General features: G+C 60.4%; 44 protein-coding genes and 1 pseudogene (1 of these 45 running past the window's edge). 28 read left to right on the top strand and 17 right to left on the bottom strand.

The window, feature by feature from the left end:
• The 4 genes from F8N85_RS04735 to F8N85_RS04720 form a co-directional block, all read right to left on the bottom strand.
• On the bottom strand, nt 1–1,168 hold the 5' portion of the coding sequence (locus tag F8N85_RS04735) for a DUF1329 domain-containing protein (RefSeq protein WP_150802524.1). It extends 191 nt beyond the left edge of the window; 1,168 of the gene's 1,359 nt are visible here — the first part of the coding sequence; the start codon lies at nt 1,166–1,168; its stop codon lies off the left edge, out of view.
• Nucleotides 1,169–1,204: 36 nt separating this feature from the next.
• On the bottom strand, nt 1,205–3,109 hold the full coding sequence (locus F8N85_RS04730) for a DUF1302 domain-containing protein (RefSeq protein WP_150802523.1): 1,905 nt from the start codon (nt 3,107–3,109) through the stop codon (nt 1,205–1,207).
• 255 nt (nt 3,110–3,364) lie between these two features.
• On the bottom strand, nt 3,365–4,189 hold the full coding sequence (locus F8N85_RS04725) for an SDR family NAD(P)-dependent oxidoreductase (protein WP_150802522.1): 825 nt from the start codon (nt 4,187–4,189) through the stop codon (nt 3,365–3,367).
• Nucleotides 4,190–4,268: 79 nt separating this feature from the next.
• On the bottom strand, nt 4,269–5,291 hold the full coding sequence (locus F8N85_RS04720; protein ID WP_150802521.1) for an AraC family transcriptional regulator: 1,023 nt from the start codon (nt 5,289–5,291) through the stop codon (nt 4,269–4,271).
• A 243-nt stretch (nt 5,292–5,534) separates the two neighbouring features.
• Between F8N85_RS04720 and F8N85_RS04715 the strand changes: the two genes are divergently transcribed.
• The 4 genes from F8N85_RS04715 to F8N85_RS04700 all read left to right on the top strand — a co-directional run bounded on the left by F8N85_RS04715 (nt 5,535) and on the right by F8N85_RS04700 (nt 10,098).
• Nucleotides 5,535–6,590 carry a 3-keto-5-aminohexanoate cleavage protein gene (locus F8N85_RS04715; RefSeq protein ID WP_150802520.1) on the top strand — a complete coding sequence of 352 codons (1,056 nt, stop codon included), beginning with the start codon at nt 5,535–5,537 and terminating at the stop codon, nt 6,588–6,590.
• Nucleotides 6,591–6,703: 113 nt separating this feature from the next.
• A complete protein-coding gene (locus F8N85_RS04710; protein ID WP_150802519.1) occupies nt 6,704–7,990 on the top strand; it encodes an MFS transporter in 1,287 nt (428 codons plus the stop codon).
• A gap of 64 nt (nt 7,991–8,054) precedes the next feature.
• A complete protein-coding gene (locus F8N85_RS04705; protein ID WP_150802518.1) occupies nt 8,055–8,381 on the top strand; it encodes a Rieske (2Fe-2S) protein in 327 nt (108 codons plus the stop codon).
• Nucleotides 8,382–8,400: 19 nt separating this feature from the next.
• A complete protein-coding gene (locus tag F8N85_RS04700) occupies nt 8,401–10,098 on the top strand; it encodes an AMP-binding protein (RefSeq protein WP_150802517.1) in 1,698 nt (565 codons plus the stop codon).
• A gap of 440 nt (nt 10,099–10,538) precedes the next feature.
• Here the strand turns inward: F8N85_RS04700 and F8N85_RS04695 are convergent, their stop codons facing one another.
• The gene (locus tag F8N85_RS04695; protein ID WP_150802516.1) at nt 10,539–10,940 is read right to left on the bottom strand and encodes a carboxymuconolactone decarboxylase family protein; all 402 of its coding nucleotides are present in this window, start codon (nt 10,938–10,940) and stop codon (nt 10,539–10,541) included.
• Nucleotides 10,941–11,062: 122 nt separating this feature from the next.
• Between F8N85_RS04695 and F8N85_RS04690 the strand changes: the two genes are divergently transcribed.
• The 5 genes from F8N85_RS04690 (at nt 11,063) to F8N85_RS04670 (ending at nt 19,139) form a co-directional block, all read left to right on the top strand.
• Nucleotides 11,063–12,085: an AraC family transcriptional regulator gene (locus F8N85_RS04690; protein ID WP_150802515.1), complete on the top strand. Its 1,023-nt coding sequence runs from the start codon at nt 11,063–11,065 to the stop codon at nt 12,083–12,085.
• Between the two features lie 266 nt (nt 12,086–12,351).
• The gene (locus F8N85_RS04685) at nt 12,352–13,722 is read left to right on the top strand and encodes an efflux RND transporter periplasmic adaptor subunit (protein WP_224795631.1); all 1,371 of its coding nucleotides are present in this window, start codon (nt 12,352–12,354) and stop codon (nt 13,720–13,722) included.
• Entirely contained in the window at nt 13,719–16,928 is a 3,210-nt protein-coding gene (locus tag F8N85_RS04680; RefSeq protein WP_150802514.1) for an efflux RND transporter permease subunit, read from the top strand. The genes F8N85_RS04685 and F8N85_RS04680 overlap by 4 nt, the downstream gene beginning before the upstream one ends.
• A 1-nt stretch (nt 16,929) precedes the next feature.
• Entirely contained in the window at nt 16,930–18,384 is a 1,455-nt protein-coding gene (locus F8N85_RS04675; RefSeq protein ID WP_150802513.1) for an efflux transporter outer membrane subunit, read from the top strand.
• A 95-nt stretch (nt 18,385–18,479) separates the two neighbouring features.
• A complete protein-coding gene (locus F8N85_RS04670; protein ID WP_150802512.1) occupies nt 18,480–19,139 on the top strand; it encodes an MliC family protein in 660 nt (219 codons plus the stop codon).
• A gap of 123 nt (nt 19,140–19,262) precedes the next feature.
• Here the strand turns inward: F8N85_RS04670 and lpdA are convergent, their stop codons facing one another.
• The 11 genes from lpdA to F8N85_RS04615 all read right to left on the bottom strand — a co-directional run bounded on the left by lpdA (nt 19,263) and on the right by F8N85_RS04615 (nt 31,951).
• Nucleotides 19,263–20,654: a dihydrolipoyl dehydrogenase gene (lpdA, locus tag F8N85_RS04665; protein WP_150802511.1), complete on the bottom strand. Its 1,392-nt coding sequence runs from the start codon at nt 20,652–20,654 to the stop codon at nt 19,263–19,265.
• A gap of 10 nt (nt 20,655–20,664) precedes the next feature.
• Nucleotides 20,665–21,888 (bottom strand): pyruvate dehydrogenase complex dihydrolipoamide acetyltransferase, encoded by a 1,224-nt coding sequence (locus F8N85_RS04660; protein WP_150802510.1) that lies wholly within the window; start codon nt 21,886–21,888, stop codon nt 20,665–20,667.
• Nucleotides 21,888–22,373 carry a VOC family protein gene (locus F8N85_RS04655; protein ID WP_150802509.1) on the bottom strand — a complete coding sequence of 162 codons (486 nt, stop codon included), beginning with the start codon at nt 22,371–22,373 and terminating at the stop codon, nt 21,888–21,890. Before F8N85_RS04655 ends, F8N85_RS04660 begins: the two co-directional genes overlap by 1 nt.
• A complete protein-coding gene (locus F8N85_RS04650) occupies nt 22,370–24,562 on the bottom strand; it encodes a thiamine pyrophosphate-dependent enzyme (protein ID WP_150802508.1) in 2,193 nt (730 codons plus the stop codon). The genes F8N85_RS04655 and F8N85_RS04650 overlap by 4 nt, the downstream gene beginning before the upstream one ends.
• 62 nt (nt 24,563–24,624) lie before the next feature.
• Nucleotides 24,625–25,467 (bottom strand): SDR family NAD(P)-dependent oxidoreductase, encoded by an 843-nt coding sequence (locus tag F8N85_RS04645; RefSeq protein ID WP_150802507.1) that lies wholly within the window; start codon nt 25,465–25,467, stop codon nt 24,625–24,627.
• A 129-nt stretch (nt 25,468–25,596) separates the two neighbouring features.
• Nucleotides 25,597–26,838 carry an OprD family porin gene (locus F8N85_RS04640; RefSeq protein WP_150802506.1) on the bottom strand — a complete coding sequence of 414 codons (1,242 nt, stop codon included), beginning with the start codon at nt 26,836–26,838 and terminating at the stop codon, nt 25,597–25,599.
• Between the two features lie 118 nt (nt 26,839–26,956).
• Nucleotides 26,957–27,679, bottom strand: a complete 723-nt coding sequence (locus F8N85_RS04635; protein ID WP_150802505.1) for an ABC transporter ATP-binding protein — start codon at nt 27,677–27,679, stop codon at nt 26,957–26,959.
• Entirely contained in the window at nt 27,676–28,431 is a 756-nt protein-coding gene (locus F8N85_RS04630; protein ID WP_150802504.1) for an ABC transporter ATP-binding protein, read from the bottom strand. Before F8N85_RS04630 ends, F8N85_RS04635 begins: the two co-directional genes overlap by 4 nt.
• Nucleotides 28,428–29,705: a branched-chain amino acid ABC transporter permease gene (locus tag F8N85_RS04625; protein WP_150802503.1), complete on the bottom strand. Its 1,278-nt coding sequence runs from the start codon at nt 29,703–29,705 to the stop codon at nt 28,428–28,430. Before F8N85_RS04625 ends, F8N85_RS04630 begins: the two co-directional genes overlap by 4 nt.
• 3 nt (nt 29,706–29,708) lie before the next feature.
• The gene (locus tag F8N85_RS04620) at nt 29,709–30,650 is read right to left on the bottom strand and encodes a branched-chain amino acid ABC transporter permease (RefSeq protein ID WP_150802502.1); all 942 of its coding nucleotides are present in this window, start codon (nt 30,648–30,650) and stop codon (nt 29,709–29,711) included.
• A 59-nt stretch (nt 30,651–30,709) separates the two neighbouring features.
• Complete coding sequence (locus tag F8N85_RS04615) at nt 30,710–31,951, bottom strand: branched-chain amino acid ABC transporter substrate-binding protein (RefSeq protein ID WP_150802501.1); 1,242 nt, start codon at nt 31,949–31,951, stop codon at nt 30,710–30,712.
• Nucleotides 31,952–32,236: 285 nt separating this feature from the next.
• Between F8N85_RS04615 and F8N85_RS04610 the strand changes: the two genes are divergently transcribed.
• The 18 genes from F8N85_RS04610 (at nt 32,237) to ilvD (ending at nt 54,418) form a co-directional block, all read left to right on the top strand.
• Entirely contained in the window at nt 32,237–32,950 is a 714-nt protein-coding gene (locus F8N85_RS04610; RefSeq protein ID WP_150802500.1) for a FadR/GntR family transcriptional regulator, read from the top strand.
• A gap of 295 nt (nt 32,951–33,245) precedes the next feature.
• Nucleotides 33,246–34,076, top strand: coding sequence for a shikimate dehydrogenase family protein (locus tag F8N85_RS04605; protein ID WP_150802499.1), 831 nt, complete (start codon nt 33,246–33,248; stop codon nt 34,074–34,076).
• A 29-nt stretch (nt 34,077–34,105) separates the two neighbouring features.
• Complete coding sequence (locus F8N85_RS04600) at nt 34,106–34,846, top strand: SDR family NAD(P)-dependent oxidoreductase (protein WP_150802498.1); 741 nt, start codon at nt 34,106–34,108, stop codon at nt 34,844–34,846.
• A 631-nt stretch (nt 34,847–35,477) separates the two neighbouring features.
• On the top strand, nt 35,478–35,996 hold the full coding sequence (gene rfaH / locus F8N85_RS04595) for a transcription/translation regulatory transformer protein RfaH (protein ID WP_150802497.1): 519 nt from the start codon (nt 35,478–35,480) through the stop codon (nt 35,994–35,996).
• Nucleotides 35,997–36,275: 279 nt separating this feature from the next.
• Nucleotides 36,276–37,436 (top strand): outer membrane beta-barrel protein, encoded by a 1,161-nt coding sequence (locus F8N85_RS04590; protein WP_150802496.1) that lies wholly within the window; start codon nt 36,276–36,278, stop codon nt 37,434–37,436.
• Between the two features lie 12 nt (nt 37,437–37,448).
• Complete coding sequence (locus F8N85_RS04585) at nt 37,449–37,988, top strand: polysaccharide biosynthesis/export family protein (protein WP_150802495.1); 540 nt, start codon at nt 37,449–37,451, stop codon at nt 37,986–37,988.
• Nucleotides 37,989–37,990: 2 nt separating this feature from the next.
• Complete coding sequence (locus tag F8N85_RS04580) at nt 37,991–40,237, top strand: GumC family protein (protein ID WP_150802494.1); 2,247 nt, start codon at nt 37,991–37,993, stop codon at nt 40,235–40,237.
• A 151-nt stretch (nt 40,238–40,388) separates the two neighbouring features.
• Nucleotides 40,389–41,780 (top strand): undecaprenyl-phosphate glucose phosphotransferase, encoded by a 1,392-nt coding sequence (locus F8N85_RS04575; RefSeq protein ID WP_150802493.1) that lies wholly within the window; start codon nt 40,389–40,391, stop codon nt 41,778–41,780.
• A 135-nt stretch (nt 41,781–41,915) separates the two neighbouring features.
• Nucleotides 41,916–42,623, top strand: coding sequence for a WecB/TagA/CpsF family glycosyltransferase (locus F8N85_RS04570; protein WP_150802492.1), 708 nt, complete (start codon nt 41,916–41,918; stop codon nt 42,621–42,623).
• Nucleotides 42,624–42,639: 16 nt separating this feature from the next.
• A complete protein-coding gene (locus tag F8N85_RS04565) occupies nt 42,640–43,719 on the top strand; it encodes a glycosyltransferase (protein WP_150802491.1) in 1,080 nt (359 codons plus the stop codon).
• The gene (locus tag F8N85_RS04560) at nt 43,716–44,828 is read left to right on the top strand and encodes a glycosyltransferase (protein ID WP_150802490.1); all 1,113 of its coding nucleotides are present in this window, start codon (nt 43,716–43,718) and stop codon (nt 44,826–44,828) included. Before F8N85_RS04565 ends, F8N85_RS04560 begins: the two co-directional genes overlap by 4 nt.
• Nucleotides 44,825–46,138, top strand: a complete 1,314-nt coding sequence (locus F8N85_RS04555) for an O-antigen ligase family protein (RefSeq protein WP_150802489.1) — start codon at nt 44,825–44,827, stop codon at nt 46,136–46,138. The genes F8N85_RS04560 and F8N85_RS04555 overlap by 4 nt, the downstream gene beginning before the upstream one ends.
• An 18-nt stretch (nt 46,139–46,156) precedes the next feature.
• Complete coding sequence (locus F8N85_RS04550; protein WP_150802488.1) at nt 46,157–47,110, top strand: glycosyltransferase family 2 protein; 954 nt, start codon at nt 46,157–46,159, stop codon at nt 47,108–47,110.
• A gap of 13 nt (nt 47,111–47,123) precedes the next feature.
• Nucleotides 47,124–48,539, top strand: a complete 1,416-nt coding sequence (locus F8N85_RS04545) for an oligosaccharide flippase family protein (protein WP_150802487.1) — start codon at nt 47,124–47,126, stop codon at nt 48,537–48,539.
• Between the two features lie 115 nt (nt 48,540–48,654).
• Nucleotides 48,655–49,704, top strand: coding sequence for a UDP-glucose 4-epimerase GalE (galE, locus tag F8N85_RS04540; RefSeq protein ID WP_150802486.1), 1,050 nt, complete (start codon nt 48,655–48,657; stop codon nt 49,702–49,704).
• Between the two features lie 309 nt (nt 49,705–50,013).
• A complete protein-coding gene (locus F8N85_RS04530) occupies nt 50,014–50,940 on the top strand; it encodes a glycosyltransferase family 2 protein (RefSeq protein WP_224795630.1) in 927 nt (308 codons plus the stop codon).
• A gap of 130 nt (nt 50,941–51,070) precedes the next feature.
• A complete protein-coding gene (locus tag F8N85_RS04525) occupies nt 51,071–52,549 on the top strand; it encodes a family 16 glycosylhydrolase (protein WP_224795629.1) in 1,479 nt (492 codons plus the stop codon).
• A 186-nt stretch (nt 52,550–52,735) separates the two neighbouring features.
• Nucleotides 52,736–54,418 carry a dihydroxy-acid dehydratase gene (ilvD, locus tag F8N85_RS04520; protein ID WP_150802485.1) on the top strand — a complete coding sequence of 561 codons (1,683 nt, stop codon included), beginning with the start codon at nt 52,736–52,738 and terminating at the stop codon, nt 54,416–54,418.
• 1,064 nt (nt 54,419–55,482) lie between these two features.
• Here the strand turns inward: ilvD and F8N85_RS04515 are convergent.
• Nucleotides 55,483–57,021, bottom strand: coding sequence for a GGDEF domain-containing protein (locus tag F8N85_RS04515; protein ID WP_224795628.1), 1,539 nt, complete (start codon nt 57,019–57,021; stop codon nt 55,483–55,485).
• Between the two features lie 233 nt (nt 57,022–57,254).
• Between F8N85_RS04515 and F8N85_RS04510 the strand changes: the two are divergent.
• Nucleotides 57,255–57,671: pseudogene (locus F8N85_RS04510) on the top strand (hypothetical protein); the annotation flags it as partial.

Here is a 57,671-nt window from a genome sequence, read left to right as displayed (position 1 = left end):
CGCCGCGGTACAACTGGCCGTTTGCATCGTATTGGTCGGATGCCAGAGCAACCCAGCTGTCCTCATCCAGATAGAAACGGCGCTTGGCGTAAATGTGACGAGCTCCCGGCTTGAGGGTCGCCTCGACCACCCACACGCGATGTTTTTCCCAGCGAACGAACTCGGGCGCCAAGTGGTTCGGGGTCATCATCGGCTTCAAATCGTTCTGATAAGTCACACGGTAGGTGTTGTACGGAACGATCACTTCCTGCTTGCCGACCAGCTTCCAGTCATAGCGGTCCAGCGCACCGTTGAAGACGAAAGCATCGTCCCAGGTAGAGGCGCCAGCGCTGCCCGGGTTAGGCGTATCGTAGGCCAGGCTCGGCGCCAGCTTCACGCGGCGCTGCCCCGGCAGGTATTGCCAGCCACGGCGCGGTTGCTCCAGCGGGTTGACCGCATCGCGCACCAGCACAGCCTCACCGGCACGCCGGGCCGGACCGGTGAAGGCCAGCTTGATCTGGTAATAGGTGTCCGCGGCCGCGAGCGGTTTGGACAGGTCGTCATAGGCGGCATAGTTGATCTGCGCGCTGCCGGTCGTGGCCAGGCTGGCTACACCGGCGGAATCGACGTTCCAGTTGTCGTACTTGCTCTGGATGTTGACGCCCTGGTAGCGCAGCAAATGGTTCCAGATAGCCTCGGCGCCGGTCTTCGGGATCGGAAATGGAATGCCTGGCAGCGCATTTTCGATGGAATTGCCGCCCTCGGTCGAACGAGCCACGGTGGCATTTTTTACCGTGTTGTCCAGCACACCTTTAGGCAGCGCGGCGGTACGGTGAGTCGGGTATACCTCGATGCGGAAGCTGGGATAACGCTTGGCCAGCTCGGCGGTCACCGCGGTCAGCTGCCCCTTGTACTTGTCGACGTTCTTGCCATCGATCACCAGCAGCGGTTTTTCAGCAGCGAACGGATCGGGGCGCACTCGGTCGCCCGCCTTGAAGCCGGCTGGCGGGGTGGTCAAGCCGCCCTGGTAAGCGGGAATGGAACCGTCGGCATTACCGGCTTTCTCGGCGCCGATCTGAGTCAATTGGTTGCCCAGTTTGGCGGCTTCGGTGGCGTCGACGGCCGCGTGGGACGGCCCCGCGAGGCCCAGGGCCATGGAGGCGGCTATCAGGGTATAGGCGAATTTCATCTTATTGTTCTCCTGCGGGTGTTGGCATTGTGTAGATCAGAAGGTGGTTTTCAGGGTCAGGTAAAGGGCTCCCCGATCCTCGGTGGCACCGGCGCCGGAGACGGACGCATATCCGCCCCCGTAGCAGGTGTAACGCTGCGTGCCATCCAGGGCGTTAGGGGTTGAACCATCGGTTGCGCCGTCGTCACATTTGGTGGTTTCGCCGAAGGCATCGACGTACTTGAGGTCAACGTAGTACTGGTTGTAGATAGCAGCGCTGACCCCGACGGCGTAGGTGCCGGTATCTTCCGCCCCGCCCGCTACCACAGGCGAAACGCCGTCGATACCGAGGTTGACCGACATCGGTGCGCTCAGGTCCACACCGGGAAATACCTGGTACCAGGTCGGTGTGAAGTTGACGGCGATGCCCCAGTTGTCACGGGTAGGCTTGTCGATGCCGCGATAGGTGTCTTCGCCCTTGTAGAGCGCCTTGTTTTTGCTATCGAGGCTCAACAGATTGCTGTAATACAGCTCGCCCAACAGGGTGGCGGAATCGAACAGCGGGGTGTCGGCGATAGCGACCAGGCCATTGATGGTCCAGTGCAACGTGTCGCCAGTGGCGGCCAGACTGTCGCCGTCGCGTGGCACATCGGTGATCACGCCGGTACCCGGACTACGCGCAGGGAGCAAGCCAAGACCGGCCTGCAACCCACCGGGGCCTGGGGCACTGATGATCGCCGGAATGCTGGCCAGCGGCATATTGTGGTGAATGTTCAAATCGCTGCCGACGCTGACACCGCCCACGTCCTTGGACAGACTGAGACCATAGATATCGATGTCATCGCCATAAGCGAATTTATAGGAGGTGGTGCCGATCGAGTTCCGTAGCCCTGCTACCCCGCCAACACTGGTCAGGCCTCGAGTGTCCAGAACGGCTTGCGGGAGAATGTCCGAGGTCCTGCGGTAGTAGGCGCTCAATGTGCCGTCCAGCCACTCTGGCGACCATTTGGCCATCAGGCCCCAGTCACCCCGATTGTCCGGGGTGAAGTCATCGCCACGACGCACGGTGGTCAGGGTGCCGTTCGGACCCGCCAGACCCGCACCGCCTGTATGCCCCAGGAGAAACGACTGAGCGCCGAAGCCCAGCACGTCGGACCCACTGTAGTAGGTACCGGCCTCAGGCAAGCGCGCGCCATCCCAATCAAGGAAATACTGAGCGCCGAAGGTCAGTTCGGGGCTGAGGGTGAAGGTGGTTGAAAGCTGATTGCGCGGAACGAACAGTTCCTTGGCTTCGGTACCGGGCGACGCGGCCGCCTTGGCAAGGTCGAGGCCTGATTGACCGTAGCTCAGCGAATGCACCGGATTGAGTACCGTCTCGCCCCAGAACACATTGTGCTGGCCGGCCTTGATATTGAGCAGGGAGTCGTCGCCAATTGTGGTGTTGTAGAACACGAAGGCATCGAGGACTTCACCAGACGGGCCGTTGTAGTAACGCTGGGCATAGTTGCTCAGGTGCGGGCTGCCGAAAATGGCAGGCGCTGCCGGGCGCCCGCCAAACCCGGAAATCGACGAAAAATCATCGTTGCCGTTGACGAACGGGTTGGAGTTCGAGCCGGTATTTTCATAAGCCTTGTCGTACCAGCTCGCGGTGCTGACACGAAAGCCCGCCTTGCTTTGGTAGACCACATCCAGCTCGGACAGCAGATCGACACGGTTGGTGATGTTGGTGCCGGCCTTGCGGAAGTTGTAGTCACCGTCGTTGCTATTGGGTGTACCCAGGAGGCGCTTGTCGGCACTCTCGGTACGCACGCCATAGTTGTACTTGACGGTGTTGTCGAAACGGACGGACCAGTCTTCGCTACCTGTGTCCAGTTCGAAGGCATGGGCGGCCGGCAGGCTCGTGGCCAGGATAGCCGTGGCGAGCAATTGGCGCCGTGCGGACAGGAGGTTGCGACTCTTCATTAAGTGATGCACCTAAATTATTGTTGTTGTGGCTTGACGTCAGGCACGGCTTTCTGCGCTGTCTTGGCCTCGGTAGCCGACCAGGTCAGGGACTTGCTCCAGCCTTGCGGCTACGACGGGTATCAGGGGATTCATGCTACGGGTGGTAAGCGCTGGTCCCGGAGCTCACTTTAAGAGCAACGCTGCGATCCGGATTGACTTTGCGGGGCATCGGTTTGACATTTCGGGACGTCCGACAGGCCGTCCCGAAAAACCTCAGATGTAGGTACCGCCACCGGCGTTGATGATCGAGCCGACCAGGTAGCACTCATCAGAAGCCAGATGGGATACCAGCGCCGCGTATTCCTCGGCCTTACCCAAACGCCCCAGCGGCATAACCTGTTTGAACACGCTGAGTTGCTCAGGCGATTGTTGATCGAGGTAACGCTCGAAGGCCGGAGTCTGTACGCCACCAGGGCAGATTGCATTGACCTGCACATTGGCGCCGGCCACCTCGTAGGCCACCGCGCGGGTGAAGGCAACCACCGCGCCTTTGGCTGCTGAGTAGTGCGGGCTATGCGCCCCCATGGCGGAAATACCGGCAATGCTGGCGATGTTGATGACCTTGCCGTAGCCCTGTGGCTCCATGCGCTGCAAGGCGGCGCGGGTGCAATAGAACACGCCGTCGACGTTCACCGCCCAGAAGCGCTTCCATTCCGCATCGTCCATGTTGCGGGTGATTTCCAGCGACTGACGGGGCAACGGCTGGGTCACCAGCGCGTAATGACGCTTGCGTCGCTCGTCATCATGGGGTTTATCCGGCACCAAAGCGGCATTGTTGACCAGGATATGCAGGGTGCCGAAACGCGCGTCGATTTGGTCGAACATGGCGTTCACTTCAGTGCTCGACGAGACATCGCAACGCAGCGCCAGGCACTGCGCGCCGAGATCTTCGATCATGGCACGCGTGGCCTCAAGCGCCTCTTCGTTGATATCGCAAATGACCACACAGGCGCCTTCGCTGGCCATGCGCAGGGCGATGGCTTGGCCTAACCCACCTGCGCCGCCGGTAATCAAGGCAACTCGACCGTTCATTTTCATGGGGAACATTCCGTCTTGGGGAGGACGAAGTGTCACCGAGCCGCGGGCATCCGCCTTGACCTGGCGGGACATCGACCTGTCAAACGGACAAATCGCTGCCAACCTGTTTGCTGCGGTTTCGCCATTCCCGTGGCGAACAACCGAATTCAGCGCAAAACCAGCGAGTAAACGAAGTCGGAACCGCATAACCGATCATCATGCCCACACGCTGCAGGGAATAATTCTTGTTTTCCATGTAACGCAACGCCAGTTCGCGACGTACAGCGTTGAGCAGCTCGGAAAAGGTCAGGCCGACCTCATCGAGCTCACGTTGCAGGGTTCGCACGCTGACGCCCTTGGCATAGGCGACCTGATGGATGGTGGCGCGCCCGACCGGCATCAACAAATAGATGGCCTTGCGCACATCGAAAATCACCGAGTGCTCGCCGGCTCCGGCCATCGAGTCCATGAACTGGCGAGCGTAGCCAGCCATCGCCGGGTCGGCTTGCGGATTGAGTTGATCGATATCCGCGGCATTACAGACGATGCCATCGAACTCGGCGTCGAACACCACCCGGCAACGAAAGAATCGCGTGTAGTCCTGCAGGCTTGCCGGGGCTTCATGGCTGAAATGAATGCTGCGCGGATGCCAGTGGTTACCCATAAGCGATTTGCAGGTGCGGTGCAGGATACCGATTGCAAGTTCCGCGGCTTGACGCTTGGGTACGCCCGCCTCGGCCATGATTTCATCGCGGATCAGCACCGTGTTTCCCGCCGTTTCCAGGTTCATCGCCAGCGTTCGGTTGAGCAGGTGCCGATACTCGATGCTGGTGAGCAGCATGTCGCGCAGTGTGCGCTGATGACTGAACAGCAAGCTGATGGCACCGAGATCCGAGAGTCGTCGGGCCTCTGCCATGCGCAGGCCAAAGGTCGCGCAGGATGAGCGAGCCGCAGAGTCCTCCAGCAGCTTGAGCGCCGCCTCCAGCGGCAGCATGCATTCCGGGTCGTTGAGCATGACGGGAGTCAGGCCGACGCCACGCAGCATCTCGCCCGAATTCAGACCAAGGCTCTGGGCAACCTCTGTGTAGTTCTTGAGGGTTGCCGCCCGTACAAACGCTTCCATCGCACCTCCTCCAGTGATGTCGACTGCATTCTTCGGCGAAGCCTGCATTCGATTATATGGCACCGATTGACAACTCACGCAACGAGCGCACCTACACAAAAAGCTCGCAGGTACTGACACGTATTGAAAGGTTTTTGGCACGTGATGAGAAGTTTTCATCTATCGGCGGCCCCAAAGTACCCGCCATGCACCACCGACAACGACATCCTGAAAGCACAAAACAACAACAGATTGGAGACATGCATGAACTTTCTCGACGGATCCCTGCACCCCGAAAATCAACAGAAGCTGGTCATCACCGTTGCGCCCTACGCTCCCGAGTGGATGCCTTCGGACTTCCCGGAAGACATTCCGGTCACCATGGCAGAGCAGGTGCAGATGGCAGTCGACTGCTATAACGCCGGCGCCACTGTGCTGCACCTGCATGTCCGCGAGCTGGATGGCAAGGGCTCCAAGCGACTGTCCAAGTTCAATGAACTGATCGCCGGCGTCCGCGAAGCAGTACCGGACATGATCATCCAGGTCGGCGGCTCGATTTCCTTCGCCCCGGAGGGTGATAGCGACGTCGCCAAATGGCTCTCCGATGACACCCGCCACATGCTCGCCGAGCTCTCGCCGGCGCCCGACCAGGTGACGATTGCCATCAACAGCAACCAGATGAACATCGTCGAGCAGATGTGCGAAGCCGATCTCGCCGGCACCAGCATTGCCACGCCGGAGATCTATCGCGCCTACCGCGAGATGACCATTCCGGCCGGCCCGGAGTGGGTCGAGGAACATATCAAGCGTCTCTCGGCCAGTGGCATCCAGACGCAATTCCAGCTGGGCAACATCCCCTCGTTCGAAACGGTCGAGCGCATGATGCGCCGCGGCGTCTGCAATGTGCCGTTGATCCTGACCTGGGTGGCGATTGGTGGTGGCTCCGACGCCCCCAACCTCTACAACCTGGCGAACTTCGTGCGTGCCTGCCCGGACGGCGCCGTGCTGACCCTGGAAACCGCCATGCTCAATGTCTTGCCGCTGAACGTCATGGCGATTGCCATGGGCATGCATGTGCGTTGCGGCACCGAGGACAACCTCTGGACGCAAGGCCGTGATCGCAAGATGAGCAATGTCGAGCAGATCGAGCAACTGGTGCGCATTTCCAGGGAAATGGGTCGCGAAGTGGCCAACGGCAAAGAAGCCCGCGAGATCTACAAGATCGGCACGTTCTACAAGGACGCCGATGAAACGCTGGCCCAGAACGGCTTTGCGCCGAACCGCAAGCCCGCCCAGAAAGGTTTTACGCAACACGGCTGAGTCCAACTTGCGGAGTGCGCGTGCCCTGTACATGAGCGCGCTCCGCACGTATCGCTGCACCCAATTTACAAGAGCTGCGCAATGAACGCGGCCGTAACGAGAGGAGAGTCTTCATGACTTTGCATGCCCCGATAGAAGTACGCGGTGACACCTGGCGACGTATCGCCCGACCCTACGCCTGGGTGGTCTTCGCCCTGACCTTCGGCCTGCTGCTGTCAGACTTCATGTCGCGGCAAGTGTTGACGGTCGTTTTCCCGCAGCTCAAGGCCGAGTGGGGCCTCTCCGATTCCGAGCTGGGCGCGCTGTCCAGCGTCGTCGCCATTGCCGTCGGCGTGCTGGCGTTTCCGCTGTCGTTGGTGGCTGATCGCTGGGGTCGCGTGCGCAGTCTCATCCTCATGGCCGCTATCTGGAGCGTGGCCACGCTGATCTGTGGATTCGCCTCCAACTATCAAGAGATGTTCGTGGCGCGTTTCTTCATCGGCGTTGGCGAGGCGGCCTATGGCAGCGTCGGTCTGGCCGTGGTGCTGAGCATCTTCCCGCCGCAACAACGGTCTACGGTCACCGGCGCCTTCCTGGCCGGGAGCATGGTGGGTTCCGTGCTGGGCATCAGCCTGGGCGGAGTCCTCGCCACCCATTTCGGCTGGCGTGCATCCTTTATTGGCATGGCGGTCTATGGCATGGCACTGACAGTGGTCTACGCGCTGGTGGTCAGGCCTGGCCGCATCGAATCGCCTTGCCGGAACGCGGGTTCGAGCAAGACCAGGGCCCATCCCCCCCTGCGTAGCCTGTTTTCGACGTCTTCGGTGCTGAGCGTCTATATCGGCAGTGGCCTGCAGTTGTTCACCATCGGCGCCCTGCTGACCTGGCTGCCCAGCTACCTGAATCGCTTCTACGACATGCCGCTCACCCAGGCCGGTGCAGTCGCCGCGATCTTCATGCTCTGCACTGCGGTCGGCATGCCACTGTGTGGCGCCGTTGCCGACCGGCTGTGCCAGGGTTCGCCAACCCGCAAAATCAGGTTGACCATGGGCTACTGCCTGCTCTGCAGTGCTCTGTTGACCGTGGCCTTTCAACTGCCGGTGGGCATCGAACAACTGGCCTTGATCGGCCTGGCCATGTTCTTCGGCGGCGGCATCGTCGGCCCCTCCGGCACCATGGTCGCCGACCTGACGCCGCCCGCGCTGCACAGCACCGCAATGGCCACCCTGGCAATTGCCAACAATCTGCTGGGCATGGCGCCGGGACCCTTCGTCACCGGCTTGCTCGCCGACCGCATTGGCCTGGCCTCGGCGCTGCAACTGCTGCCATTGGCAGGCGTTGCAGCCGCATTGGCGCTGATGGTGGGGGTCCGCAATTATCGCACTGATCTTGAGCGCGTAAGTCCTCAGCCATGTGCCTGAGACGGGCGCCATGGCAGGTGAAAGCCGCCATCGAAACTTCCTCCACCCTCTGCGAGGCCACGTCATGACGCACACCCTGGATGTACCCGTCTCGGTCGATCTGAGCATCGGCAAGCGCGCTCGCGTGCAGTCCGACGGCGTCGATATCGCCTTGTTCAATGTCGATGGCCAGATTTACGCCATCGACGATAGCTGTCCGCACAGCGGCGCCTCGCTGTTGTTCGGCAAACTCGACGGACGCCTGGTGCAATGTCCCGCCCACGGCCTGCGCTTTGATCTCGCCACCGGCTGCATGCGCGGTGGCGGCATGACCGTGCGCGCCTACCCCGTCGAGGTCGTCGCGGGCCGCGTCCGTATCACTCTGCCCGTTCCAATCACCCACCAACAATAACGTCAAAAGCAGGTTGATCATGACCACATCATTCACCACCACCCGTCATTGGCAACAGGGTTACGACGCCCGCGTACCGACTGACATCAACCCCGATGCCTGGCCTTCGGTCGTGGCGATGGCGCAAGCTGCCATGCAGCGTTATGCCAGCAAAACAGCATTTCGCTGCTTCGGGCGCTCACTCAGTTATGCCGATGTCGATAGGCAGTCATGCGCATTTGCCGCCTGGCTGCAGCACCTGGGCGTGCGTCGCGGAGATCGGATCGCGGTCATGCTGCCCAATATTCCGGCATTTCCCGTGGCGATGTTCGGCATCCTCCGAGCCGGCGCAGCCCAGGTCAATGTCAACCCGACGTACACGGCGCAGGAACTCGAACACCAGCTTAACGACGCTGGGGTCGAGACCATCGTCATCGTCGCCAGTGCCCTCCCGACACTGGAAGCGATACTGAACCGCACATCGATCAGAACAGTCATCGCGGTACAACCCGGCGACACGCTGGGCGAGCCGGTGGCCGTGCCCGACATCGACATCCAGTCATCGCCTGACCTGCCGTTGACACGCTTCCTCGATGCCTTGCGCGAGGGCGGCACGCTGCCGTTTACGCCGGTCGAACTGACGGGCGATGACTTGCTCTTCCTGCAATACACCGGCGGTACCACTGGCCCCTCAAAAGGTGCCGCCCTGTCACACCGCAACCTGATCGCCAACATCCTGCAGGCGCGTGCGTTTCTCCCTGACATGTTCGACACCGACGGTGACAACGTCGTGGTCACAGCGCTACCGCTGTTCCACGTGTTCGCCCTGACGATCAATCTGCTGATCGGCTTTTCGGCCGGGGCCAAGAATTGGCTGATCCCCGATGCGCGTAACAGTGATGATCTGGTCGACACGCTGATCAGGGCCCGGCCGACGCTGCTGACGGGGGTCAATACCCTGTACGGCGCGCTGGTGCGCCATCCGCGGATCGGCGAAGTGGATTTCTCGCGCCTGCGCCTGGCCATTGGTGGTGGTGCCGCGGTGCTGCCGGCAACTTCGGCGCAGTGGAAGAACATCACCGGCCAGGAAATCCTTGAAGGTTATGGCCTCTCCGAGACGTCGGCGATCCTGTGCCTGAACGTCATGGGACGGCGCAATTTCTCTGCGGCGGTTGGGTTGCCTTTGCCTTCGACTGACATCGTGCTGCTCAAGGACGATGATCAACCGGCCGCGCTCGGCGAGGCCGGAGAAATTTGCGCCAAGGGGCCGCAGGTAATGTCCGGTTACTGGCAAAAGCCAACCGCCAATGCCAATGCGTTTACCGCCGATGGTTACTTTCGCACCGGCGACATCGGCATCTTTGCCGCCGATGGCTTGCTCAAGATCGTCGATCGCAAAAAGGACATGATCATTGTCTCGGGCTTCAACGTCTACCCCAACGAGGTGGAGGTCGTTGTCGCCAGTTGCACAGGTGTCAGCGAGTGCGCCGTGATCGGTATGCCGGATGAGCGCAGTGGTGAATCCGTGTGCCTGTACGTGGTCAAGGCCGCCGATGCCACGCTCGACGAAGCCAAACTGATCGAGCACTGCCGCGCGCACCTTGTGGCCTACAAAGTGCCCCGCCAGGTGTTGTTCCTCGATGCATTGCCCAAGTCCACGGTGGGCAAGATATTGCGCAAAGACTTGCGCGCACTCGCAAACTCGGGCAGTTCGACTGAAACGACAATGGCCGTTTGAGCGGCGCTACGACAGGTCCGTAGCGCCCTGCTCGTCCCGGTCATCCCATTGGCGAATGAAGGCCTCGGCCTCGGTCTGGTGCCATTCGCAAACGGGATGCCGGATTGAGGTGGCGGACCTCGCCGAGGTTGGCCAACTCACTCCCCCATTCCCCGGCCATACGGGTGCATTACATGCCAGCTAACGCTCATTTGGTACAGCCTCAAGCCACCTTCGGCTAATGGCACCGGCGGCATTTGGCATCAAATGAAAAGTGCTTGGCATCAAATGAGAAGTGCGTAGGCAGCCATCGCACTAGAGTCGATTAACTGCCGCAACGGCTTGCGAGCACCAGGCACGCCGGTGATGCTGTTCGCGTTGCAGCATTGAGGAAAGTAAACCGTGGGTCTGCGAAGGCCGGTCCGGCCTTCGCTATCCGAGCAGAGGGTGTCGTGATGAATTCAGTAGGTGCCTTGAACCGGGCCATCGGCGGCCAGCTTCTGCGCTTCCTCGATGAGTATCGGGGCGCCCAGCGCCATGCTGTGGATGCCCAGTATCGAGGTCAGTTGCAGCACCGCCAGTATTTCCTCGACGCTGACGCCAAGTTCCAGTGCCTTGCGGATGTGGCGACGCACGCCCGGGGCATACAGATGAGTGCAGGAGGCATCGACGGCGATGGCGATCAGTTCGAAGGTCTTGGGATCCAGAATCCCCTTGCGTATCGGGTGTGTGGCCATGCCGAGAAACTTTTCCGTCCACTCGGCGTCCAGCTCGGCCAGCGAGTCCCAGGCGCCATTCCAGTTGCCAGCATCACGCATGGCATCACAGGTAGGGGTGTCAGGTTTGGTCTGGTTTTCATTCATCTGCAGGTCCTCGAGGGTCAGTGGTTGATGTCAACTCTAAGCGTACCGATGCCATCTGTATTGACTGTACGGGGCATTGGCATGATTTCTCGGGACCAGTACAACGTAGGGGTAAATTTTCAATGAAAGGTCTTGTTCGAAGTGCCAGCCTCACCAACTACGCGGAAATTGCCCGCTCGTTGAACGTTGACCCCTTGCGGCAATTACGCCTCGTCGGCCTTGATCCGCGCTGCTTGCTGCAGCCGGACCTGAAAATCTCCATCGAAGCAGTGGCACGGTTGCTGGACAATTCGGCGCGCGAGGCTGGCGTGGAAGATTTCGGCCTGCGCATGGCGGAAAGTCGCAAACTCTCCAATCTCGGGCCCCTGGCGCAGTTATGGCGCGAACCCACCCTCCGTTCAGCCCTGGAGGCGTTACGGGAGTTTCTCTATCTGCACAATCAGGGTTTGGTGCTGGAGATCGAGGAGAATGGCGGCGTAGCGGTTCTACGACTGGAGCTGGTGACGGTCAATCACCTGTCTGTGCGCCAGTCGGTGGAGTTGGCGGTGGCGGTTACCGACCGACTGCTGAGGAGCTTGATGGGCAACCACTGGCATCCTTCAGTCGTCTGTTTCCGTCACTGCGCTGCGCTGGACAGCAGTCGGCACCATCGTGTGTTTGGCACCTCGGTACAGTTCAACTGCTTGATGGACGGCATCGTCTGCCGCAGCAACGATCTCGACAGAGCCCTGCCGAGCGCCGATTCAGAAATGGCCCGCTACGTTCATCAGTACCTGAAAAGTATCCTCGAAGGTTCCAGGACAGCCCTGCTGGAGCAGGTGCACCAGATCATCTGGATGCTGTTGCCCACTGGACGCTGCTCGGTGGAGCAGGTGGCGGCCCACCTGGGGCGTGACAGACGCACGCTGCATCGGCAGCTGACGCGCGAAGGCGAGACGTTTTCTTCGCTGCTGGATCAGGTGCGCAGGGAACTGACGACGCGTTACCTGGCAAACCCCCATCATCCCTTGAGCGAGATTGCCGACGTTCTGGGTTTTTCCGAGCTGAGCGCCTTCTCCCGCTGGTTCAACCGGCACTTCGATTGCAGTCCATCGACCTGGAGAGCGGGTCAGACTCAAGGTGTTCTATCGAGCGGATCGGCATAGGCAAAGCTGTCCGAGGCCTGGCCAGCACCGTCCTTGCGATCATTAAATTGGACTACCCTTTGGAAGCCGGTAATACATTGATGGTTGTCGGTCTTTGTTCCGCTTACTCAGCGTGCTGCTGCCTGGTTCGAGTACCCACCCATGGTTTGCACGGCTGGCCTGTGGTGATCATTGATCGGGTTCAGGAAATGCCATCGTCTACGGATTAGATTTGTGCAGCTTCAGTGGCTACGCTTCTCTTCGAAAGACCTTAATGGAGCTTGGGTATGGGCGTGAACATGAACATGAACACTGCCGCCCGGCTCGAAGACGACTGGCTGCCACCGCTTGCCACTGACTTGGGCAATGGCAATTGCAAAGGCTCCTATCCAGTAAAAAACCTCGAAAAAGACAGCGGCCCTGCACAGTGCATGCGGCTGGCTGGCGCCAGGTTTTCGAGCCGTATCGGCTTGCCGATCGCCTTTCTGGCGGGGGTCTTCGGCCTGCTTGCAGGCTGCGGCAAAGAGCCCGTTTCCCCGGCGCATCAGCCCCCGGATGTAACGGTCATGACGGTCACCGCGCGCGATACCCCGGTAACATTCGAATTCGTCGCCCAGACCCAGAGTTCCCGCGAGGTGGAAATCCGTGCCCGGGTCGCCGGCTTTCTGGATCGACGGCTGTACACCGAAGGCGACCTGGTGAAAGCCGGGCAAACACTGTTCCAGATGGACCGCAAACCTTTCGAGGCCGCGCTGCTGTCGGCCCAGGGACAATTAGCCCAGCAACAGGCGCGCTGGGAAGTGGCCAAGGCCACCCTGGCCCGCGTCCGCCCCCTGGCGGCACAGAACGCGGTGAGCAAAATGGATCTGGACAATGCCGTCGGCGAGGAGCGTCAGACCCGGGCCGCCATGCTTGCCGCAGAGGGCGCCGTGCGCACCGAGCAGTTGAACCTCAGTTACACCACCATCACCTCTCCCCTCACCGGCCTTTCGAGCTTTGCCAAAAAACAGGAAGGCAGTTACGTAACGCCAGGTGAATCGGGACTGCTGACCTCTGTGTCACAGATGGACCCGATCTACGTGAACTTCAGTCTTTCGGAAAACGAAACGCTGAAATACCGCGACGAGATTGCCGCCGGACGACTCAAGTTCCCCTTGCGCAGCGACTTTGTCGTCGAAGTGGTGTTGGCTGACGGTACAGTGGTACCTGACCGCGGCCAGGTGAATTTTTTAGCACCCTCTTTCAGCCAGGCAACCGGCACCTTTCTGGTCCGGGCCGTGGTTGCCAATCCCGCCGGAATGCTGCGGCCTGGGCAGTTCGTGCGGGCCCTGGCCAAAGGGGCAACTCGACCGAACGCCATTCTAGTGCCGCAAAAGGCCGTCCTGGAGGGTGCCAGGAGTCATTTTGTCTGGGTGATCAATGCCGAGGGCAAACCCGAGCAACGCGTTGTCGAAGTGGGTGACTGGCACGGCGATGACTGGTTTATCAGCAAGGGTCTGCTTCCCGGCGAGCGCATAGTGGTCGATGGCGCAATCAGGGTCACCCCCGGCGGGCCGCTGAATATCGTCGAGGCTCCCGGCACTGCGTCGCCAGGCGCAGCGGCCGAACAACCGGCAAAGGCCAGCCCGGCGGGTGCGGCCAGCGGGAATAGCCCATGAGCATTTCCCACTATTGCATCGATCGGCCGATCTTCGCCTCGGTTATTTCGATCATCATCACCCTGGCCGGCGCAGTGGCCATGGCCAAGCTGCCGGTCGCCCAATACCCGGATATCACGCCACCGCAAATCACCGTTGCAGCCACCTACCCTGGGGCCGACGCGCAGGTCGTGGCCAACAACGTGGCGGCGCCCATCGAGCAGCAGGTCAACGGTGCCGACAACATGATCTACATGAACTCGTCGAGCTCCGCGACGGGCAACATGACCCTCAATGTGTTCTTCGAGATTGGCACCGACCCTTCCCTGGCCCAGGTGGACGTACAGAACCGGGTCAATCTGGCCCTGCCGCAACTGCCCTCCGCCGTCCAGAGCCAGGGTATACAGGTGCAGAAGAAGTCGTCGGCCTTCATGATGGTCCTTGCGGTGTTCTCCGCTGGCGACCGCTATGACAGCACCTACGTTGCCAACTACGCCAATCTCTACATTCTGGATGCGATCAAGCGCATTCCCGGTGCCAACCAGGCCAGCATTTTCGGCACCCCGGACTACGCCATGCGGATCTGGCTCAAGCCCGACCGCATGGCCCAGCTGGGGATCACCGCCGCCGACGTGCAGAAAGCCGTGGCCAACCAGAACCAGCAGTTCGCGGTCGGCCGCGTCGGCCAATCCCCCACGGGCCAGGCAGTGGAACAGTCGTTTGCGGTGACCACCAAGGGTCGCCTGACCGAGCCTGCGGAATTCGAGAACATCATCTTGCGTGCCAACAATGGCGGGGCCGCGATCGTTCGCCTCAAGGACGTCGGACGCGCCGAGCTCGGGCAGAAAGACTACTCCCTGCGCAGCACCTACCAAGGCCGTCCGGCGACACTGATTGCCGTGTATCAACAACCCGGCGCGAACGCCCTTGACGTCTCCGCGGCGGTCACCCAGACCCTGGCACAAATGAACACGACCTTTCCGGAGGGCATCGAATACAAGATCGTGATGGACACCACCACCTTTACCCGCGCTTCGATTACCGAGGTGATACACACCTTCTTCGAAGCCCTGGTGCTGGTGGTCGTGGTGGTCTACCTATTCCTGCAGAGCCTGCGTGCCACCCTGATCCCGGTGCTTGCCGTGCCGGTGTCCATCGTCGGCACCTTCATCGGCATGTCGGCCCTGGGATTTTCCGTGAACATGCTGACGCTGTTCGGCATGGTGCTGGCCATCGGCATCGTCGTGGACGATGCGATCGTGGTGATCGAAAACGTCGAACGCAACATGCAGGTGCACAAGATGCAGCCCAAGGAGGCCGCCAAACGCGCCATGGATGAAGTGGCGGGCCCCGTGGTGGCCATCGTGCTGGTGCTGTGCGCCGTGTTTATTCCAGTAGCATTCATGGGCGGTATCACCGGCCAGCTCTATAAACAGTTCGCTATCACCATCGCCATCTCCGTGGTGATCTCCGGGCTGGTGGCACTGACGCTTTCTCCGGCGCTGGCAGCGCTGCTGCTCAAGCCCCAACACGGGGAAAAAAACCGTTTTTTCCGCTGGTTCGAGCACAGCTTCGAACGCATGACCGAAAGTTACTCGCGCTCGGTGGCATTCATGATCAAGCGTTTCGTGCTGGCGCTGTTGCTGTTTGCCGGCATGATTGGACTGATCCTGTTTATGGCGCAGCGCATCCCCGGTGCCTTCCTGCCGCCGGAAGATCAGGGCTATCTGCTGGGCGCGGTGATCATGCCCGACGCCGCCAGCCTGGATCGCACCGGCGAGGTGGGCAAAGTGGCCAGTGATTACTTCATGAGCAATGAAGCCGTCGAGGGGGTCGCCATCGTTAACGGCTACAGCCTGCTGGACGGTCAGAACAAGAACAATGCAGCGACCCTCTTCGTCGGGTTCAAGGATTTCGGGGAGCGCTACAAGGATTCCGACACCATCAGGGAACAAAGCGCGCCTGCCATCATCCAGGCGTCTGCCAAGGCCTTTTCCCAAGTGCAGGGTGGCATCATCCTGCCCGTCAACCCGCCCTCCATCCCCGGCCTGGGCACCACCGGCGGTATGGAGGTATGGGTCCAGAGCAAGGGGGACGCCACCGTCGACCAATTGGCCGAAATGGTCGGCACGCTTGTCGCAAAGGCCAGGCAGCGTCCGGAACTCGGCGCCATTACCTCCACCTTCAACGCTTTCTCCCGGCAATTGCTGGTCGACGTGGACCGGGAAAAGGCAGAAACACTGGGTGTGCCGGTGGAAGATGTCTACAGCACCATGCAAACCATGTTCGGCTCCCTGTACGTTTCGCAGTTCAACAAGTTCAGCCGCCTGTGGCAGGTCATTCTGCAGGCCGAACCGGCGTACCGCCTCAAGGCCGAGGATCTGCAACAGATTTACGTACGCAGCAGCACTGATCAGATGGTGCCACTCAAAGCCCTGCTGACCACCCGGTACGTCACCGGGCCCGATCTGCTGACCCGCTTCAATAACTTCCCGGCGGTCAAACTCACCGCCAATGCGGCACCCGGCTACAGTTCCGGGCAAGCGCTCCAGGCCCTGGAGGAAGTCAGCGCCGAGATCATGACCAACGACTATGCCCTGGCCTTGAGTGGCGAGGCCTTCGAGGAGAAGAAGAGCGGCGGCACCTCCTCCCAGGTGTTTATCTTCGGCCTGGTCATGGTGTTCCTGATCCTGGCGGCCCAGTACGAGAAGTGGTCGCTGCCCGTGGGCGTATTGCTGGCGGTGCCCTTTGCGTTGTTCGGGGCCCTGCTCGCCGTCTTGATTCGGGGATTGAGCAATGACGTGTATTTCCAGATCGGCTTGACCATGCTGGTGGCCCTCGCCGCCAAGAACGCCATCCTGATCTTTGAGTTTGCGGTACTGAACCGGGAAAACGGAATGTCCGCCTACGATGCCGCGATGACCGCGGCCAAGGAGCGCCTGCGGCCTATCGTGATGACGTCCCTGGCGTTCATCCTCGGCTGCGTGCCACTGGCCATCGCCGTCGGTGCATCGGAGAACAGTCGCCACTCCATTGGCACGGGGGTGATCGGCGGGATGTTGGCGGCGACAGTCATCGCGATCTTCTTCATCCCGCTGTTCTACTACCTGGTGGAGCGGATGACCGAGAAAAAGGGCGACGTTAAAAAGACTGTTCCGCCGGGAGAATCAACGCCGGGCGCGGAGATTCCAGGCGGTGCAGCGCAAAACAGACATAAGGGGGATTGAGATGCGCAAGTCCCCTCTCCCGCTGTTGTTGTGCCTGGGCCTGGCTGGTTGCATGGTCGGCCCGGACTATCAGCGCCCTGAAACAGACGCCCCGGCGGCCTATCGGTATGCGGACCAGGAAGCAAGGCATCTATCCAATACGCTGTGGTGGGAGCAGTTTCAGGATCCCGTCCTGAATGACCTGATCCGCACCGCATTGCTCGAGAACAAAGACATCAAGATCGCCGCCGCACGGGTGGAGGAATTCCAGGGCCGTTACGGCGAGGTCCGTTCCCGGTTGTTTCCACAAGTCGGGATCGGCGCGCAAGGTGAGCGGACCAAGGCGCCCCGAGACAACGGTCCCGTCCCCCTGGATTCCAGCGTGGACCCGATCTTCAACAACTACCAGGCCATCCTGAGCGTGAACTGGGAGCTGGATGTCTGGGGCCGCTTGCGGCGTCTCAATGAATCCGCCCGGGCCGATCTGCTGGCTTCGGAGGAAGGTCGTCGTACCGTCATACTGAGCCTGGTAGCGTCGGTGGCGTCGAGTTACATCACGCTGCGCGATCTTGATCGAGAGCTGGAAATTGCCCGCACTACCGCCAAGGTGCGGGGTGATTCCTACGACATATTCAAACTGCGCTTTGGCGCCGGCACCATCTCCGAAATGGAACTGGCGCAGAACCAATCCGAGTATCAGCGGACCCTGGCCTCGGTCGCGCAATTCGAGCCCCTGGTGGCGCAACAGGAAAACGCCCTGGCAGTGCTGCTTGGCCGCAACCCGGGGCCCATCATACGGGGGCGCGAGCTGGCCCGATTGACGCTACCGTCGGTGCCCGCCGGCTTACCTTCGGACTTGCTGGAACGGCGACCTGATCTACGCCAGGCGGAGCTGAATCTGATCTCGGCGAATGCCCGTATCGGGGCGGCCAAGGCCCTGTACTTCCCGACCATTTCCCTGACCGGGCTGCTGGGCTCTGTCAGCAACCAACTCTCGAACCTGTTCACCGGTCCCGCCGAAACCTGGTCTTATGCTGTCGCCGGGAGCATGCCGATCTTCACTGCCGGCGGTATCGCCGGGCAGGTGCGACAGGCCCAAGCCTTTGAACAGCAAGCGCTGCTGACCTACCAGCAGGCGATTCAATCGGCCTTCAGGGATGTGGAAAATGCCCTGGTCGTGTCCAGCAAATCCCGCGAGCAGATGGCCTTCCAGGCAAACCAGGTCGAGGCGCTGCGTACTTACGCCCGGTTCGCGCGGCTGCGCTATGACAATGGCTACACCAGCTACATTGAAGTCCTGGATGCCGAACGCAGCCTGTTTGACGCCGAGTTGAATTACACCCGCACCCAGGGCCAGGTGTTCACCGCTATGATTGATGTGTACAAGGCGACCGGCGGCGGTTGGGTAACCGAGGCTGCCAGGCTGACGGCCACTGACGTGCCGACGTCAGCGAGCAGCGGCAAACCGCGGCAATGAGCGTGGTGCAGATCGCTGGAGCTCCCGGGTCAGCGATGCAATCGATAGATCCCACGGCAATCCGGGCATCACGTAATGATCTGGGTGAAGCTAACATGAAAACGGTCACGGCACTTTTCACCTCCCTGCTCGCTGCCAGCGTGTGCGCGGCGACGAGCACCTGTGCAAATGCTGCGTCCCCTTCGCCAATCCTCAAGACCAGCTTCGACTGCGCCGAGGCAAGGGCATCCGTCGAAAAGCTTATCTGTCGCGATCCGCAACTGACGCAGATGGATATCGAACTGACGCGTCTTTATCGCCTGGCGCTCACAGATCAACGTTCAGTACCGCCTCCAGACAAAGTCATGATCGACCAGCAGTTCTGGATCGAAGCCCGCAATCAGTGTGCATCCGAGACCGCGCCCAAGGCGTGCACGATCCGAAGTTATGCCGAGCGCGCGCACCAGCTACGCCAAGGCTCGGCTATTGTGAGAACCAAGGATCCAGACAGACTCACCGAAGGCCCCCTGGCTTTTCGTTGTACAGGGTTTAACGCGCTGATTGCCGCCACCTTCTTTAACACGCAGCCTGGTGTCGTGTACCTGAAATGGGCGAACACCTCGATCACCCTGAGCCAGGTGCAGAGTGATTCAGGAACCCGATATACGGGCAAGGATAACCAGGGGAACTACAGCTTCTGGCAAAACGCCAACGAGGCCCTTTTCCAGAAGCCAGGCTCAGGGGAAATGAGTTGTACGGCCGAGCCGGTCGGCTGATTTCTCTGGCGCAAGTACGGGGTACACAATTCGACGTTGTGGGACATGAGCGGGCCCCTCTTCTCGTTGTGTTCATCAGTGCGATCCCCAGGCGCTCCGCCGAGGACCGCGCTTGGCGTGCCCTCAGATATGCAGGGCGCGCTCGTAGGCAGACAGCACCGCTTCGTGCATGGCTTCGGACATCGTCGGGTGCGGCACAATACTCTCGATCAGTTCGGCTTCCGTGGTTTCAAGGCCCCGCGCGATGGCGTAGCCCTGGATCATTTCGGTCACCTCTTCACCGACCATGTGCGCACCGAGCAACTCGCCGCTCTCGGCCTCGAACACCACCTTGACAAAGCCGCCGGTGGCGCCCATGGCAATGGCTTTGCCGTTGGCCGCGAACGGAAACTTGCCGACCTTCACCGCCTTGCCGGCACTGCGCGCCTGGGCTTCGGTGTAACCAATACTAGCGACTTGCGGATGACTGTAGGTACAAGCCGGCACGTTGCGTGGATCGAGCGGATGAGGGTCCAGGCCAGCGATCTTTTCGACGCAGATCACAGCTTCGTGGCTGGCCTTGTGCGCCAGCCAGGGTGCACCGGCCAAGTCGCCGATGGCATACACGCCCGGCTCGTCGGTGCGGCAGAAGTCGTCCACCAGGACGTGGCTACGCTCCACCTTGACGCGCGTGCCTTCCAGGCCGAGGTCCTCAACGTTGCCGACGATCCCCGCGGCAACCAGCACCACATCGGCCTGCAGCGTCTCGTTGCTCTTGCCTTCGAGTCGCAACTGCACAGCGCCCCGCTCCACCTTGCAGCTTTGTAGTGCACAACCTACGTACAGGCGGATGCCGTCACGGGTCAGGCATTGCGCCACATGGGTGCTGATCTCTTCATCTTCTACCGGCAGGATACGCTCGGCCATTTCGACCACGCTCACGTGGGCACCCATAGCGTGATAGAAGCTGGCGAACTCGATCCCGATGGCGCCGGCACCGACGATCACCAACCGCTTCGGAACGCTCTGCGGCACCAGCGCCTGGCGGTAGGTCCAGAAGTGCTTGCCGTCGGGCTCCATGCCCGGCAGCAACCGCGCCCGGGCACCGGTCGCCAGTATGATGTGCGGCGCACTCAGGTTCAGACTGCCTTGTTCCTGTGTCACCTTGAGGCGCTGCGGGCCATCCAGCCGGGCATGCCCGGTGAACACCTGGATGTGGTGCTTCTTCATCAGTGCGCTAACCCCGCGTTGCAGCTGCGCGGCCACATTGCGCGAACGTTTGACGATAGCCTCCAGGTTGGGGCTGGCCTGCCCGACCTCGATACCAAAGCTGTTCGCACTGCCAATCAGGCGAAGCACATCGGCACTGCGCAGCAGGGCCTTGGTCGGAATGCAGCCCCAGTTCAGGCAGATGCCGCCCAGGTGCGCCTTTTCCACCAACGCGGTGCGCAGGCCCAACTGACTGGCGCGGATCGCCGCAACGTAACCGCCGGGGCCGCCGCCAACGACGATCACATCGAATTTCATATCGTTCATGGGTACTCCCTCAGATCAGCATGCCCAGCGGGTTTTCCATCAGGCCCTTGAACACCGCGAGCCATTGCGCCGCCAGCGCACCATCCACGGCACGGTGATCCACCGACAGGGTGCAGCGCAGTACCGAACCCACCTTCAGCTCACCATTTTCAACCACCGGTTTGTGCTGGGTCGCGCCCACCGCCAGAATCGCTGCGTGGGGCGGGTTGATAATGGCGCTGAACTGCTCGACACCGAACATGCCCAGATTGCTGATGGTGAAACTGCCGCCCTGGTATTCCTCGGGGCGCAGACGACCTACGCGGGCACGCCCGGCGAGCTCGGCCACCTCCGCGCTGATCTGCGACAGCGCCTTGCCGTCGGCATTGCGCACCACTGGGGTGATCAGGCCCGTATCGGTGGACACCGCCATGCAGACATCCGCCTGGTGATAACGGCGTAGCGCTGTATCGGTCCAGGTAACGTTCATCGCCGGCACCTGCTTGAGGGCGACAGCCACCGCCTTGACGATAAAGTCGTTGATCGAAATCTTCTTGGGCGCCGCCTGGTTGATCTGCTCGCGCAGGGCCAGCAAGCGTTCCATCCGGCATTCCACATCGAGATAGAAATGCGGCACCGTGGCTTTGCTCTCCACCAGACGCCGTGCAATGGTTTTGCGCATGCCGCTGTGAGGGACTTCATCGAATTCGGCGCCGGATACCGACGTCGCCACTGGCGCAGGTGCTGCACTGACAACGCTTGCCGCCTCAACGTCGCGCTTGACGATTCGCCCGTTTGGCCCACTGCCTTTGAGGCGGGTCAGATCAAGCCCCTTGTCCGCTGCCAGTCGGCGGGCCAGCGGGCTGATGAAGATACGCACGCTGTTGTTCACGTCAACCACAGGTGCCCGCTCGAACCTGGCTTGAGGTGCAGGCGTGTCATCAACCACTGGCTCGTTGGCCGCCGGCTGCACACCGGCCTTGGCCAGCAGCGCGGCGATATCGACATTGGTTTCGCCTTTGGCAAACAGCACCCCGATCGGCGCGCCCACTTCCACTTCGCGCCCCGGTTCGACGAGGATCTTGCCGAGCACCGCATCTTCTTCAGCGGCCAGCTCGACCAGCGCCTTTTCGGTTTCGATCTCGGCGATGCAATCACCGGCATTGATTGCGTCGCCTTCCTTGAGGGTCCAGTTCTGGATCGCGGCGTGAGTGGCGTTGGCCGACACCTCGGGCATACGTAAGAGTTTGGCCATCAGGCACTCCGGTCGTTGAAAAGGTCGGGACGGTAGGCGGCGATGTCGGTGTATTCGACCAACTCGAGCACGTTGCCTTCCGGGTCGCGGCAGAACAGCGCCTTCACATCGGGACGCAACTGGATCGGTACATCGCCAGCAAAGAAGGTCGCGCCGCCGGCTTTCAGGCCGGCCGCAACGCTCTCGATGTCTTCGACGATAAAGGTCAGATAGCTGGCGTTCAGACGGTCGAGGATCAGCCCGTCTTCACGCAGCATCGGCGTGCGCTCCGGGGCCAGCAGTTTGATCCGCTCGCCGTACGGCGTTTGCAGGCGCACCACGCTGTAACCGCCCTCGCTCAAGCCAACCTTCTGCGCGGCCGCAGCTGGCATGTGCACTTGGGCGACGAAGGTGAAGCCCAGCACGTCCTGATAGAACCGGCTGAGGGCTTCGAGGTTGACGCAGCAAATCCCGACTTCCAGTGGAACCAGCATCTTCACGCTCATTGGTGTGCCCCTTTTTCGCGGATGACCCGTTGCAGGCCTTCGACCACTTCCTCGGTGCGGGCACATGCCGCGCGCTCCAGGACTTTAGAAATACTCGGCGAACCTTCGCCGCCGGTGACTCGCTGGATCGGCTGGTCAAGCCAGTCGAAGCAGCGGCGCTGCAGTTCGTCCGCCAGCCAGCCGCCGTACGAGGTGCCACGGGCCCCCTGCTCGACGATCAGCACGTTGTTGGTTTTGCGGATACTGGCCTCCACGGTAGTCCAGTCGAAGCTGGCACGGTCGAGGAAACGCAGGTCGATAACCTCGGCGTCGATGCCGGTCTGTTCTACCGCGTCGAGGGAATGGCCGACCATGCTCAGGTAGGTGAGGATGGTCAGCTCGCGGCCTTCTCGGCGCACGGCAGCGGTGCCGAACGGAATCTGGTAGTCGAGGTCGTCCACCGGCACTTCGCCGCTGTTGGCGTAGAGGTCGACGTGCTCGATCACCAGTACCGGGTCCTTGCAGGCCAGGGCGGTGTTCATCAGTCCGATGTAGTCGAACGGTGTCGACGCGGCAACGATGCGCCAGCCCGGGTTGGTGACGAAGATGCCCGCCGGGTCCATGGAGTGCTGCGAGCCGTAGCCGGTGCCCATGGCGATCTTGGTGCGCAGTACCAACGGCACATCGCTCTGCCCACCGAACATGTGCCGGGCCTTGCCGATCTGGTTGAACACCTGGTCGGCGGCCACCCACATGAAGTCGGGGTACATGAATTCCACCACCGGCTTGTAGCGACCGTCCAGGGCCATGCCGCCGCCGAGGCCGCAGAAGGCATTCTCGCTGATCGGAGTGCCCAGGATGCGGTCGTGGAAGCGGTCCTTCAGGCCACGCGTGGCGCCATTGGTGCCGCCCTTGAGGCGATGCACGTCTTCACCCATGACCACGATACTGTCATCGGTTTCCATGCGGCGGTTCATCACGTCGGCGATGGCGTCGATGAATTTGCGTTTCTCCAGGTCGCCGCTGTAGCTCGTCTGTTCACACGTGCGGGCGTCGGCCAGTTCGCTGAGGTCGCCACGAATGCCAACATCGCGAAAATCCGCTGAAGGCCACAGCTCTGGACGAATGCGGCGTTTACCCGGCTTGCCTAGAGGGTCGGCTTCCAGCAACGCCGCGGCCGCTTCGGCCATCGCCAGCTTGATTGTTTCGCGCAGATCGGCCAGACCGGCATCGTCGATCAGCTCGCGCTTTTTCATTTCCCTGGCCAGGCGATCCAGCGGGTCACGGGCTCGCCAGCTCTGTTCTTCTTCCTTGCTACGGTAGCCGAAGGCGCTGCCGGGGAACGGGCCGTTCTGGTGGAAGAAGCGGTAGACGTCGGCCTCGATCACGGTCGGGCCATTGCCTGCACGCATGTGCGCCAACGCTTGCTGCATGGCCAGGTAGACCGCCAGCGGGTCCATGCCGTCGACTTTCCAGCTCGGGATATTGAAACCCAACCCGCGTGCCGACAGTCGCGGTTCGGCGGTGGCTTCATCGACAGTGGTCGACACCGCGTACAGGTTGTTCTCGATGAAGAAGCACAGCGGCAGCTTCCAGGCAGCTGCCAGGTTCATGGTCTCCAGCACCGAGCCGATGTTCACCGCGCCGTCGCCAAAATAAGTGACCGCCACCGTATCGGTCTGCGCATGCCGATGGGCCCAGGCCGCGCCCGCGGCCAGCGGCACACCGCCACCGACAATGGCGTTGGTGCCCAAGGCGCCGGCTTCGGCCCATTGCAAGTGCATGGAACCGCCACGGCCTTTACAGAAGCCCTCGGCCAAGCCGAGGATTTCCGCCAGAGTGCGTTGCAGTAGCGCCTGGATCGAGGTGTTGATCGGCGCCTTCGGGTCGATGCCCTCGGGCATCAGGTAGACCAGCGCCTTAGCCAGGAACTGGTGGTGCCCACGGTGCGAACCGTTAACTTCATCGGCCGCGCCCAGCGGCACGATGGAACCCACCGCCCCGCCTTCCTGGCCGATGCTCGAATGCGCCGGACCATGCACCAAGCCTTCGCCGGCCAGTTCCAGCACGGTCTCCTCGAAGGCTCGGATCAGGTGCAGCTGGCTGAGCATGGTGCCCAGCAATGCGGGATCGGCCTGTTTCCAGTCGGTATCGGTGGTACTAAGCTCGATCCACGGCGACGCTGGCGATAAGGCAACACATTTCGGCATTTCACTTCTCCACAAATGACTCAAATCAACAGGCCACGGCGGGCCGGCACAACGAGGACGGCTTAGAAACCGTTGGCGGTCCAGCCGCCGTCAGCGACGTAGATCTGCCCGGTGATGAAGGTGGCGCTGCTCGACGCCAGGAACAGCGCCAGCTCGGCCATCTCGCCCGGTTCGCCAAGGCGTTGCAACGGCGTGCGCTTGCGCAGGGCTTCGACGTCCAGGCGCCCGGCGCGCTGCAGCTCTTCCACCAGTGGCGTGCGGGTGTAGCCCGGGCCGATGGCGTTCATGCGGATGCCATGCCGGGCCCATTCCACAGCCAGGCACTTGGTCATCGAGACCACGGCGGCCTTGGTCGCGCAGTAGGCGGTGCGTTCGGCGGAATGGGACACGCCCCACATCGACGAGGTGTTGATGATCACCCCGCCCTGTTGGTCGATCATGTAACGGGCCGCCGCCTGGGCGCAGAAGAAAACACTGTTGAAATTGATCTCGATGGCCCGGCGCCATTCGGCGGGAGCGATCTCCAGGGAAGGTTTGTTGATCGACACGCCGGCGTTGTTGAGCAGCACGTCGATGCGGCCGAAGCAGGCCTTGGCGTGGGCAAATGCGGCCTCCACGGCGACTTCGTCGGTGACTGAAGCCTGGAAGCATTCGACCCGGGCAGCCGGGAAAGCCTGCTGCAACGCCCGTTTGGCATCCGCCATGGCCTGGGCGTTGATGTCGATCAGTAACAGGTGGGCACCGTTGCGGGCAAAGCCTTCGGCCAGGGCCAGGCCAATGCCACTGCCACCACCGGTAACTACCACTATCTTGCCGTCGATGCCGGCATAGGCGCTGTGCTGGAAGACGGGCGCGTCGTGTTGTGGATGTTCAGGCGCATCTGGGGTGCAATTTGGAAGGGTCATGGGGTCTCACTTATTTTTGTATCTGGTCATACATTATTTTTAACTTGTCAGACCAGTTGCGAAAAACTAACCCGTCGCTTCTGGCCTGTCAAAGGAATCGTTGAAAAAACCTCTGGTTGGACCTGTCGGTCAGAACAGCGCCAGGCTGTAGTTGACGATCAGGCGGTTATCGTCGACCGACGGGCCGAAGTTCGAGCGCACCATGGCGTTCCTCCAGCGCAACCCGAGGTTCTTCAGCGGCCCGCTCTGGATAACGTAGGACACGTCGAAATCGCGCTCCCATTCCTTGCCGCCGTTGCCACCGGCCACAGCCACGTTGTCGCCATTGACGTAGCGCACGAAGGCACTCAACCCCGGCACGCCCAGGGCGGCGAAGTTGTAGTCATAGCGCAGTTGCCAGGCCTTTTCCTCGGCGGAGGCGAAGTTGCGAACCTGAATATCGCTAGGCAGCACGGTAGTGGTTGGGCTCAGCCAGATGGTACCGTCGTCGCCGTACATGCGCTGCCAAGCGGCCATCACCGTGTGCCCGCTCACGCTGGCACTCAGGGCTGTGTAGAACGAGCGGTTGTCGATTTGGCCGGCCATGGCCTGTCCCTCCTCCTCGGAACTCAGCAGGCCGATGTTAGCGCCCAGGGTCCAGGCGCCCACCGGTTGCTTGTGGGTGAACTGGATAAAGCGCTGGCGGTAGATATCTTCGAGCTGCGCGCCCCATAGGCCGAGCATGGTGCGCTCCTGGTTGAAGCGGTACTCACCGCCCAGGTAGTTGTAGCGATCGGAGGTCGCGAACGCGCGACCATCGACGAACATATCTTCATGGTCACTGGAGTTCCGCTGGGTGAAGGAACGCATCTGCCCGGCATTCAGGGTCACACCAGGGATTTCCTTCGAGGTCAGCATCGCGCCCTGGAAGGTCTGGGGCAGCAGACGCGCGTCGTTGTACTGGAGGATCGGCAAGGTCGGCAGCAACTCGCCGACTTTCAGTTCGGTCTTGGAAATTTTCAGTTTGACCGCCGCGCCAAGGCTGGAGAAATCATCCGCCGAGCCATCACCCTCGTTCGGCAACAGCAGGGTACCGGCTCGCCCGCCGCCGCTGTCCAGCTTGACCCCGAGGCGCCCGATCAGATCGGCGCCGATCCCGACAGGGCCCTGGGTGTAGCCGGACTGGGCATTGAGCAGAAAGCCCTGGGCCCACTCCTCGGCCTTGGCCTTGGGCGCGCCGCTGTCGCGAAAGTCACGGTTGAAGTAGAAGTTGCGCATCTGCACGGTGGCGATGGCGTCCTCGATGAAGCCGTGTTCCTGGGCCAGGGCCAGGCCGGGCAAGGTGGTCAGCAGCAGCAGAGGCCGTGCGATGAAGTGTTTGCGTAGGCTCATTGTTATTGTTATTCCCGGTGGGTTGGAGACGCAGCGATCCCTGGCGAGCGCCATGCCCGCCACAAGACCACAGTGGAAAAGGCAGGCAAGCCTGCCAGGTTGGAAGTGGACGCCGGTCTTAAACCGCCAGCCATTCCTTCATCAGGTTCGGATCGTCGGTCAGCGCCTGGGGCGTGCCCTCGAAGACGATTCGCCCATGCCCCATCACGCAGACATGGGTGGACACCTTCAGGGCGATGGTCAGTTTCTGTTCCACCAGCAGGATCGATACCCCGCGCCGGTGGATATCGCGGATTACCTCGGCGACCACCGCGACAATCTTCGGCGCCAGGCCTTCGGTGGGTTCATCGATCAACAGCACCTTCGGGCACCCGAGCAGCGAGCGGCACAGAGTGAGCATCTGCTGCTCGCCCCCGGAAAGGTTGCCGGCACTGGTGTTACGGCGCTCGCGCAGGCGCGGGAAGTACTCGAACATCTGCTCCACGGTCCACACGGTGGCCCCATTACTGGCCGCCTGCTGGCCCATGCGCAGGTTCTCTTCGACGCTGAGGTTGGCAAACACTTCACGCTCCTCCGGAACGAAACCGACCCCGGCGCGGCTGATGCGATAAGGCCGCAAGCCGGTTATCTCGCGGCCGGCCAGCTGGATGCTGCCGGCACTACTGGGCACCAGGCCCATTACCGCCTTCATGGTGGTCGAACGCCCAGCGCCATTGCGCCCCAGCAGGCTGACCACTTCACCCTGGCCGATGTTCAGGTCGACGCCGTGCAGCACATGGCTCTTGCTGTAGTGCACATGCAGGCCGCTGATCGACAGCAGGCTTTGCGAGGCTTGATTCATGCGCATTGCTCCTCACCCAGATAGGCTTCCTGTACTCGCCGATCGGCGCGAATTTCGTCCGGCGTACCGGTGGCAATAACCTCGCCGTAGACCAGCACGCTGATGCGATCGCACAGCGAAAACACCACGTCCATGTCGTGTTCGACGATCAGCAGCGAACGGCCCTGGGTCACTTCGCGGATCAGGTTCAGGGCATAGTCGGTTTCTTCGTGGGACATACCCGCCATCGGCTCGTCGAGCAGGATCACCCGCGGGTCGCAGGCCAGGGTCATGCCGATTTCCAGGGCGCGTTGTTCGGAGTAGGACAGCTCGGCGCCGCAGACGGTGGACTTGCCTTGCAGGCGCACTTGTTCAAGCAGTTGCTCGGTCTGTTCGCGCACTTCGCGGTAACGCTGCATCGGGCGCCAGAAGTGGTACTGCAACTGATGCTTGCGCATTACCGCGATACGCAGGTTCTCAAACACCGACAGGCCTGGAAAGATATTGGTGATCTGGAACGAGCGCGACAGGCCCAGGTGGTTGATGCGCTGCGGCGAGCAGCCCTGGATTTCTTCGTCACCCAGCAGGATTTGCCCGCTGGTGGGCTGCAACTGCCCGGAGATCAGATGGAACAGCGTCGACTTGCCGGCCCCGTTGGGGCCGATCACCGCCTGGCGTTCGCCTTCGCGCAGCTCGAGCTGCGCGCCGCGAATGATATGGGCCTCGCCAAACGACTTGTGCACGTCGCGCAACTGCAGGATCGGACGACTCATGGTTGTTCTCCTTCGACGGGGTGGCCGAGTGCGTTCGGGCTAACCGTTTGCTCTTCGTCCAGCAGGTGCAGCCATTGCCGGCGCGCCAGTTTCAGCACCAGCAGACCGGCGCTACCCAATAGCAGCGGCATGGCCCAGGTCAGTGGCGCACCCGGCAGCCATTGGTGGCCGAACAGGCTAATCGCCGGCCAGGCTTGCCCCGGCACCAGCAGCGCCTGGTAGTCCTGACTGAACACCCGCTGCAGGGTCTCGACTGCGAACACCACCGCAAGGGTCAGCGAGGCAGCGGTGAGCAGCGCCAACAACGCCGCTGGCACGATCGCCAGCAGCCCGCGCCGACGAACCTGGCCACTCCAGCACAGCACTAGCCCGGCCAGGCCGCTGGGCATGAACATCATCACCAGCACGAACAGCAGGCCCTGATACAGAAGCCAGGACTGCGTGAGGTCGGATGCAGCGTTCGCGAAGAAGGTCATCAGCGCGGCGCCCAGCACCGGCCCGAGGAACACATTGACCCCGCCGATATAGGTGTTGAGCACCACTTCGGCCGAGAAGCGCATGTCGAACAGCACGTAGTTGGCCGCCTCGATATTCAGCGCCTGCAAGCCACCGGCTATGCCGGCAAACATCGCCGACAGGGCGAATACCAGCACCCGCAAGCGATGCACGTTGTAGCCGAGAAACTGCAGGCGATGGCCGTTCTCGCGCAGGGCGAACGTTAGCCGGCCCATGGGCGTCAGCGTGAAGGCATAGAGCAAAGCGATGGACAGCACCACCCAGGCCAGGGTCAGGTAATACACTTGGGTCGCGTCGCCAAAGTCCAGTCCCCAGGCTGGCATGCGCATGGACGAGACCCCCGCCTCGCCACCGAACAGCGTACTGAGGTGCGGGGCCAGGGAATGCAGCAGTTCGGCCAGGGCCAGGGTAATCATCGAGAAGTACACCCCGGCTCGCTTGGTGGCGAACCAGCCGGCGCAGAGGCCGCAGACAAAGCCGCCGATGGCGCCCATCAGCGGCAGCAGCGGGGTCGGCAACAGGCCTTCGCCATTGAGTGCATTCATCGCATGCAAGGTGGCGAACGAGCCGACCCCGAAGTACGCCGCATGGCCGAACGAGAGCATACCGCCCTGCCCGCACAGAAGGTTGAAGGCACTGGCGAAGAGAGCCGCGATCAGCATCTGGATCGCCGCGTTGACCATCGACGCCGGCAGGAACCCGGGCAGTACCAGCAGTGCCAGCAGCAATAACGCCAGCAAGATTTTTGTGAGTTTCATGGTCTACCCCTTCTCGCCCATCAATCCGGACGGTCGGATCAACAAAATCAGCAGCATCAGCACGAAAGGAATGGTCGCCGCGACGCTGGACACCTTGAGGGTCATCAGCCCACCCATCTGCTGCGCCCAGTCGCCGGCACCCAACAGGCCAAAGATCGAAGCGAGGCTGAGGTCGACACCGACGGCAAACGAGGAGATCAGGCCGATCAGCAGAGAAGCGATCATCGCGCCGGCCATCGAGCCCAGGCCACCGACCACAACCACCACGAAGACGATCACCCCCAGTTCCAGGGCCATGTTCGGGTTGGTGGTGTAGAAGGCTCCTGCCAGAGCACCAGCAAGACCTGCCAGCGCCGCGCCGATGCCGAACACCGCCATGAACACCAGCGGCACGTTGTGCCCCAGGGCTTCGGCCATCTGCGGGCGGTGGATCGCCGCGCGCACGACGATGCCGACCCGGGTGCGGGTCAGCAGCAGGTAGATCAGACCGAACACCGCCAGCGAGACCACGCCCATCAGCAGCCGATAGAATGGATAGTCAGTGCTGAACACCTGGAAGGCGGCGAAGTTGAGGAACTCCGGCACCCGGTATTCAACAGAGAAGTTGCCGTAGAACAGTTTGATCAGCTCGGCGATGATAAACGTCAGGCCGAAGGTCAGCAGCAGCTCGTGGGCGTGACCGTGCTTGTGCACACGGCGCAGAAAGAAGCGTTCGACAATCACCCCGAGCAGGCCCACCAACACTGTCGAGAGCAGTACCGCGCTAGTGAAGCCGACGAACTTCTGCAGGGTGTACGCCAGGTAAGCACCGACCATATAGAAGGAGGCATGGGCAAAGTTGAGCACGCCCATCATGCCAAAGATCAGCGTCAGACCAGCCGAAACCATGAACAGCAGAAGGCCGTAGATCACGCCGTTAAGCAGTGAAACAATGAGGAATTCCATAGGCGACTCCAGCGTTCGCGATGGACAGAAAGGCGTGCCGGGTGGCACGCCGTACGATGTCATTCAGGTCGTTGCATCCGGCAGGCATCCTGGACCGGCGCTGCGGCTTCATCGGCACTGAACGACTTGATCGGGACAAAGCCCATGTCGGTGCCGTCGACCTTGTAGCGGGCGTCCTTGGACACCACCGAGACCACGAACGGCATCAGCAGCTGGTGGTCGTCGGCGCGCATGCGCACTTCACCCAAGGGGTTGGCGTCGCTGGCCTTTTCCAGTGCCAGGGCAAAGTTTCGGGTGTTGAAGCGGCCGTCTTCTGCTGGCAGTTTCTTCAGCACATTGCCGACCATCTGCAGGCCGAACACCGTCTGTGGCTCGATGTAGGTCGGCAGGTGACCGGTCTTGGCCTGGTAGTCGCGGGCAAAACGCTCGCCCTGCTCGCCGGCCGCCTCGATATTGAACGGGTGAGAAACGTAGTGCCCCAGCGCGACGTCACCCGCGTTAGCCAGGTTGCCCGGTTGATCGAGGAAGGCAGTGCCAAAGCGCAGCTTCAGGCCGGCGGCACGGCTGGCCTTCATCAGCAGCAACAGATCGTTGCCCCAGTTGCCGGTCAGCACCGTCTCGGCGCCGGAGGCCTGGATGCGGGCGATGTAAGGGGAGAAATCCTGGACCTTCTGAGTGTCATGCAGGCTTTTGCCCACCAGTTGGTAGCCGCCGGCAGCGGCGTTTTCGGTGATCGCCTGTTCCATATCCAGGCCCCAGCTGTAATTCTGGTTCATGGAATAGACCTGGGTGCCCAGGGCGCCCGCCTCTTTCATCGCTGCCACCAGGGTCTTGGTCCGGACCGGTGCGTTGCCGTTGAAGCGGAAGTGGTAGAAGTGGCATTTGCTACCGGTCAACTCGAGGGCTTCGCCGCCGACGTTGAGAAATACGACTTCCTTTCCCTTGTTGCGTAAGTTGTACTTACGCACGTCTTCGGTGATCTGGCCGGCGGCGACGGAGGACGCTCCCTGGACGATCATCTGGGCGCCGCTGCCGATGGCGGCCTTGAGTTTTTCCGAGGCGCCGGCCGGGGTGCCCTGGCTGTCGAATTCGAGCAGCTGGATGGGTTCGCCGTTCCAGCCACCTTCAGCATTGAGCCGCTCAATCTGGAAGCGGGTGGCGGCGCGGAACATTTGTCCGGTGGCGGCCGACGGTCCGGACAGGGACTCGACTATCGCCACTTTCAAAGGATCAGCACAGGCGATGCCTGCGAACAGGATCGTACCGAAAGTGAGCAGGCGCAGCGTGGTCTTGGGGTGCATGGAAGCCTCGTTTTTTATTGTTATTTGCCGTCTGGTATTACATCAGTAAGTACATGTCTGACCAGCAAGCGAAAATTACGACAAGCGTGGCCCGATGTCAAAGCTCCGTCAGCGAAAAATTCGAGGAGATTTGTGTGAAATGGCGTATAGGCCTTTAAATTTGCGGGCTGACCCACGTTATATTTTCTCCAGCACTTGTAAGACCACAGTCCATTCCTCCACTATAATCAGCTCATGACTATGATGCCCAGCACACAATGCTGCCTCCAGCCCAAGGACTGATCCATGAAAAGCGATACCTCCCATCCCTACCAGCCCCTGCCCATGGAAATCGTGCAGTGGCTCAGCAACGAGATCCAGTCCGGGCGGCTGGCCAAGGGGGATCAATTGCCCAGCGAGCGGCAACTGTGCGAGCAGTTTTCAGTCAGCCGAGCGGTGGTGCGCGAGGCGCTGTCCCAGCTCAAGTTCGAAGAGCTGATCACCACCCAGCAAGGCAAGGGCGCGTTCGTTGCCAAGCGCGGCGAGCGCCATGCTTTTCGCCTGAAGGAAGTGTCGCTGGGCGAAGAAGATGCACTGCTGCACATCCTCGAATTTCTGATCACCATCGAGGTCGGCGCTACACGCCTGGCCGCCTTGCGACATACCCCGCAAGACCTGAAAAAAATCCGCCAGGCACTGATTGGCATGGAGTACGCGATGGTCAATGATCGCCTGGGCGACGAAGAAGATTACGCCTTCCACCAGGCGATCGTCGCAGCCACCCACAATCCCCACTTCAAGTCGCTCAACGAGTACCTCGACCACAGCGTGCGCCGCTTGATTCGCGAAGCCCGCAGTAACACCGCGGACAATTACAACGACCTGATCCAGGATGTGCAGGACGAGCACCAGGCCATCTTTCAGGCCATCCAGGCTCGGGATCCGGTACTGGCTGGAGAAGCCGCCGAGCGTCACCTGCGAAATGCCGCCAAGCGCATGAATATGTACTTGCAGGACTGACCGTCTTCGAAGCCCCCTTGACACAAAAAAGCAAAGCCTCATACCATCCTGTCAGACAACAATAAAATATGTCAGACAGGCTATTCTCCATGGTATTCGCCAGCACACTGTTCGAAACATTAGCGTCACTTGTTTACACCCCCTCCTCCGGCGCTGAGACATCAGCCCACACAGGCACTGCCCACTTACCCGCGCTCTCTATTCCTGTCGACTCGTTCTTCGGCACTGCCCCGATGGATCCGGGAGCGGCCACGGCAGCGACCGCCCCTTCAAAACCCAGCCTTTGAGGTTACCCATGCATATCAGTGGCCACACGAACCTGATCGGCATCGTCGCCGATCCGATCGCCCATGTGAAAACACCGGAAGTTATAAACCAAAGCGCCGCCAATCAGGGCCTGGACCTCGTCTGTGTGCCGTTACATGTGCGCGGGTCCAACCTGCAGAAGGTGTTGGCGGGAGTGTCCGGCATCGCCAACCTGCGAGGTCTGGTGGTGACCATCCCGTACAAGGAAACCATCGTAGACTACTGCGACGAGCTTACAGTTACCGCGAAGCAAGTGGGCTCGGTGAATGCCGTGCGTATCGAGGCTGAGAGTGGTCGACTGATCGGTGGCAACTTCGACGGCGAAGGTATGTTGATCGGCCTGCACCAGCAAGGCCACCGCCTGGAAGGCAAGCGTGTGCTGCTGGTCGGAGCCGGGGGGGCAGGCAAGTCCATCGCCTATTCGGTCGCCCAACAACAGCCTGCACAGCTGGCCATCTACAACCGTTCCCCTGCCCGCGCCCAGGCGCTGGTGGATCGCCTGCAAGGACAGTTCCCCTCGCTGTCGCTGTCGCTCAGTGACGGTAACGCCGAGGATTTCGACGTGATCATCAATGCCACCTCGCTGGGCCTGAGGGACGACGACAGCCTGCCCCTCGACCCGGCCACCCTGTCCCCCGACGCGCTGGTCTGCGAAGCGGTGATGCGCAGCGGCGATACCGCCCTGCTGGCGGCCGCGCGCGCCCGCGGCTGCGCCGTGCACCATGGCCAGCACATGATCTACGGCCAGATCGTGCAGATCTGCCGCTTCCTCGGCGTTGACCTGCAAAACGAACACCTGGCCCGCATCCTCGGCCCATGAGCCCCGGCACCCTTACGGAGACCCCGACCATGTACGACTTCAACGACCGCGTCCTCCTGCTCACCGGCGCCAATGGTGGTATTGGCCGCGAAGTGGCGAAACTTTTCTATCAGTACGGCGCCTCTATGGTGCTCACCGACCTGGACGGCGACGGCCTGGCGGACTTCGCCCTGGGGCTGGACCCCAGCGGTGAACGCGTGACTACGATCAAGATGAACGCAGCCGATCCCGAGGACTCGAGCAAGGCAGTGCAATTGGCCTTGGAACGTTTCGGAGGCATCGACTTCCTGGTGCCGTCCGCCGGACTGTACCTGTCGCAACCCATTCGCGAGATGACCGACGAGCAATGGCGCCAGACCCTGAGCATCAACCTTGACGGCGTGTTCTACCTGTGCCGGCGCGCCATCCCGGCGTTGCGCCCAAACAGCGCGATCGTCAACCTGACCTCAGTGGCTGCCCACCGTGGCGCCTTCTCCAACGCCCACTATGGCACCTCCAAGGGCGGCCTGCTGAGTCTGACCCGCGCCCTCGCCCGCGAGCTGGGCCCGAACACACGGGTCAATGCGGTGTCCCCCGGCATTATCGAAACCCCGATGACCCAGAGCCTGATCGTCACCCGCGGCAGCGATTCGATAGAGCAGACTCCGCTTAAGCGCCTCGGCAAGCCAAGCGAGATTGCCTCGGTGATAGCCTTCCTGTGTAGCGAAGACTCGAGCTTCATGACCGGTGAAGTGCTTCATGTGAACGGTGGGCTGTACATCGCCGGTTGAGTCCACAGCACTCAAAGTGTAGCGCCGCAGGCTGCCGCCACGGCGCAGGAACGAAAACACCTTAGAACAGTACGAATACTTCTCGCTCACACAAAAAACAGAGTGTCCGATACCTGGGTATTGCCTTAGGCGCCTATTTCGCCGAAGCGATGATTTTAAACAACGCCAAAAGTTCCAGCGTTCCGACAAAAGGAAAACAATTTATAAAACAATTGGTTGAGAGCTCTAACATAGATTATTGGATAGAAGGCCAATTTTCTGACTAGTAGCGTTTGACAGGCTGCTTTGAGTAGTCGATAAATATATCGACCTTTCAGTAGTGGCGTGGGCCGAGCGTGTAACGCTAATCGGTATTCGCCGTTCCTGGTAATCAGGTCGCTATTGAAGTACGTGTTTTTCAAGGGCCGAATGTTCGGACCGTGCGGTAGCTTTGGCCTAGAAATATTCCACCTTATCCGCGCATCACTTGCTTCATTACTGTTACACACTAGCGCAGTTTAATAAAAATTCGACCCAACCGATGTTTTGCACCATTCCAGTGCCTTGATAAAGCTGCCAGAAGCACGATGGCATCCCTACTGCGCGAGCAGCCGGGGTGCTTGACCATTCGCTATGTACGGAGCTTGCCAGCATGCTAACTGTTAGCACCAAAGGCTCTAACTGGTACCTTTTGCAGTGTAAGCCGCATCAGGATGACCGGGCCCAGGTTAACCTCCTTCGACAAAACTATGTCACCTTTCGCCCGCAAATCGTTAGTGAGCGCCTGATTCGCGGCAAACCGCATAAGGCGCTGGAATCGCTGTTTCCCGGGTATCTTTTCATTCAGCTGAGCCATGACGACAATTGGGTGCCATTGCGTTCTACTCGCGGCGTCAGTCGAATTGTCGACTTCAATCACGGCCCGGCCATAGTGGCCGACCCGGTCATCGAGCATCTGCGCGCGCGGTGCTTAAAACCACTGGAACTGCCTGCAACCCAAGCACTCAAGCCGGGTGAAACACTGCAAATAGTCCGTGGTCCACTGTCGACCTTCGAAGGTGTTTTCTTATCAATGGTCGGCGCCGAGCGAGTCATGATTTTGCTTCAGTTTCTAAATCGTGAACAGCGGGTCCGTATTCCATTGAGTGACCTTGAACGACAGCGCTCTTAATTGTAAATCTGCGCTTGTATCCCTGAAGCACCCGCACTTGAAATAGCGAATTTTAACGTAAACCCTAACGTGGCTCTGACGTCATTTAGTTGATGACTGATACGAGCCGGTGATTGTTCATCCCTAAAAAACCGAATCGCTATTATGTGCTGTTCGAGATAACTATAGCCTGTCCCGGGGGCTTTCTCTGCTTTATACAACCCGGTATGGCACCGATCGCGTTCGCCAAACGCCTTTCCAGTCAGGTATTCATTGAAGTCATCCCCCAGGAGCAATGACATGGCATTGAAGTCACAGGGCCCTTTCGCACTGATCATGGCCTGTTTATGGCCTGGAATGGCCTGGGGCATCGATCCGCAGCCTATTGATTTCTATGGACTCGACTTCACGCCAACGCTACAGCTGTCAGAAAGTTATGACGACAACTTCCGGGAACTGGACCGAAACTCCCAGTCCTCCATGGTGACCAAGTTGGCGCCCTCCTTCGAGCTCAAGGCTGAAGACCGCAACAGTGCCACCCGACTGACCTGGCAGCCTGCGCGGTACATTTATCATGACGAGTCAGATGCCTCGTACACAGCACAACGGGTACGCGTGGACAGCATCATGGAATTCACCGACCGTCACCGCCTGAAACTTGACGCGGAAGCGCGTAAATACGAGCGTACGTATTCGACTGCGGTCGATGGCATCAATGACAAGATCCGCAGTGGACGCGTGGGTGGCCTTTATACCTATGGCGCCAAAAGCGCTGCCAATCAGATCGATCTAGGCGCCAGTTACGCTCAACTGCGCTACAACAATTCCGACGGTATCAACGACGACAAAGAACGCGATACCACCGGTCTGACGACCACCTGGTACCACCGCATAGGCAGCAACACTCGTGGCCTGCTGGAGTACGACCACACCAACTTCGATTACATCGAATCTGACAGCCGCCTCAATAGCCAATCCGACGCAGTGCTCGCCGGTGCCGAATGGGACTTCAGCGCACGTACTACCGGTAAGGTCCGCGTTGGTTATGAGCGAAAGAACTTCGATGACAGTGACGTCAATGACCTCGACAACCCTACCTGGCAAGTGGATCTGCGCTGGAAACCACGAACTTACTCGACCTTTTCCCTGGTTGCCCGCCAAGCCATGGCCGAAGGCGACGATGGTGCTGACGCCGTCAAGTCCACCTATGCCCTGCTCGGTTGGCGCCATGGCTGGACCGAACGGATCACCACGGTGGCCGAAGCCGGACTGGGCCGCTATGTCTACGAGGGCCAGGACCGCACCGACGACCTTCGTGACTTCAACCTTGCGCTGGTGTACGCGATGCGCCGCTGGCTGGACATCGAGCTCGGCTATCGCTACCGCGACGACGACTCCGATGCCGACAATCAAAGCTTCACCCGCAACGTTTCCCTGATCAGCTTCACCGTAAGTCTTTAAGAGGACTTCCTCATGAACTCACGCATCCTTGGCCTGTTGTTCGTGTTGTTATTGCTGATGTTGCCCGCGTGTTATGCCGCAGACCCCGGCGTCCAGTACAAACTGGCATCCGGTGATGTGCTGCGCATCACCGTATACGGTGAGCGGGACCTGAGTTTCAAGGAGATCCGCCTCAACGATGCCGGAACGTTTTCCTACCCGTTTCTGGGTGAGATTGCCGCCAGGGGGCTCACCCCCAACCAGGTCGAAAAGATCATCGTCAACGGACTCAAGCAAGGCTACCTGGTCGACCCCAAGGTCAGTCTGAGCCTGATCGCCTACCGCTCGTTCTACATCAATGGAGAGGTGCAGAAACCCGGCAGCTATCCGTTCGAGCCTGGGCTGACACTGGAAAAAGCCATCGCCCTGGGCGGTGGCCTGACCGAGCGAGCCTCGATCAAGCGTGTGACCATCGTGCGCGGCGATGGCAGCCCGCCACTGACCGACACGGTCACGCGCAGCACCGCCATTGCCCCCGGTGACACCATATCCATTGCACAAGGCTTTTTCTAATCATGGACAACAGCCCCAGCACCTACGTCGAGCGTCCGCTCCAGTCGCACCTGCAGCTGCATCAGCAGCACAGCGAAGAACAGGACACCCTTGATTTTCTCAAACTGTGGAGGGTGATCTGGCGCGCCAAATGGAATATCGCATGGTTGATACTGCTTAGCAGTGCGCTCGCGATAGCCGCGGTGTCCCTCATCACCCCACAGTACGTAGGCAGCACCACCCTGCTGATCAAAGAAAAAACCCCACCGCTGTTGGCCTTTCAGCAAGTAACGGATTCGGGCACCAATGCCGTCGATTACTTGCAGACACAACAAGCGCTCCTGCAATCACGGGACCTGGCCGAACGCGCGGTGAAAAAGCTGAATCTCACCACCCATCCGCTCACCGATCCACGCCAGCAACCGCAGCCATGGTTCACGCCGCGCAAGTGGTTGGCAAACCTTGACCTTGACCTATGGCTACCGGAACTTGGCTTTTTGACGCCAGTACAGGCCGCCCCCACTGAAGAAGGCATCTTCAACGAAGTGACGCAAAACCTCATGCGGCGTACCGACATCAAATTCGTCGGCAAGAGCCAGCTCATCGAAATCGCCGTGGAGCTGCCCGACCCTGGTCTGGCTGCCGCTGCCGCCAACGCGCTGGCCCAAGGCTTCATCGATAGCCAGTTCGACAACAGCCTGAAGTCCTCTCAGACCACCACCAGCTGGATGAACTCACGCCTGATCGAGTTGCGCAACAACCTGCGCGCTGCCGAAAAAAAGCTTCAGGGCTACCGGGAATCGCAAGGCCTGGTCGACGTCGACGGTGTCGCCACCATCAGCGCCAACGAACTGGAGTTGACCAGCAACCGCATGATCGACGCCCGCCGTAACCGGGCCGAAGCCGAGAGCCAATTCCGCCAGGTGCAGGCCCTGAGCAACGGCGACCTGAGCAGACTCTCCAGCGTGCCCGCCGTCTTGAGTAACCCTTTGGTGCAGCAATTCCAGGCTGAACAGGCCAAGGCACAATCCAAGGTCGAGGAGATGTCGGGGCGCTACGGTCCAAAACATCCGGCCCTGCTCGCCGCTCTCGCGGAGTTGCGTACTGCCACCACCAGCCTGCGTCTACAGGTACAGCAAGTGGTTGCCAGCATCGAACGGGAATACCAGCTGACCCAGGCCAATGAAGCCTCGCTTCGTAAATCATTCAACAGCAACAAGGCGCAGCTACAGGACATTTCGCGCAAGGAGTTCAAGCTGCGGGAGTTCCAGCGTGAGGTCGACAGCAGCCGTGCGCTGTATGAGACCTTCGTCACTCGCTTGAAGGAAACCGCGGCCACCTCGGACATGGACTCGACCAAGGCCCGCATCGTCGACCCTGCGATTGCGCCTTCAGAAGCGAGCAAGCCCCGCAAAACACTGATTGTGGCGATTGTCGCGCTCGTGGCCGCGGTGATCGGCATTGCCCTGGCCTTCCTGTTCGAAACCCTGAGCAACACCTTCAAGACTGACGAAATGGTCGAAAGCACGCTCCACATACCCCTGCTCAGCGTGGTGCCGCTGGTCACGAAGAAAAGCCGCCGGCAACTGGCGCGGTTGTTCGACGACAACGACCATCCGCGTTTTTGCGAGACCATTCGCAACCTGCGCACCTGGCTGATGTTGCACGGCGGCGACATGCCATCGCCGGTGGTGCTGGTCACGTCGACCGTGGCAGGTGAAGGCAAAAGCACCATCGCCAACAACCTGGCATGCTCGCTCTCGCCACTGGAACGCGTCCTGTTAATCGACGCCGACATGCGTAAACCGACGCTTTCGCTGAACTTCGATTTTCCGCCAGACAGCCCGGGGTTGGCCAACGTCATCGCTGGCACTGCCCGGCTCGAAGACTGTATCCGTACTGTTGGCAATCTCGACATGCTGCCGGCCGGCAAGCTTTCGCCTACCCCGCTGGATCTGCTCAGCTCGCCACGCCTGGCAGTCTTGCTCAAGGTGCTCAAGACGCGGTACCAGCACATCATCATCGACTCCCCACCCGCCCAGGTGGTCAGCGACTCGCTGTTGCTGGCCAAGCATTCGGACGTGGTGATCTACGTGGTCAAGGCCGAAAGCACAACGGTCAGCCAGGTGCAAAAGTGCCTGGCAATGCTGCAGCAGAGCCACTCGCCGATATTTGGTGCGGTGCTCAACCAGGTTGACCTGCGCAAGGCACGCAAGTATGGCTACAGCCATGGCGATACGTTCCATAACTACGACTACTTGTCTCGGTAAAACCTGGAGCCTGAGCGTGCTGTAGCCCCTTCCTTCCAGCAATCAGCAACACCTGCTTCACCTCATTCGAGCTAAACACCAGCGTGCGGAAACCAGGGCGTGCAGTACCCAATCGGCGCCGATGTATAACCCATGTCTAGAGATTGAGCCGATGACCTCGCAATATTCCACGCAAATGGCAAACCGCCGAGGCCTGACCTTCTGGGGCCAGTGGCTGTGCGCACTCAGCCTGGTCAACCTGCTGCTCATGCTGCTCGTGTACTGGCGCGTCGGCAGTTTGAACAGTGAATACCGCATTCTGATGATTCTCACTGTCCTCGGCTCGGTGCCGATCTACAGCGTCATGGAGGTTTACCACAAGCGTCATGGGCTGTTGTCCGGGCTCGGCCGGTTACTGGCCGCCTGGTTGATCTTGCTGGCCGTGCTGATCACCATTGCCTTCATCTCCCAGACCAGCGCGATTTACTCGCGTCAAGTCATCATCGTCTGGGCGGTGCTCGGTTTCCTGATCCAGGCTGTCAGCTTTCTGCCCCTGCATTACCTGGCTCGACGGCATTCACGCAAGCTCTGCAACGAGCGCCGCGCGGTGATAATCGGCACCTGCCCGACCGCCCATAAGCTGGCCAAGAAGCTTTCCAGACCGAACCGCGCACTGGTACTGGGTTTCATCGCCGCCGCCGACCAAACCGGCCCGGCACCGAGCATTCTGCCGCTACTGGGCCGCGTCGACGAGATTCGCGAGATCATCACTCGCCTGGAAGTACGCCGCGTCTACATCGTCCTGCCGATGGCCCAGGCAGCCACCATTGAAGCCCTGTACATCGATCTGCTGGACATGAGCGTCGACGTGGTCTGGATTCCTGATCTCGGCAGTATGGTGCTGCTCAACCAGTCGATCTCGGAAATAGAGCGAATGCCGGCAATCTACCTCAACGAAAGCCTGATCAGCTCGCACCCCGGCAGCCTGCTCTTCAAGGATCTATTCGAACGCAGCTTCGCCGCCGTGGCCATTATTGTGCTCAGTCCGTTGCTGCTGGTCGTCGCTGCAGCCGTCAAGCTCTCCTCACCCGGCCCGGTGTTGTTCAAGCAAAGTCGTCACGGTTGTAACGCTGAGGTGATCAAGGTCTGGAAATTCCGGTCGATGCGCCTGCACGACGACCCTGAAGTGCGCCAGGCCACTCGTGAGGATGACCGCATCACCCCGCTTGGGCGCTTTTTGCGCCGTAGCTCCATCGACGAGCTGCCGCAGCTGTTCAATGTGCTGCTCGGTGAAATGGCCCTTGTCGGCCCCCGACCGCACGCCGTCACTCACAATATTTACTACACCGGCAAGGTGCGCGCCTATATGGCCCGTCATCGTCTCAAACCGGGCATTACCGGGTTGGCCCAGATCACCGGGCATCGAGGTGAAACCGAGACCCTGGAAAAAATGCAGCAGCGCGTTGCCCAGGACCTCAACTACATCAACCAATGGTCGCTGTGGCTGGACATCAAGATTCTGCTCAAGACGCCCTTCACCTTGTTCTCGAAAAACATCTACTGACATTGTGCCCGACCGATGACTGTCGGTTTCAGGACCCTCCTACCGCCTGTGCAAGAGCATCAACGCAGGGTTCGACGGATGCATGGGTCAGCTTTCGATAAAGACTTATGAAGGAACTTCACAGGGAGTCAGCCAATGATCAGGTTGGAATTAATCGAGCATTACACACCGGGTTTGCTGGAGGCCAATAAAGCATTTTCCTTCATTAATTTTGCCTCTATCGGCAGTTTTTTCGAGCAGCGCCCGAACACCATCGCCTATTTTTGCGACGGCCTGCTGATGTCGATGTTTATGTCTCGCGTTACCGGCAAGACTATCGGCCGGGTCAGCTTCGACTTCACGTCCATCGCCGACCCGGTGTTCAGTTGCGCCGAGAAACAAGGCAAGCGCGTGTATGTTGTCGGTGCAGGGCAAGGCGAACTGGATCTGTTCATCAACAAGATCAAGCTCCGCTACCCGGCGTTGATAATCGCCGGTCAGCACCACGGCTATTTCGATGCACCGCAGGCCGCGTGCATTCAAGCAGACATCTGCCGCAGCGAAGCGAACCTCCTGATCGTCGGCCTGGGCGCCGGGCGTCAAGAGCAATTCGTGCAGGACGCCCTGGGCGCGGGCTTCAGCGGTGTGGCGTTCACCTGTGGCGGCTTCATTCGCCAGGAGGCCATGGCCACTCAGCATTACTACCCTGAACCCATCAACCGCCTGCATCTGCGCGCGTTCTATCGAATGTACCGCGAACCGCACACCATCAAGCGCTACCTGATCGACTACCCGAGCAATTTTTTTCAGCTGTTGGAGATGATCGTTCGGCACAAAGTGGCCATCAACATCACTGCACCCTGAGCGCCGGGTAATGACCATGCACATCCTATTCATCCTCAAGGACTTCAAGGCCGATGGTGGCGTCGAGCGAGTCCAGCAACGCCTGGCCGGGCAGTTTCTCAAGGATGGCCAGCGTGTCGGTTTTTTCATCATGAACGGCGATACGCCGGTCGATGAAGGGGCTGCCACCCTCAATGGCGGCGGCAGTGGAATCGTCGGCCTGCTCAAGTCCATCGTACTGCTGCGCCAGATCATTCGCCGTGAGGGTGTGACCCACCTCATCGCCGCCAAGGAACAAGCCAACCTCTGCACCTGGTTTGCCACCCTGGGTAGCCCCTGCAAGGTCATCTATACCCGCCACGCGGCACTCGACTGCAGCGAACAGAAGACCGGCCCCACCAGCCTGCGCCTGCTCTACGCGTTGTACCTCTGCGGCAACGGCAAGGTGGTGACGGTTTCCAATGACCTGCGCCAGTCCCTCGCCGAGCAGATGCCCTGGGGTCGCCAGCGCATCCGTTATTGCCCCAACGCGGTGGTCACCGAACAATTACACAGTGCCGCACGGGCGCCCTTGCGCAGCGGCTTGCCAGCCGAGTACTGGCTGGGGGTGGGCCGGCTGGTGGAACTGAAGGGTTTCCACCTGCTGCTCGACGCCTACGCCATGGCATTGCGCAGCGATGCGCTGCCAGACCTGGTGATCGCCGGCGACGGCCCCGAGCTCGCCGAGCTGACCGCACAGGCAGGCCGCCTGGGCATCGGGGGCCGTGTGCATTTCACCGGTTTCCTGAGTAACCCATACCCATTGATCAGGCAGGCACGGCTGTTCGTCCTGAGTTCTTTGCGTGAAGGGTTGCCGACGGTACTGATTGAGGCCCTGGCGTTGGGTACGCCGGTGCTGGCCTGTGACTGCGAAACCGGGCCCAGGGAGTTGCTTGATAACGGCCGCCTTGGCCACCTGGTCAAAGTTAACGATGTAGCGGCGCTGGCCGAAGGGATGCGGCGCAGCCTGGCGGTGCAAGGCCAGGCTGCGCACAGCGAGCACGTTGTCGCCGATGCGGTGCGCCAGTACACCAGTCAGCATGCCGCGCAGGCGTACTACCAGGTATGGAACCAATGAAAAAGCTGCTGATTATTCTGCACGACTTGAGCGCCGGCGGGGCCGAAAAAATGATGGCGCGCCTCGCCAGTGCGCTGGCTGAGGCGGGCAATGACGTCACCTTACTGATGCTCACCGGCGGCGGGGTAAACTCGGCGCACCTCGATCCGCGGGTGAGAAAGGTCGAGTTGAACAGTGAACGCAGCTCGAGTGCGGTGCCGGCACTGGCACGGTTTCTTCGCAACAATCGCTTTGACGCGCAACTGGCCGCCCTCACCCATGTCAACGTGGTGGCCATCGCTGCCGCCGCGCTGTCAGGTACCCTGGCGCGCCTGCACGTCAGCGAGCGCAACGCGTTTTCCCACGACAAACACGTCAATCCCGCGTTGCGGGTGCGGGTCGCCTACCTGTTGGCACCGCTGCTGTATCGGCTCATCCCCAACCCGGTGATCTGCGTGTCGCGCGGGGTCGCCCAAGACTTGGTCGATACCACCATTACCCGCCGGCAGGACGTCACCATCGCCGACAATCCGGTACTCGACAACGATTTTCGCGACAAGCCGCCGGGACCTCCCAGCCACCGCTGGCTGCTGGAAAAGTCCACCCCGGTGATTGTCGCCGTGGGTCGCCTGGCTCGGCAAAAAGGCTTTGACGTATTGCTCGTTGCATTCGCCCGGTTACCCGATATCAGCGCCCGATTGATCATTTTCGGCGAGGGCACGCTCAGGCCCCAGTTGCTCGAGCAGGCACATGCCCTGGGCGTAGCCGATCGGTTCGATCTGCCGGGCTATACCAGTGATCCATTGGCGCAAGTGGCGGCGGCCGATTGCTTCGTGCTGTCGTCGCGGTTCGAGGGCAGTCCCAATGCGCTGGTCGAAGCCCTGTCCACGGGCACTCCGGTGGTGGCGACCTGCTGCCCCTATGGCCCGCAAGACATCCTCGTCGATGGCGCGGTTGCCCCGTTGGTGGCCGTCGACGACCCTGGCGCACTGGCACTGGCGATCACCCGGGAACTGAGGTTGCCGCGTGATTCACATCGCCAGGCCCGCATCGATGCCGCTGCCCGCTTCGTCAGCGCCTGCGCGGCAAAAACCTATCTCGCCGCGTTGCTTGGGAACCAGCCGTCATGAAAAAACTGGAAGTCAGGTATTCCACTCTGCGCGACGCCTTCTCGCTGTTCGGGGTGCTGTTTTACTTCCAGGTGATCGCATTTTTTCTGGGGCTCAGTGATGCGTCGAATGTGGGCGTCGCCGAAAAAGACCTCGAAGGCAACGTCGTCAACCAGGTCTGCGGTCTGATCACCCTGCTGGTACCGCTGTTTTTCTTCATCCGCAACAAGGTCTTCATCCGCAAAAGCTTTTACCGGAACAACTTCTTTTTACTGCTGTTCATGCTTTGCGTGGCAGTGTCGATCAGCTGGTCCAACGACCCTCTGTTGAGCTTCAAACGTTTTATCGCGCTGATCAGCGTGGTGTTTTTTGCAGGTTTCATCGCCTATAACTACAGCATTGAAAAAATTGCTTTCATGCTCGGCTGTGTTATCGGCGCCGCGGCGTTGATCGGGTTGATTTTCGCAGTGATGAGGCCCGACATCGCGTTCATTTCCGGCGGGATCCGCGACGGTGCGTTCAAAGGGATCTTCCCGGAAAAAAATGCTGGCGCACGGATCAATGCGATTGCCATTCTGTTACTGCTGCCGATGATCCGCCAGCGCAACCCCTGGGCCATCACCTACTCGCTGTTCTCGCTGGTCGCCATTGTGCTGGCTCAATCTGCCACAGCGATAGCGCTGATCGTTGCCGGCACGGTCAGCTACTGGTATTTCCTGACGCTGATCCGCTTGCGCATCAACCGCTCGCTGGTGGCGTTCTTCGGTACCACGATCGTCTACTTGCTGATCTGCCTGTTTCTATACGGTAACTACACGCTGTTGCTGGGGGTGGTCGGTCGTGACCCGTCACTCACCGACCGCACGCTGATCTGGGACATTCTCACCCCGATGATCGATGCCGAGTTCATCAAGGGCTACGGCTTCGGCGCCTTCTGGTCCAGCCGCAGCGCCCAGGCATTCATTACCCGCTGGGGCTATATCGGGAACGCCCACAGCGGCTACATGGAGACCCTGCTCAACGGCGGCGTCGTGCAGCTGACGGCGCTGATCCTCATGCTGGGCGAAGCGCTGATCAAACAATATCGAGCCGTGACGGCGAACCAATCGGCAGCGTTTCGCGCCAGCGCATTGGTGATCATCGGTTTGTTCATCGTCACCAACTATGTGGCTTACGTGATTCCCAACTACCGCTGCGCGGAGTTTTTGGTGTTCTGCGCCCTGGCCCTGTCCTTTCGGCATCACCACGCGACATACCCCGAGTTGTCACCGGCAACCCTGCGTCAGCGTCCGTCTGGCAGGCCATTACCGCGCGATTCAGCCAAGGCGTAACAAAAAGGAGAAACTCCCGTGTCAGACCAAGTCCCCCCGTTACCGCATTCAGTGTGCGTCGTGATCCCGATGTACAACGGCGCCGAGAGCATTGAGCAAACACTGGCGTCCCTGGCCGGGCAAACCCGACTGCCCGATCACGTCATCGTCATCGACGATGGTTCCACCGATGACGGACCACAACGGGTCAAAGACTTCGCGGCGCCGTTTCGCCTGACGCTGTTGCAGCAAGCCAACGAAGGCCAGGCCAGCGCCCGCAACCACGGATTGCGGCACTCTGAAGAGACTTTTGTGGCGTTGCTCGATGCCGATGACCAATGGCGTCCGCAAAAGCTCGAGCAACAACTGGCACTGTATGACGAACTCATTCGTCAGGGACGGCCGGTGGGGCTGATCGACTGCTACACGCAGATCAATTACAGCGACGGTAGGCGGCAAGTGGACAACCGGCGCAAGAACGGCAGGCATTTCTACGATTTCATCCACGCCAACGTCGTCAATGGCGTATCCACCGCGCTGGTCAAGCGCGACGTGATCATGCAACTCGGCGGCTTCGATGCCAGCCTGCGTTACTCCGAAGACCGCTTCATGTGGACCCGAATCGCCGAACACTGGGAGATCCACACCGTGCCACAGGTGCTGCTGGAGCGCACGGTCAACAGCGGCAACATGACCGCGCAACCGAAAAAGTACTACCAGAACAAGATCAGGTTCATCGAAGTCTACCTCGCCCGCTATGGCGCGCAGCTAAGCAAGCAGCAACGGATCGATTTCGTGCTGGGCAACCACACCGACTTTCTCAATGCGTTTTCCCGCAGGGCCGAGCATGCCGAGGTGATCGGCGTGTACCGGCGAATGCTGGAATATTCCTGGCAAACACTGATCTTCGCCAACGGCAAACCGACCTTGCGCTGCCTCTATGCATGCGCCCGATCATTGCGCAAGCCAGCGGCGTCAACCACCGCTCATTGAACCGGTATCCGCCATGGCCAATCACCGTCTGGTGACATTGATCTGGATCTTCACCGAGAAATTCGGCCTGATCTTCCTGTCGATGATTACCTTTGTCGCGTATGCCAGGCTGCTGTCGCCGACAGAGCTGGGTATGGGTACGGTGATTATCGCCATCGTCGAGTTGATCGGCGTCATCTACTCGTCGGTGCTTGAAGACCCGCTGGTACGGCTGGAGCACCTGGAAGACAGGCACATTTCCACGGCCTTCTGGGCGGCGGTACTCGTCAGCCTGGTGTCCATCGTCGTCATCTCGGGCGCGGTGATGCTGTACACGCCCGACCCGGTGCTGCAATGGATGACGGCGGTGGCCTCGGTGAAAATCCTGTTCACCATGATGGCGCGGGTCTATGTGGCGCAAATGCGCCGTAGCGGCAACTTCAGGATGCTGGCGTCGCGTACGCTACTGGGCAAAGTGTTCGGTGGCGTGGGTGGTATCGCCGTCGCGCTCTGGGGGTTCGGAGCATGGGCTTTGATCGCTCAGGCGCTAATCATGGAATTGGTGTCCATCATCGTATTGATGCGCGCAGACCCGCGCCGCATTGCCTTTTATATTGACGGCCCGTTCTTGCGCGAACTGTTGAAGGCCGGCGCACCGGTTGCCGTCAACGCGCTGAGTTCGCAAACGCTACAGCGCGGGGTCAACGTGGTCCTGGGCATGACCGCCGGCACCAACGCGGTTGGCATGTTCAACATGGCGATGCGCATCATCGATCTGCCGCGCTCGGCGATCTATAACGGCCTCATGAGCTATGCACTGCCAGTGTTCGCCCGGCGCAGCGCAGATCCGGCGCGGTTGATCGGAATCATCAGCGACTCGACTGCGGTGAGTGGTTTTCTGCTCACGCCATTCTTCGTCGGCATCGCGTTAACGGCCGACGACATCATCCTGTTGATATTTGGCGCCAAGTGGGCAGAAGCCATCCCCCTGCTGCAAGTACTCGCATGCACGGCGGCGATCGGCAACATCGCCATGTATGCCACGACAGCGCTGGTGGCGGTCAACCGCACCCGCCTCATCCTCAAGGCCGAAGTGGCAACCACGGTACTGGCGTTGGCGCTGGTCTACGGCCTGGGTCCCCGCTATGGCGGCATGGCCGCTGCCCTGGCCTTGCTGGCGCGGATGCTGATTATCACGCCACTGCAGATCCGCGGGTTGAACACTGCAATAGGTTACGGCTGGCGATCGTTCTTCGAATCCAATTATCGCAGCGTGATCGCCTCGCTCGTCATGGCCGCGACCGTGGTGTTTGTTTCTGCGCACCTGGGTCAGGGCTATCTGCACCTGGCGGGCAGCATCGGTATCGGCACGCTGACCTATGCACTGGTCTACAGCGTGCTGCACCCGCGCTGGCCGCAAGAATTCAAATCGGTTTTCACCGCCCGCTGAGTTCAGTGGCGCAACGCCTTCCTCAGTGAGTTCCGGACGCCCCCGAAAACCGGTCTCCTGCCCGGACCGCATCCCCCTGACTCGTGCAATCTCTTTGTGACAGGAGCGCCTCATCATGCACAAAACCACGCTGATTACTGGTGGGGCCGGTTACATCGGCTCCCATACCACCCTGACCCTCATCGATGCCGGCCACCAAGTGCTGGTGCTCGATAATCTGTGTAACAGCTGCCGAGAGTCGCTCGCGCGTCTGGAGCGACTGACCCATACCCGGGTCGATTTCATCGAGGGGGATATTCGCAATACGGACGTGCTCGACGACATTTTCAGCCGCTACGACATTGATGCCGTGGTGCATTTTGCCAGCTTCAAATCCGTGGAAGAAAGCCTTCGAAAACCGTTGGAGTACTACGTCAACAATGTTGCCGGCACGCTCAATCTATGCCAGGCCATGGCCCGTTCTGAAGTATTCAAGCTGGTGTTCAGCTCGTCGGCCACCGTCTATGGCGAACCCACCCGGATACCGATCGGCGAAGGCCTGGCCACCGGAAAACCGGTCAATCCATACGGGCGCACCAAACTGATGATCGAAGAGTTGCTCACCGACCTGTGCGTGTCCGATCCACGCTGGAGCATCGCTCTATTACGCTACTTCAACCCGATTGGCGCGCACGAAAGCGGGCTGATCGGGGAAGACCCGAACGGCAGGCCCAACAACTTGCTGCCTTGCCTGACGCAGGTCGCGATTGGCCGGATACCCGAACTCACGGTGTTCGGCAGTGACTACCCCACCGTCGACGGTACGTGTGTGCGCGACTATGTCCATGTGGTCGACCTTGCCGATGGCCATCTCAAAGCGCTGCAGGCGTTGCAGCGCAGTAGCGGCATCAACATCTGGAACCTGGGAACAGGCATTGGCTACAGCGTGCTGCAGATAATCCACAGCTTCGAGGACGTTACCGGTATTACCATCCCCTACCGATTCGCCCCGCGCCGCCCCGGCGATATCGCCGAATGCTGGGCCGACCCCAGCAAGGCAGGGCGTGATCTGGGCTGGTGCGCGCAGCGCGACCTGATGCAGATGATCGTCGACACCTGGCGATGGCAGTCAAGTAACCCGCATGGCTACCGCTCCCAACCCGAATTACTGGCCTTGATGCGGTGACGCACAATGACCTTCAAACGCCTCTACAGCTACGGCGCCAAGAGCGCTGGGTTTATTTAACCCCCAATCAAGTGGAAAAAATCATTGTCAACGGCTCAAGCAAGGTTACCGGGTCGACCCCAGGGTTAGCCTGAGTCTGATCGCCTACCGTTCGTTCTACATCCATGGAGAAGTCCAGAAACCCTACCGCTATCCGATGGCCGGGTACCGAGAACATTGCCCGTCGTTGCCGCCTGAAACGTAACGTTCCTGGCGACAGCATCGTGCTCAACGGCGTACCTGCCAACGCTATTTCCGAGGAGAAAAGCAGTGTCAAATGACATCTCCCAATCGGTATGTGTAGTCATTCCGATGTACAACGCCGCTACCACCATTCAAAAGACGCTGGAGTCGCTGTGCCATCAATCCCGGCTGCCCGATAACGTTATCGTCATCGACGATGGTTCCACCGATCCTGGTCCGCAAATTGTCAGGGACTTTGCCGCGCCCTTCCCCCTGACGCTATTGCAGCAGCCCAATGGGGGGCCGGGCAGCGCGCGGAACAAAGGCATCTTGCGCGCCAAGGAAACCTTTATTGCATTCCTCGATGCCGATGACCAATGGCATCCACAAAAACTGGAAAAGCAGTTGGCGCTCTATGCCGAGCTCTGTCGCCTGGGGCACCCGGTCGGGCTCATCGATTGCTACCAGATGAGCGAGTTCAGCGACGGAACCCGGCAGCTGGAAGCTCGACGCAAGGGCGGCAGGCACTTCAGCGATTTCATCTACTGCAACGTCATCAATGGTACGTCCGGCGTGGTGGTGGTGCGCGAGGTCATTGTGGCTCTGGGCGGTTTCGATCCCTCCATTCACTTTGCCGAAGACCGCTTGCTATGGACGCGGATCGCCGAGCGCTGGGAGATTCACACGATGCCGCAGATACTGATTACACGCGGGGTAGATCGCGGCAACATGACCGCGCAACCGCACAAATACTACCCGCACAAAGTCAAATTCATCGAGCTATACCTCGCACGCTACGGCGCGCAGCTAAGCAAGCAGCAACGGATCGATTTCGTGCTGGGCAATCACGCCGACTTTCTCAATGCGTTTTCCAGACTCGGCGAACATGCGCAGGTGATCAGGGTGTTCAGAAAGATGCTCGAGCACTCCTGGCAAGCGCTGATCTTCGCCAACGGCAAACCGACCCTGCGCTATCTCTATGCGTGCCTGAAAACATTGCGCAAGGCCTCCTGAGTCGACTGCAATCCATCGATCGCAGAGCCCTCATTCTTTCCTGGTTCCAGCCATGGCCAATCAGCGTCTGGTGACATAACGCGCAATGACCTTCGAACGCTCGGTTCTCCACTGCACCCAGGGGATGCACATGCTCAGGAATTTTCTGCGGGCAGGCCTATTGGCATCGATTGCCTGTTACGCGATCGCAGCCCCTGCTCCCCGTCCGCTCGCCACCGGTCTGGTGCTGTGGCTCGACGCTGCCGACGCGTCGAAAATGACCTTCGACGCTCAGAACCGTCTCCAGCGGTGGCACGACAAGTCCGGCAAGTCCAACGACGCCACCGTAGACGATGCTGCAGTCGCCTCGCGCCCGCAACGGGTGGCAAACGCCATGAATGGCCACTCCGTGGTGCGTTTCGGTGGCGCTTCAGCGTTCCTCGGCAAGACCCTGCGCGCCGCAAACGGCCCGGTTACCGTATTGATCGTTTCACGTCGACTGACCGATCAAGCCGGCGGCGACACCTGGCAGCGGCTGTTCAGTTCGCGCCCGCGGCTGGCTGATAACGACAACGTGGCACCGAATTTCAACATTAGCCTGCAACAGACCAGCGCCTACGATTCGACCCTTTCCTTCCTGGAGCTCAACGATGTGCCCATAGGCCCCTACGCGGTGGGGCGAAACGTGGTCGGCAGCTCCGAACATCTGCGCGGCGACATCGCGGAAGTCCTGGTGTACGACCGTCCCCTGGTCACCCAGGAGGAGCGCCAAAGCGTGTTTCAGTACCTGGCGGACAAATGGTCCGTCGCCATCCCCAAGCAAGCCAATTCCTGGACCCGTGTTGGCCCGCTGGGCACGCTACCGAAACAGACCAACACCGATCTGCCGCTGTCCGATCAGGCCAATGTCGGCCAATGGGTGCTGGACAGGCAGTTTTCCGACGACTTCAACGGCGCTGCCCTTGATACCAGCCGCTGGCACGTCAACAATGCCACGGGCACCGATTCGCTCGGTCGCAAACCGGCGCTGTTCATGCCGAATAATGCCGTGGTCAACAATGGCAACCTGAACATCACCTTCCGTAAGGAAACCTTGCCGGACAAGTACGTCCGCCTAGGCTACAAGGACTACACCTCAGCCATGGTCCGCACTATCGAGCGCGGTGCTTATGGCTACTACGAGGCCCGCGCCAAGCCCATGAACTCGGCTGGCTCCAGCGCGTTCTGGTTAGCGTGGACGGGGCTTGCCGACAACGCCACGGAAATCGACATATTCGAGATCGGCGGCAAGACCAAAGGCGGCGCCTTCGACCGCATGTACAACATGAACGCTCATGTTTGGGCCACGCCACACAGTACTGAGCATCTCAGCGATGGCAGCAACTGGATCAGCCCCTGGCGCCTGGCAAGTACATTCCATGTCTACGGCTTTGACTGGCAGCCCGACACCCTGCGCTGGTACGTCGATGGGGTACTGGTCAGGGAAGCGAAGAACACCCACTTCTTCTTCCCGATGCAGATCGTCTTTGACAGCGAGGCCATGTGGAATTGGTTCGGCGTTGTCGACGACGCCGACCTGCCCTCCACCTTCAGGGTCGATTACCTCAAGGTATGGCGACGCGCTAAATAGCCTGGGCTGGAGCGTCTCGAGACAGAGAAGTACCCTTTGTCTCTTCGGATTTGTAATCCTGCTCACAGCAACCATAGTTAAAAGCTGGATGTTCCTTGTGGCTATCGCGACCTGTGAGCGTTAGCCGCACCCGCTCTCCCGCCCTGTGGCAGCCGCAAGGCCTCCACACAGACACGACGAAAAATCATGAGCGACAATGACACGCTGCGTAAATACTCCTCTCAAGTGGTGGACGGTGTGGAACGCACGCCCGGCCGCGCCATGTTGCGCGCGGTGGGCTTCACCGATGAGGACTTCAAAAAGCCGCAGATCGGCATCGCCTCCACCTGGGCGATGGTCACGCCATGCAATATGCACATCGACAAGCTGGCGGTTGAAGCCGAAAAAGGTGCGAATGCCGCTGGCGCCAAGGGCGTCATTTTCAACACCATCACCATTTCCGACGGCATCGCCAACGGCACCGAAGGCATGAAGTATTCGCTGGTGTCCCGTGAAGTGATCGCCGACTCCATCGAGGTGGTTGCCGGCTGCGAAGGTTTTGACGGGCTGGTGGCCGTGGGCGGCTGTGACAAGAACATGCCGGGCTGCCTGATCGGTATGGCCCGCCTGAATCGCCCTTCCATCTTCGTTTATGGCGGCACCATCCGGCCGGGCGCCGGCCACACCGACATCATCTCCGTGTTCGAAGCCGTCGGTCAGCACGCGCGGGGTGATATCAGCGAGATCCAGGTCAAGCAGATCGAAGAAGTGGCCATTCCCGGGCCCGGCTCCTGCGGCGGGATGTACACGGCCAATACCATGGCCTCCGCCATCGAGGCCCTGGGCATGAGCCTGCCCGGCTCCAGCTCCCAGGACGCCATCAGCAGCGATAAAGCCTCGGACAGCTTCCGTGCCGGTCAGCAGGTCATGGAGCTGCTCAAGCGTGACCTCAAACCGCGCGACATCATGACCCGCAAAGCCTTTGAAAATGCGATTCGGGTGGTGATCGCCCTCGCCGGCTCCACCAATGCCGTGCTGCATCTGTTGGCCATGGCCCATGCCGTCGATGTCGAACTCACGCTGGATGATTTCGTGCAACTGGGCAAGGATTCCCCGGTGGTCGCCGACCTGCGCCCCAGCGGCAAATACATGATGAGCGAACTGGTCGCCATCGGCGGCATCCAGCCGCTGATGAAGCGCATGCTCGATGCGGGCATGCTGCATGGTGACGTGCTCACGGTCACCGGCAAGACCCTGGCCGAAAACCTGGAAAACGTGGCCGACTACCCCGCAGGCCAGGACGTAATCCTGCCCTTCAACCAACCCATCAAGAAGGACTCCCACCTGGTGGTGCTGCGCGGCAACCTCTCGCCCACCGGCGCCGTGGCCAAAATCACTGGCAAGGAAGGCCTGCGCTTTGAAGGCACAGCCCGCGTCTACCACGGCGAGGAAGGCGCGCTGGCAGGTATCCTCAATGGTGAAGTCAAAGCCGGCGATGTCATCGTGATCCGCTACGAAGGCCCCAAAGGCGGCCCCGGCATGCGCGAAATGCTCTCGCCGACCTCTGCCGTCATGGGCAAGGGGCTGGGCAAAGAAGTCGCACTCATCACCGACGGCCGCTTCTCCGGCGGCTCTCACGGTTTTGTGGTGGGTCATATCACCCCCGAAGCCTTTGATGGCGGCCCCATCGCGCTGATTGAAAACGGCGACAAAATTACCATCGACGCCGAAACCCGGCAGATCACCGTCGACGTCTCCGACACCGAGCTGGCCGAACGCAAGACCCGCTGGGTACGCCCGGAATCCAAGTACAAGCGAGGGGTACTGGCCAAATACGCCAAGACCGTGTCCAGCGCCTCGGAAGGCGCCGTCACGGATAAATATCTCTAAGCCAGGCCGCTGAGTAAGCGCGCGATTCAAGCGCATTTAAAAGAGCCGTACACCCAGGCCGGTAGCCCCGGCAGGCCGCCTTGCTTTTGCTTTTGCTTTGGCTTTGGCTTTGGCTCTGGCTCTGCCATGCTCTGGCTGTGGCTTTTGCTCTGGCTTTTGCTCTGGCTCTGGCTCTGGCTCTGGCTCTGCCATGCTCTGGCTGTGGCTTTTGCTCTGGCTTTTGCTCTGGCTTTTGCTCTGGCTCTGGCTCTGGCTCTGGCTTTTGATCTACCCGCCCCTTCGGCAGGCCGAGTGGAGGTGTTCATCAGGGGGGTGGCGCGTAGCGCCGTCAGCGAAGCTGACTCCGCCGCATTGCGGCGCCCCATGATGGACACCGGAGCGAGGGAACACCGAGCCTTAGCGAGGTGCCGTACGCTCGGGGCGAGCCTTTTGGTTACTTTTTGGCGTCTGAAAAAGTGACACGCCGTAAGGGCGGAACCATTAGTGACCGTTACCGCAGGAATGGATATGTACACCTTCAAGGGATAGGCCGGCTGCCAGGCCGCCTTCGCGAGCAAGCTCGCTCCCACAATGGATCTGGGTACCTCTGCAAGAGCCAAGCCGGCTGTCAGGCCGCCTTCGCGAGCAGGCTCGCTCCCACATTGGATCTGGGTACATCCGCGAGAGACAGGTCGGCTGTCAGGCCGCCGTCGCAGGCAAGCCAGCTCCCACATTTGATTTGGGTACATCCGCAAGAGAGAGGCCAGCTGCCAGGCCGCCTTCGCGAGCAAGCTCGCTCCCACAATGGATCGGGGTACATCCGCGAGAGCCGGGTCGGCTGTCAGGCCGCCTTCGCAGGCAAGTCGGATCGCCGCACCCCAGCTCCCACAGGGGATCTGGGTACATCCGCGAGAGCCAGGCCGGCTGTCAGGCCGGCTGTCAGGCCGCTATCGCGAGCAAGTCGGATCGCCGCACCGCCGCTCCCACAGGGGATCGGGGTACCTCCGCGAGAGACAGGCCGGCTGTCAGGCCGTCATCGTCGGAACGCCGCCCGGAGCAAGCTCGCTCCCACATAATCCGTCACATCACACAACAGCAGAATTCTCGCCTTGCACTCCCACAGCCGCGACACACAAGCGATTTCTGCCCTGCGACTTCGCCAGGTAAAGAGCGCGGTCCGCCCGATCGATCAGCGCCTTTTCATCCTGCTCACTCGCGTAGGAAACATAAGTCGCCAACCCCAAACTCGCAGTCACAAACCCAAAAGGACTCGACAAATGCGCAAATTTCTCGGCAGCGATACCGCGCAAAATCGCCTCGGCAACCGTGCGGGCTCCTGACTCATCCGTGTTGGGCATCACCACGGCGATTTCTTCTCCGCCATAGCGGGCCGTCATGTCAGCTGGACGACGCACACAGTGTTTGATCGACAGACTGATCGCCCGCAGGCATTCGTCTCCAGCGAGATGCCCATAGTGGTCGTTGTAACCCTTGAAAAAATCCACATCGATCAAGATAAGTGACAGCGGGCTTCCAAGGCGCTTGGCGCGTTTGAATTCGACATCCAGAAACTGATCGAAATGCCGGCGGTTGGCGAGACCGGTCAGCGTGTCCTCGCTGGCGAGAATCTCCAGCCTGTGGTTTAGCTCGATCAGCGCGGCCTGGGTAGTTCGCAGCTCGTTCTCTGCCCGAATGCGCCGACTGATATGGGAAATCAATCTGCGCCCCAGCGCGACCAGCAGTCCCAACAGCACCACCACCACTGCGGCAGATAGCTGTGTCTGGCTCCACCACGCTTGCATGGCCTCGCTCTGGCCTACCGCGACAGTCGTTATGAAGGGATATTGATCGCTTCGCTTGAACGCGTAGATGCGATGGACGCCATCGACTTTTGACGCAAAACCCACGGTGCCTGCCGAAGTGTTGCGCAGGTACTCGGAAAATATGGGCGCAGTAGACAGGTCACGACCGATGTCCTGCTCCTGGAATGGATATCTCACCAGCAGACGCCCGTCGGACGAGGTCAGGCTGATCGCGCCGAACTGCCCCACGTGAATGGTTCGATAGAGCTTGAGGAAGTGTTCCAGGCTTATGGTTGCGACGATCACCCCGGCAAAACTGCCATCGGGATGATCGATCCGCCGACTGACCGAAATCACCCAGGCGCCGGTGGCCCGACTGAGAATCGCCGGACCTATGAATATGCCACGGTCTGGATGGTCACGGTGATGCGTAAAGAACGAACGATCAGCGTGGTGATCGTTGGGTGAAGCCGGCGTGTTGGTCGAGAACGTCCAGTTCCCCTGGGCGTCATACAGCACCACGCTGTTCAATTGCGCAAGCGCCTTCATCTCCTGAGCGACCAGCAATCTCAGGCGTTCGAGCTGCTGCGGGCCGGTACCGTCTTTCTCGATCCTTTCGGTCAGCCCCAGCAGTACGACTTCACTTTGCTTGAAGGTGCCCTCGGTGTAAGTGTTGAGCGCATTGGTCAGATTCAAGGTGTCGGTTTCGATGTCACTCAAGGTGTTCTGTCGAGCTGTCCAACTCTGCCAGGCAGTCAGCAGCACCACGGATACACACACCAGGAAAGTCAGCAAAGTGGCAAGTCGAAGATCGCGCTTCAAGGGGGTACCGGGGCTGTTGAGTAAACGTTCGTCAAAGGGCGCGCAGTATAAACGCCTTCGAACACCACGAATGACTGGAATAACAGCTAATGGAGATGCAGCAGGAGTGAACTCCCTGACAAACACCGCAAATCCCCTGTGGCGAGGGGGCTTGCCCCCATAGGCGCTAACCAAATCTCAAGAGATAGTAGAATCTGATTCACCAAGCAAAGTGAGCAGCAGGGAAAGCAAGCGTGACACAAAGACTGGATGAAGATTGGCCGAAGCTGTTGGCGCTATTGCCGCAGGGATGGGAAGCCAAGGCAAAAGAGCTGGGAGCGCTGAAGTTCGGTCGCCGCTTCAGCGGCCCGGAGAGTTTATTGCGCACGTTATTGATGTATCTGAGCGCTGATTGCTCGATGGTCGAAACGGTGGAACGCGCGCGCGCTGGGGACTGGGTGGAGCTATCGGACGTTGGCCTGCTCAAACGGATCAATAAATCGGGTGCATGGCTGGGCTGGATCACTGAACAGTTGATCCAGCAGGCACCGACCGTGGCGATGAAATGTCCGGCGCTGCAGGGGCGCAGATTGCTTGCCGCTGACGGCAGTGTCGTGGCAGAGCCGGGAGCGGCCACATCGACATGGCGCCTGCATTACACGATGGACGTC

The organism is Pseudomonas fluorescens, assembly GCF_902497875.1.
Taxonomy (GTDB): domain Bacteria; phylum Pseudomonadota; class Gammaproteobacteria; order Pseudomonadales; family Pseudomonadaceae; genus Aquipseudomonas; species Aquipseudomonas fluorescens_BR.
Note: the sequence above shows the minus strand (reverse complement) of the source record. Positions and strands in the feature narration are given on the sequence as shown.

What these genes read in the sequence shown, in the direction of transcription:
- F8N85_RS04730 (WP_150802523.1), bottom strand. Translation starts at nt 3,109, where the DNA reads ATGAAGAGTCGCAACCTCCTGTCCGCACGGCGCCAATTGCTCGCCACG.
- F8N85_RS04725 (WP_150802522.1), bottom strand. Translation starts at nt 4,189, where the DNA reads ATGAAAATGAACGGTCGAGTTGCCTTGATTACCGGCGGCGCAGGTGGG.
- F8N85_RS04720 (WP_150802521.1), bottom strand. Translation starts at nt 5,291, where the DNA reads ATGGAAGCGTTTGTACGGGCGGCAACCCTCAAGAACTACACAGAGGTT.
- F8N85_RS04715 (WP_150802520.1), top strand. Translation starts at nt 5,535, where the DNA reads ATGAACTTTCTCGACGGATCCCTGCACCCCGAAAATCAACAGAAGCTG.
- F8N85_RS04710 (WP_150802519.1), top strand. Translation starts at nt 6,704, where the DNA reads ATGACTTTGCATGCCCCGATAGAAGTACGCGGTGACACCTGGCGACGT.
- F8N85_RS04705 (WP_150802518.1), top strand. Translation starts at nt 8,055, where the DNA reads ATGACGCACACCCTGGATGTACCCGTCTCGGTCGATCTGAGCATCGGC.
- F8N85_RS04700 (WP_150802517.1), top strand. Translation starts at nt 8,401, where the DNA reads ATGACCACATCATTCACCACCACCCGTCATTGGCAACAGGGTTACGAC.
- F8N85_RS04695 (WP_150802516.1), bottom strand. Translation starts at nt 10,940, where the DNA reads ATGAATGAAAACCAGACCAAACCTGACACCCCTACCTGTGATGCCATG.
- F8N85_RS04690 (WP_150802515.1), top strand. Translation starts at nt 11,063, where the DNA reads ATGAAAGGTCTTGTTCGAAGTGCCAGCCTCACCAACTACGCGGAAATT.
- F8N85_RS04685 (WP_224795631.1), top strand. Translation starts at nt 12,352, where the DNA reads ATGGGCGTGAACATGAACATGAACACTGCCGCCCGGCTCGAAGACGAC.
- F8N85_RS04680 (WP_150802514.1), top strand. Translation starts at nt 13,719, where the DNA reads ATGAGCATTTCCCACTATTGCATCGATCGGCCGATCTTCGCCTCGGTT.
- F8N85_RS04675 (WP_150802513.1), top strand. Translation starts at nt 16,930, where the DNA reads ATGCGCAAGTCCCCTCTCCCGCTGTTGTTGTGCCTGGGCCTGGCTGGT.
- F8N85_RS04670 (WP_150802512.1), top strand. Translation starts at nt 18,480, where the DNA reads ATGAAAACGGTCACGGCACTTTTCACCTCCCTGCTCGCTGCCAGCGTG.
- lpdA (WP_150802511.1), bottom strand. Translation starts at nt 20,654, where the DNA reads ATGAACGATATGAAATTCGATGTGATCGTCGTTGGCGGCGGCCCCGGC.
- F8N85_RS04660 (WP_150802510.1), bottom strand. Translation starts at nt 21,888, where the DNA reads ATGGCCAAACTCTTACGTATGCCCGAGGTGTCGGCCAACGCCACTCAC.
- F8N85_RS04655 (WP_150802509.1), bottom strand. Translation starts at nt 22,373, where the DNA reads ATGAGCGTGAAGATGCTGGTTCCACTGGAAGTCGGGATTTGCTGCGTC.
- F8N85_RS04650 (WP_150802508.1), bottom strand. Translation starts at nt 24,562, where the DNA reads ATGCCGAAATGTGTTGCCTTATCGCCAGCGTCGCCGTGGATCGAGCTT.
- F8N85_RS04645 (WP_150802507.1), bottom strand. Translation starts at nt 25,467, where the DNA reads ATGACCCTTCCAAATTGCACCCCAGATGCGCCTGAACATCCACAACAC.
- F8N85_RS04640 (WP_150802506.1), bottom strand. Translation starts at nt 26,838, where the DNA reads ATGAGCCTACGCAAACACTTCATCGCACGGCCTCTGCTGCTGCTGACC.
- F8N85_RS04635 (WP_150802505.1), bottom strand. Translation starts at nt 27,679, where the DNA reads ATGAATCAAGCCTCGCAAAGCCTGCTGTCGATCAGCGGCCTGCATGTG.
- F8N85_RS04630 (WP_150802504.1), bottom strand. Translation starts at nt 28,431, where the DNA reads ATGAGTCGTCCGATCCTGCAGTTGCGCGACGTGCACAAGTCGTTTGGC.
- F8N85_RS04625 (WP_150802503.1), bottom strand. Translation starts at nt 29,705, where the DNA reads ATGAAACTCACAAAAATCTTGCTGGCGTTATTGCTGCTGGCACTGCTG.
- F8N85_RS04620 (WP_150802502.1), bottom strand. Translation starts at nt 30,650, where the DNA reads ATGGAATTCCTCATTGTTTCACTGCTTAACGGCGTGATCTACGGCCTT.
- F8N85_RS04615 (WP_150802501.1), bottom strand. Translation starts at nt 31,951, where the DNA reads ATGCACCCCAAGACCACGCTGCGCCTGCTCACTTTCGGTACGATCCTG.
- F8N85_RS04610 (WP_150802500.1), top strand. Translation starts at nt 32,237, where the DNA reads ATGAAAAGCGATACCTCCCATCCCTACCAGCCCCTGCCCATGGAAATC.
- F8N85_RS04605 (WP_150802499.1), top strand. Translation starts at nt 33,246, where the DNA reads ATGCATATCAGTGGCCACACGAACCTGATCGGCATCGTCGCCGATCCG.
- F8N85_RS04600 (WP_150802498.1), top strand. Translation starts at nt 34,106, where the DNA reads ATGTACGACTTCAACGACCGCGTCCTCCTGCTCACCGGCGCCAATGGT.
- rfaH (WP_150802497.1), top strand. Translation starts at nt 35,478, where the DNA reads ATGCTAACTGTTAGCACCAAAGGCTCTAACTGGTACCTTTTGCAGTGT.
- F8N85_RS04590 (WP_150802496.1), top strand. Translation starts at nt 36,276, where the DNA reads ATGGCATTGAAGTCACAGGGCCCTTTCGCACTGATCATGGCCTGTTTA.
- F8N85_RS04585 (WP_150802495.1), top strand. Translation starts at nt 37,449, where the DNA reads ATGAACTCACGCATCCTTGGCCTGTTGTTCGTGTTGTTATTGCTGATG.
- F8N85_RS04580 (WP_150802494.1), top strand. Translation starts at nt 37,991, where the DNA reads ATGGACAACAGCCCCAGCACCTACGTCGAGCGTCCGCTCCAGTCGCAC.
- F8N85_RS04575 (WP_150802493.1), top strand. Translation starts at nt 40,389, where the DNA reads ATGACCTCGCAATATTCCACGCAAATGGCAAACCGCCGAGGCCTGACC.
- F8N85_RS04570 (WP_150802492.1), top strand. Translation starts at nt 41,916, where the DNA reads ATGATCAGGTTGGAATTAATCGAGCATTACACACCGGGTTTGCTGGAG.
- F8N85_RS04565 (WP_150802491.1), top strand. Translation starts at nt 42,640, where the DNA reads ATGCACATCCTATTCATCCTCAAGGACTTCAAGGCCGATGGTGGCGTC.
- F8N85_RS04560 (WP_150802490.1), top strand. Translation starts at nt 43,716, where the DNA reads ATGAAAAAGCTGCTGATTATTCTGCACGACTTGAGCGCCGGCGGGGCC.
- F8N85_RS04555 (WP_150802489.1), top strand. Translation starts at nt 44,825, where the DNA reads ATGAAAAAACTGGAAGTCAGGTATTCCACTCTGCGCGACGCCTTCTCG.
- F8N85_RS04545 (WP_150802487.1), top strand. Translation starts at nt 47,124, where the DNA reads ATGGCCAATCACCGTCTGGTGACATTGATCTGGATCTTCACCGAGAAA.
- galE (WP_150802486.1), top strand. Translation starts at nt 48,655, where the DNA reads ATGCACAAAACCACGCTGATTACTGGTGGGGCCGGTTACATCGGCTCC.
- F8N85_RS04525 (WP_224795629.1), top strand. Translation starts at nt 51,071, where the DNA reads ATGCTCAGGAATTTTCTGCGGGCAGGCCTATTGGCATCGATTGCCTGT.
- ilvD (WP_150802485.1), top strand. Translation starts at nt 52,736, where the DNA reads ATGAGCGACAATGACACGCTGCGTAAATACTCCTCTCAAGTGGTGGAC.